This window comes from Lysinibacter sp. HNR, assembly GCF_029760935.1.
Taxonomy (GTDB): Bacteria; Actinomycetota; Actinomycetes; order Actinomycetales; family Microbacteriaceae; genus HNR.
The window spans coordinates 57,213-114,883 of record NZ_CP121684.1; the positions used below are offsets into that span (position 1 = coordinate 57,213).

Sequence of the window (57,671 nt, forward strand, 5' to 3'; positions counted from 1 at the left end):
AGGTGGACAGGCTGAATCCCGCGAGGGCAAAGACTGCAAAGACCGCGTTTCTCCAGGAATTATTTTTGCCGTGTGTGCTGGTCGTGTGTTTACGGGTGGGTGGCACGAGAAGCTCGGCTGTTTCGGGGGAGGCGCTGGGATGTGGTGTCATGGCTTTCTTACGACCCGTGGTAAATTCGAATCGATTCGACTAAGCTAACCCGTATGGCGGCTGGTAGTCAAGGCGCGCGCGTAAAAAGCGAGCCAAAACGGGTCACTCTTGCCCACGTCGCGCATCGCGCGGGGGTAAGCACCTCAACGGTTTCGCTTGCTTTTGGCCGGGGTGGGCCCATCTCTTCCGCCATGCGCGAACGCGTGATCGCGGCGGCCGCAGAACTCGGATACGCGGGTCCCGATCCGCGCGCAGCCTCCCTTCGGCGAGGGCGCAGCGGCCTCATCGGAGTTGTTTTGGGCGAGCGCCTGGGGGGCGCGTTTCGTGACCCCATCAGGGTGGCCCTGCTCGACGGTATATCGGAGGCGGTGGGTAACGCGGGTTCCGGGCTGGCTCTCCTGGGAGACACCGACGGTGGCCCACTGAACATCTCCACGGCTCCGGTTGATGCGGTCATCTTTTTTGGGTGTAGCACGGGCCTGGATAGTCCCCTCGCCGATATACGGCGGCGGGGTCTCCCCATGGTTGAGATGGAGGGGATGTCGGCCGACGACGTTTATGTAATCGACTCCGATAATCGCGGCGCATCGCGGACCGGAGCCGAGCACCTGCGCTCCCTCGGGCACGAGCGGGTGGCCATCGTGTCGTTGCCGCTCGATCAGGAGTGCTCAAGTTTTGTTTTTGATGCCGCCTATCCCCTCCTGGGTCACAGCTTTGTTGCCGAGGAGCGCATCCTCGGGGTGCGTGATGTGTATCCCGAGGCCGGGGGATCTACATCGCGTGCAAGCCTGGTCGAGGAGGGGAGGCTGGCCGGAAAGGTCCTGCTGGGAGGGGCCGCGGACTCTGAGCGTCCGCTCGACCAAGAGGTCAGGCCCACCGGGGTGGTGGCTCAGAGCGATCTGCTTGCGCTCGGTGTGATCCGGGCCGCCGAAGAGCTGGGATTGCGGGTTCCTCAGGACGTGAGCGTTGTGGGTTTCGACGGTATTTTGCTGGACGGGCTTTCGGAGGTTGAGCTCAGTACCCTGGTTCAACCGGCGCAGGCTAAGGGCCGCGCAGCGGGGGAGGCCGCCCTGGCCCTGATCGAAGGGGAGAGCGTACCCCCGCAGTCGTTCCACGCCGTGCTCCGTGTGGGAGCCACCACCGGCCCGGTGCCCTCTTCTTAGCTCGTCTCTCGAGGGGTAGCTGCGTTGGGTATCTAGGCCCTAACCTACGGTCCTAACCTGCCTCGTGCCGTAGTCGATCGGCCTGGGCGTCCAGGGCCGCCCGCAGTACGGCCACCGCCTGCTTGGGCGCGTGGTCGCTGATCACGAGAGAGATCTCCCGCGTGAGGTGTTCGCCGTCGATGGGTAGAGCGACAACCCCCGCTCGTCTGGGCCACAGGGCTAGCTCGGGAACCAGGCCGATCCCGATGCCCGCCTCAACATAGCCCTGAACCACCGAGTAATCGTCGCTGCGCAGGATGCGTCGCGGCTGATATCCCGCGCGTGAGGCGGCAGCGCGGAGGGCGTTGTCGCAGGGGTCGTCCTCGGTGATTCCCAGAATCCAGTTCTCCTCGCTGAGCTCGGCGATGCGCACCCTGCTTCTCTTGGCAAGGCGGTGGTCGGCGGGAATCGTCAGGTAAAGCTCTTCTACCAGCAGCGGAACGGAGGAGTATCCGCTGGGGAGCTGGGTGATGGAGGTGCCCTCGAAGATGATGGCCGCGTCTAGCTCGCGACGATTGATGCTGGGCATCAGGGTGTCAAGCTCTCCCTCAACAATGTGAATGTCTACCCCAAACTCCTGCAGCTCACGCACCGCCGCCGGCAGCAGCCGGGCGCCGGCAGAGGGGAAGACCCCCAGCCGTAGTCGGGAGACGCTGGCGAGCTGGGCCGCCCGAACCGCGCTTGCGGCATCCCGGGTGAGTCGTGAAATTTTGGTGGCAAAGGGCAGAAGAACCGAACCGAGCGCGGTGAGATGGGTGCCCGTAGAGTCCCGCGCAACCACCTCGGCCCCCAGGACGGTTTCGAGGGTGTGTAGGTGGTGGCTCACGGTGGGTTGACTCCATGAGAGTTGGCGCGCGGCGGCGGCTATTGAGCCCGTCTCGGACACGGCTAGGAGGGCGGATAGTTGGCGAAGATCAAACATACTTGCTCAATACTCTCTATAGAGGGATATAAGAAATATTCTATTCCTCTCACCCTGGGTTTTGCGAGAAAATAGAGGTATGAGTATTTCCGTGCACACCCCACTACCACACGCTATCGTGCCCTCGCACGAATGCGAGGGTGCACCCTATGCGGAGGCGATTAAACGGTATTCCGAGCGTGACCTGATGCGCCTCAATGTTCCCGGGCACGCCGCGGGTACCGATGCACACCTGCCGCTTGCCCGCTTTTTTGGTCACGACCTGCTTGCCAAAGACTTCACGCCGCTTCTGGCCGGAATCGATAAGGGCCACAATTCTCCGCTTATCCGGGCACGAAACCTGGCCGCCGCCGCGTGGGGTGCTCGCACTACCTGGTTTCTGACCAACGGAGCCTCGCAGGGTAATCGTATGATTGCGCTTGCCCTCGCCACTTTTCGTGATGCGCAGCAGCCGGTGGTTACCCAGCGCAGTATCCACTCCAGTTTTATCGATGGGATTGTTCTTGCGGGGCTCATGCCCGCTTTCATGGAGCCCTCCATCGACCACACCTACGGTATCGCGCACGGCATCTCACCCGCCGTTCTGCGCGAGCAGCTTGATCGGGCAGACAACCCCAAGGCTGCCTACGTTATTTCTCCAAGCTATTTCGGGGCCACGGCCGATATTGCGGGGCTTGCCGAGGTGGCCCACGCGGCCGGTGTTCCCCTTATCGTTGATGCGGCTTGGGGAGCCCACTACGGCTTTCACCCTGACCTGCCCCAGAACCCCCTGGCCTTGGGGGCCGACCTGATGGTATCAAGCACCCACAAGCTGGGAGGAAGCCTCACTCAATCCGCCATGCTGCACCTTGGCGAAGGAGAGTTCGCTCGGGAGCTTGAGCCGTTGATCGAGCGTGCGTTTAATCTCACCCAATCCACGAGCAATAGCTCCCTTCTGCTGGCATCGCTTGACCTGGCTCGCTACACGCTCGAAACGGGGTCGGAGCTGCTAGAAGCCTCCATTCGCACGGCCGATGAGATGCGTGCGGCACTGCGGCGCTCGCCCCACTTTTCAATAGTGTCCGATACTTTCGATCGGGTTGACGACATCGTGGCGGTTGACCCTCTGCGCGTCTCAATCGATATCTCCGCCACCGGGCGAGACGGCCGCACGGTGCTCGAAATCCTTGCGCGCGACCACGATATCTATACCGAGATTTCTACAGATCGCTGCATTGTGGCGATTGTGGGGCTGGGGAGCACCCCCGATGTGGGTCGCTTGGTGTCCACCCTGGAGTCCCTGGTGCTCTCCGATGCGGAGCGCGCTCTTGCGGGAGAATCAACGGTGGAGAATATGCCACCGCTCCCGCCCGCCGGACCCCTGGTTGCGCTTCCACGAACGGCATCACTGGGTCGCGCCGCGGTGGTCTCGGCCCGGGATGCGGTGGGACGAGTTTCTACCGACTCGCTCGCGGCGTATCCGCCGGGCATCCCCAATCTGCTCCCCGGCGAGCGGATCACACGGGAGGTTATCGACTTTCTGCAGCACGTAGCGCGGCTTCCCGGGGGGTATGTGCGCGGGGCGCTCGACCCATTTGTGGAGACCGTGCGGGTTGTAGAGGAGTAGGTGGGCTTGCTGTGCGGGCCGGTGCTGATTCCCGGAAGGGCCTAGCCCGCTAGCCGGTGCCGGTGATGCGGTTGCCAATCTCAAGCCAGCGGGTTCCGCGCACGCGCAGTCCGAGGGTGACGGCCCGAGCCGCAATGTAGCCGATCATAAAGGCCGCCGTGAGCCACACCACCCCGGCCGCCCCGCCCGGAGGCCACACATAAATCGCACCCGCCAGGGGAAGATAGGCCGCAAGGTTGAGCACACCCGTGAAGGCCAGGTAGCGGGCATCGGCTGCGCCCATCAGAACGCCGTCGAGCACCCACACATAGCCGCCGAGGCTGAGTCCCAACGACATCACCAGGATCGAGGGGGGAAGTATCGCGAGCACCGCGGCATCGGTAGAAAAGACGTAACCCAGAACCGGGCTGAGTGCCGCAAAGAGAAGGGTGAGCGCCCCGCCGCAGACAATACCCCAATAAACACAGCGGTTAACCATGCGGCGGGTGAGCCCAATGTCTTGTTCTCCCAGGGTCTTACCCACCAGGGCCTGCGCCGCGATGGCTATCGAGTCGAGGGCAAAAGCGGCGGTGGAAAAAAGCGTAAAAGATACGTGGAAGCTGGCCAATTCGCTTGTGCCCAGGTGAGTAGCCACAAAGACGGTGGTGAGCATCGCGGCGCGCAGGCTCAGGGTGCGTACAAAAAGCCATCCTCCAATTGTGGCTCCCGCAATGATGCCCGGGAGGTGCGGGCGCCAGCTCACCCGGGTTTCCTTTACCAGTTGATGCACCACAATCAGGTAGACGGCCACCATACCCCACTGAACCAGCACGGTACCGAGTGCAGAACCGGCAACGCCCCATCCGAACACATAGATAAAGACGTAATTGAGTCCGATGTTCACGGCAAAGCCGATTCCCGATACCCAGAGAGGGGTAACGGTGTTTTGTAGACCGCGGAGAAGTCCCGTGGCGGCGTACACAAGGAGCATCGCGGGAATGCCAAAGAGAGACACCGTGAGGTAGGTGCTGGCCGTCTCCGCCACCGCCGGGGTCGGGGTGAAAAGGCTGATGACGGGCTGGGCAAACACTGCGCTGAGGGTGGCCACCACCAGGCCGATCACCACTGCAAGCCACAACCCATCGACTCCGGCGGAGACCGCCCCGCGAAGATTACCGGCCCCGACCCTTCGTGCCACCAGCGGAGTGGTGGAGTAGGCGAGGAAGATCATGAGCCCAATCACGGTTTGCAGCACAGCCGCGGCCAGTGCAACACCGCCGAGCTCTGCCGCACCCAGGTGCCCCACCATCGCCGAATCCGCAATTAAAAAAAGTGGCTCGGCGATGAGCGCCCCGAGGGCGGGGAAGGCGAGGCGACCGATTTGGTGATCAATCGCGGTGATTTTCAGGAAACGCATGAGCCTTAACCATAGTGCAGAAGCTAGGGTTTTGACGTGGTTATTCATCGCGCGTAAAGATGCGTAAGAGCCATATTGCCCCGGATTTTGTGGGTATTCAATACACTGAGAATCTCCGGTTTGTTGTCCAAATAGAGCGGATTCACAATATTATTAGCATGATGGGTTGATAGAGTGGAAAGTATGGCTCAAGAAATGTTATTCAAGCACAATATTGCGCTTCCGTCAGGGATTATCCTCGCCGAACTAGACAAAAAGGTGCGTCCGCAGGATGACCTCTTTCGTCACGTGAACGGCAAGTGGATAGAGCGCACGGAGATCCCCGCAGATAAATCAAGTTATGGAACTTTTGATCGGCTGGAAGATGACGCCGAAAAAGCCGTGAGAGACATCATTATCGAGACACAATCTGCTGAGCCCGGCACCGAGCGTCGCAAGATTGGTGATCTTTACGCGAGCTTTATGAACGTTGCGCGTCGCACAGAACGGGGGATTGGGCCCATTGCGGATGACCTGGCTGCCGCGCAGGCCGTCACGAGCGTGCCCGAACTGGTGGGGCTTATTGGGCGACTGGGGCGTGGGGGCGTCAACGGTCTTCTGGGGATGTACATCAATGTTGACCCGGGTGACCCCGAGCGCTACATCATGCACGTGATGCAGTACGGTCTCGGCTTGCCCGATGAGGCTTATTATCGCGAAGAAAAATTCGCAGAGATCCGTGAGGCCTACCGTGCCTATATTGAGCGGATGTTCACCCTGATTGGTGTGCCGGGTGCGGCTGAAGCGGCGGCCAGCGTTGTTGGTTTGGAAACCCGTATTGCTGCGACCCACTGGGACAATGTGGATAGTCGCGACTTCCAGAAAATGTATAACCTGCGCACTTTTGCCGAGGTGCAGGAGCTCACCCCGGCATTTGATTGGAGCCTTTACCTGGCCCAGATGGGGATTCCGGAGGAGGCCCTTGCCGAGGTTGTGGTACAGCAGCCCTCTGCACTCACCGGTACTACCGATCTGCTCACCGAGGAGAACCTTTCCGCGTGGCGTTACTGGTTGCTCTTAAGGATCATCCGCTCCTCGGCTGACCACCTCACCGATGAAATCTCGCGCGTAAACTTCGACTTTTACGGCACGATCCTCACGGGAACACCCGAGCAGCCTGAGTTGTGGAAGCGCGGGGTGTCTTTTGTCGAGGGGGCAATGGGCGAGGCAATCGGCAAGATCTATGTGGAGCGGCACTTTGACAAACGCTCTAAAAAGGCGATAGATGCCCTGGTAGACAACCTTATTGAGGCGTATCGCAACTCGATCACCCACCTGGAGTGGATGGGACCCGATACCCGCCTGCACGCTCTCGATAAGCTCGACAAGTTCAGATCCAAGGTGGGCTATCCGGATCAGTGGCGTGACTACTCGATGCTTGAGGTAGACCCAGAAGACCTGGTCGGTAATGCGCGTCGTGTTTTTGAGATGCTGTTCCGCCGTGAACTGGGCAAGATTGGGAGCCCCATTGATCGTGAGGAGTGGCTTATGCCTCCGCAGATGGTTGAGGCTTACTACAACCCGAGCCACAACGAGATGGTTTTCCCCGCGGGGATTCTTCAGGAGCCCTTCTTCTCCGTCGAGAGGGACGCGGCCGCCAACTACGGTGCGATTGGTGCGATTATTGGGCACGAGATCGGTCACGGCTTTGACGATCAGGGGTCGCGTTATAACGGAGACGGCAAGCTGGTTGACTGGTGGACCGCACAGGATCGCGCGGCCTTTGAGGAGCGCACCCGTGTGCTTATAGACCAGTACAGCGCGTTGGCTCCGCGCCAGCTTCCCGAAAACTTTGTGAACGGTGAACTTACCATCGGTGAAAACATTGGCGACCTGGGGGGAGTAAAGATTGCGTGGGATGCTTATGTTCTCTCGCTGGGAGGTGTCGAGGCTCCTGTCATCGACGGGCTCACGGCGGCTCAGCGCTTTTTCCTGTCCTGGGCGCAGGCCTGGCAGCAGAAGTGGCGGGACGAGGAACTGATCCGCTGGCTTGCGACTGACCCGCACTCGCCCAACGAGTTTCGCTGCAACCAGATCGTGCGCAACATTGACGGATTCTACGAGGCGTTTGATGTAAAAGAGGGCGATCAATTGTGGCTTGATCCCGCTGAGCGGGTCGTTATCTGGTAGCAGCTGGTGCTGAGGTGCGGTCTGTGGTCGCGCCCGGTCGGTAGTCTGGGGATATCCAGAGTCCTGTTCAATTGAGGTGGATCACACCGCTGTTAATATGGCCGATCCCGTTAGAGTAGAAAGCATGACTCAAGACACGTCGCCCACACACGAAGCCGCACTGCCCTCGGGAATCACCCTCACCGAACTTGACGCGAGTGTGCGTCCGCAGGATGACCTCTTTCGTCACGTGAATGGCAAGTGGATAGACCGCACACAGATCCCTTCGGATAAGGCGCGCTACGGCGCTTTCCACGTGCTGGCGGAGGACGCTGAAAAGGCGGTAAGAGACATCATTACCGAGGCGCAAAGGGCTGAGCCCGGCACTGAGCGGCGCAAGATCGGGGATCTCTACGCAAGCTTTATGGACGTGTCGCGTCGCGAAGAGCTGGGGATCGGACCCATCGTCAACGACCTGGAGGCCGCCCGGGCGGTCACGAACGTGTCCGACCTGGTGGGTCTTATCGCGCGGCTGGAGCGCGGGGGCATGAGCGGTTTTCTGGGGATGGGTATCGACAATGACCCGGGTAACCCCGAGCGCTACATCGTTTTTGTGGTGCAGAGCGGTATCGGGCTGCCCGACGAGGCTTACTATCGCGAAGAAAAATTTGCAGAGATCCGTGAGGCCTATCGTGCCCATATTGAGCGGATGCTCACCCTGGGTGGCGTTCCGGGTGCGGCCGAAGCCGCGGCCAGCGTCTATGATCTTGAAACCCGTATTGCGGCGGTTCACTGGGACAAGGTGGCCAATCGCGATGTCCAGAAGCTGTACAACCTGCGCACCTTTGCCGAGCTACAGGAGCTCACCCCGGCGCTCGATTGGAATCTGTACCTGGCTGAGATGGGCATTCCCCACGACGCTCTTTCCGAAGTTGTTGCGGAGCAGCTCTCCGCGCTCACCGGCATTACCGATCTGCTCACCGAGGAGAACCTTCCCGCGTGGCGCAGCTGGTTACTCTGGCAGATCATCCGCTCCTCAGCGGCCTATCTCACCGAGGAGATCTCGCGGGCCAACTTTGATTTCTACGGCACGGCTCTCACAGGAACCCCCCAACAGCGCGAGCTGTGGAAGCGGGCTGTCGCCTTCACCGAGGGGGCAATGGGTGAGGCAATCGGCAAGATCTATGTGGAGCGGCACTTTGACGAGCGCTCTAAAAAGGCGATGGATGCCCTGGTGAACAACCTCATTGAGGCGTATCGCAACTCGATCACCCATCTGGAATGGATGGGCTTTGATACCCGCCTGCACGCTCTTGATAAGCTCAACAAGTTCACACCCAAGGTGGGATATCCCGTGAAGTGGCGCGACTATTCGACGCTTGAAGTGGATGCAACCGATCTGGTCGGTAATGCGCGTCGTGTTACCGAAGTAGAGTTTCGCCGCGAATTGGGCAAAATTGGCAGCCCCATCGATCGTGACGAGTGGTTTATGACTCCGCAGACCATCAATGCCTACTACAATCCGGGCTTTAACGAGATCGTTTTTCCCGCGGCGATTCTTCAGGAACCCTTCTTTTCCGCAGACAGGGACGCGGCCGCCAACTACGGTGCCATAGGCGCGGTTATTGGGCACGAGATCGGTCACGGCTTTGACGATCAGGGGTCGCGCTACGACGGTGACGGCAAGCTGGTTGACTGGTGGACCGAGCACGATCGCGCGGCCTTTGAGGAGCGCACCCGTTCGCTGATCGACCAGTACAGCGCGCTGGCTCCGCGCCAGGTTCCCGAGAACTTTGTGAACGGTGAACTCACCATTGGCGAAAACATTGGTGACCTGGGAGGGCTCGCGATTGCCTGGGACGCCTACGTTCTCTCGCTGGGAGGTGCCGAGGCTCCCGTGATCGACGGGCTCACGGCGGCCCAGCGCTTTTTCCTGTCCTGGGCGCAGGCCTGGCAACAGAAGGGCCGTGATGAAGAGATAATCCGCCTGCTCACGACTGACCCCCACTCGCCCAGCGAGTTTCGCTGCAACCAGATCGTGCGCAACATTGACGGGTTCTACGAGGCGTTTGATGTGAAAGAGGGCGATCAGCTGTGGCTTGATCCGGCGGAGCGGGTTACCATCTGGTGAGACCGCTGATGTTGAGGCGCTTGTAGCGTTATCAGGGTGAGTTGTGTTCCCTCGGGGCACGGTGGTGTTTGGATCGATTGTAGAGGGAGATCCACGGGGAACTGTTGATCAGACCGGAGGAATCATAGCTGATTCATTTTTGCATAAGGTCTTTACGCATCTACTATAAAAAATTCATGCTGATACGCTCTGGTTGCGTGAACATGCTGTGGTTGAACATAATGTATATGTCTAAGTCACGTTCGGAAGCTGCCATAATCCTGGGTAGTCGTGTGCTTGCTGCTCGAATGAGAGCCGGAATTAGCCAGATGGATGCGGCGGATCTCTCGTCGATCCACTTTACAAACTTTGGCAAAATTGAGCGCGGCGAATCAAACCCCACGTTTTCCACCATCATTAGGATTGCAACCGCGTTGAACATTGATCCGGCCGTGCTGGTCGAGGGCATTGAAGCGGATAAGCTGCCCGATACCTCGCACCAGGTGACCGCCGCAGACCTGATACGCGCTCGCAAGCAGGGGTAGTTTACTCCTGCACATCACGGGTGAGGGCACTTTTATCCACAGTTAAGCACTTTCCGGGTGTGTTTCTGGCCCCGCTCAGACACCCTGGTTGTTATGAACCCTTCTTCACCGGGCGACCTTCAATTTTCGGCACACGATGGCCAACTCTCGGCCCGAGATATTCGGCAGCAGCCGCTTGATACCGACCTTCAGATACAGCATCGGGTTCAGTATCTTATCGGTGCGGCTCAGCGCAGGCGGGTCTGGTTTATGTATCTTGACCGGGCCAATGTGCAGATACCCGTTGTCATGCCGATGGCAGATTTCCCCCTGGAGGTGGGGGAAGAAGACGGCGATCATGTGAGCCGGGCGCTGGCTCGTTTTATGCGGGAGGTGGGGGCGTTGCAGGTTTTCTTGGTGTGGGAGAGGCCGGGTGGACGCACCCTGCGGCGCTCCGAGCGGGGCTGGGCTCGTGAGATTCTACACGGCTGCGCCCTGGGCGGTGTGCCGATTCGAGCGCAGTTGCTGAGTCACTCCGGCGGGGTGCGCTGGCTTTCGCCAGACGACTTTATTTAGGTCTACCTGGGGTGGTGCGTCCTAGAAGAGCGGTGGGTTATCGCCGTTCAGTGGTGGGGGCAGGAGCCGGGAGTGTTGAAGGAGTTCGCTCGCCAGCCCACCGCGTGAGGCCCAGGAGCGCACGGCGGGTTCGGCAAGCATCACGTAGCTCCATTCGCGGTTGCCGCGCAGATGTGGAGGAAGTCGATTGGTCTGTTCACACCAGGTGCGGGCGGCCTCCGCCTTACGTCGCACGTTTTCTTCGGTCATGGAACTCTGAGCTTTGGTTTCGACCACGTAGATTCTGTCTGCCGTTCGGACGAGAAAATCCGGTGAGTAGTGGGCGGGCATACCGTCTGCCCGGAGGTAGGGGCGGCGCAGAAAGCCGTGTTTGTACTCGTGAATTTTGAGGAGAGCCTCAACCTGTACATCCAGATCTGCCCACTCAAGAAAGAAGCGTTCGAGCCCGCCGCCAACAGCGCTAATCGGGAGAAAGGGAAAGATGCACTTTGTGACGGCCACGCGGGAGCTTTCGCGCACGCTGAGGGTTTGTATCTCGGAGACGTAGCGGTGTGTCACCTCGGGTTCGGTGGGTGGCACCGTGTGGAGCTGCTCGAGGAGGGCGGAGACCAGGATGCGGGAGAGGTCGTCAACAACGGGATCAAGCAGCAAGATTCTCCAGCGATCATCGATCAGCGGATCAAACGGTGACCCAAACATGCTTTTGCGAATGTAGTGATCAACCCAGGACACAACCGTGGGGCGAAAAAGTTGCAGCACGGTCTGACCGCTCGGAGTCTGCCGCAGGAATCCGTCCTTGGTAAAGGTGCGATCGATCGTGCCGCACAGCCGGTTGGTGAGCTTGGCCAGATAATCGTTGTATCCCGACGCGTTCATTTGGGCGCCGCTCACCGCGTACCCACCGTATTGGGTGCCGACCAAAAGGTCGTGCGACACAAAAACATCGGTGTTTTTTATCTGGGTGAGAAGCTGAGGGAGCGGATAGCGTATGGGGGTGAGGTCTGCGATGGAGAGCGACGGTGTTTTGAGTTCTTCCTCGGACTCGCGCAGAATAAAGGGAATAGCAAAGTCGTATGCGGCGTAGTCTTCCCTGAGTCGAATCTGGTGCACGTCGCCGGTGACGCGCGCCGGGGCATCCGTTGTCTCCCCCACATAACCCCGACCCAATTCTTGCGTGTAAAAGTCGGTGTAGCGGGGGTGCTCGATGACAAAGAGCACATCAAAATAACGGGTGGGTTCCTGACGCAGCTGAATCTGCTTTCGCGTTTCGGCTTTAATCTCTTCCACCGCGAGGTCGTTGCGCCACATCAGACGCAGCCCCCGGCCGACGGTTTGCTCAAGCAGGATGCCGGAGGTGCTGGACCGTAGCGGAACGATAACACAGATATTGTTGACGTCGAACCCCTCGCGGAGCATCAGCACGCTAATAATGATTTTGGGGCGGGACTCCGCATCACTGTTAAAGAGCTTCTGTCGCACCGGCTCCCACTCGGCAGGCCCCAGTTGAGCCTTCCTGCCCGAGTCCACGCGCAAGAAATCGTCTTCAACATAACCATTTTCGAGCAGGAACTCCTCAACGAGTGGAGAGACCTCGGTATTCTCCACGATGACCAAGAGCTTGGGATGCTTTGTGGGGTCTTGGAGCGCAAATTGCGCTTCAAGAATGCTGAGTTTATTGAGACCCGCCCGCAGCATCACGCGCTGCCCCTCCGAGAGGGCAACGACTCTGCCCCGCTCGTCCCGATTGGCGTTGTAGTCGAGATCGTCGTTTGCGAGGGAGGCGATCTCGCTTCGCCTATCCAGCGTGAGGGCTTTGACGAGTCCCTGGTCCATGGCCGCTGTGAGGCTAAAATCAACAACGATGTGCGGAAAGTAGAGGCGATCCCGGCGTTTACCGCCGGTTTCATTGTAGGGAGTTGCTGAGAAATCAATCTGTACAAAGCGTCTACCCTTGCCCCTGGCGAGGCGATTCAGGCTCTTCTGCCACTCCACCTCCACTTCGGTGAGACCCGATTTTACGGTGTGCACGTGGTGGGCCTCATCGTTAAAAACAACCAGATTGGACAGGCTCGCCAACCACTGTATAGCTTCGCCCCGACGAGTCCTGCGGTCGAGCACATCAAGGGTGTTTCCCCTTCTTGTTCCGGGGCTGAGCGGGATAAAGCTTGCCGCAGCCGCTCGAGAATCAATGTTTCCGATGTTGTGAGGGTCTGGTTCTCGCTCCGGTGTGCTCGCAGTTTTTGGTGAGCGTGTGTTCGCGATTTCCGTTTGCGCCTCGGCCGCGAGCGGCTCATCGTTATCGTCGAGAAAGTCGGGGTCTTCCTGTCCCGCGAGGCGGTGCCAATTGGTCAGCGCGATCACACCCCCGAAGCGTGAGGTGATTCCGATCTCTTCTTTGATGACAACACTGCTCGACACGAATGCGAGTAGTTCTGCCCGGTAGTTATCCGGAATAAAGAGGCCTTGATGGGTGTGCATATCGCCGGTGTAAAAATCGCGGGTTCCGCGTCGGGTGTGTTTGCCCAGGAAGGAGTCGAGGAGGCGATCATAAACGATGAGCCCCGGGGCGACGATCAAAAAGTGTGATGAAAAGCGCGGATCGTCCGGGTAGGCAACGCTGTTTAGGCGCTGCCACACAAGAAGCGCGTTGAGTACCCAGGTTTTACCCGTTCCCGTGGCCATTTTGGCCGCATATTTGGGGTGACCGTCGCGGAGAGGGTCGAGTGCTGTGGCGTCCCTATTATTGTGGGGGTCGAGCCCCAGTTTTATGTAGAGGTCGTGCAGGTTGGTTGTGCCCAGTACCTCGTGTGCGTAAATAATGGCGAGTATGGCGTCTCGCTGTCCCGAGTGAAAGTTAATGTCGCGGGTAGCGCAGTGTTCCTCTTCGAACCAGAAGCGCAGCAGCTCGGCGGTGACGGGGGTGACCTCGGCGAGCAGTTTATTGGGTGCCCCCGCGATAAGCTCCGGGACGCTGTGGGACAGCCGGAGCGAAATATTCTCGGCGAGGGGAAACTCGGGAGAGTGGTTCATGGGCGCGCTCGTTCCAGGGTGGTGACGTACTCCGACTCGTAGCCAAAGACATCAACAGCGCGAATGCACACCCGTCTTGCGCCCTCCCGCAGCGGCAGGGCCAACTCTGCGCTCGTGGTGACGCTCAGCGGGTTGCCCTCGTGCGAGGAATTATTGCGATAGTCCTGCCACACGGAACGAAACGTTTTGCCGTCGTAGTCTGGGTCAATAGCCCAGTACTCAATGAGGGTGAGCGGGTTGTTGTTCATCACCTCGATGACTCGGGTGCGGCCCTTATCGTCGAGGGGCATAGCCGAGGGGTCGAGTAGAACGTAGTTTGTGAGGGAGGCTTCGATTGCTTCTGTGCTGCTGTTAATCGTTCTTCGGCTTGCCGTTGCCGCAAGATATTGGAGGGTGGAAAAACGAATTGTGCTCTCTCGGGTGAGCTTTTCGAAGCCCTTTTTCTTGAGTTCGTCGAGCAGATTTGCGGGAATAACCCTCACATCGAGGCGTTTGTCTGCGAGTGCCTCAATCGCGTGCCCGATTCCCTCCGAGAAGTTCCACCCGAGGATGACGGCGCTGTGAAACCCTCCCATCTTGCTGTCGCGGTAGGCCTGAACTCGTTTGAGGGTGGAAACGGTGGTGAGACGATTGGGGCTGTCCACGTAGATAAGGGTTTTGCTGCCGGGTATTCTCCCCAGCGATCCGTTGACGTTTTCGGATTCGGGGAGGGGGGTGGCGCCGTAAATCCCTAGTACGGTGTGGGCGAGATCGCCAACGCGAAACTTTCGTCCGAGGGAGCTGCGCGCCTGCTCAATCTGGTAGTCACCGATTGCCTGGTAAAGAAACGGAGTCGCTTCCAGATCAACGAGTCTTTTTCGGGTAATCATGGCGGCCGGTTTGCCGATATCGGTTGCGAGCCAGCGACGCTTGAGCGTTTCTGCGGCCGCGACCGTGGTGCCGGAGCCCACGTAAAAATCGGCAACAATATCACCGGGTTGGGTAAAGGCTCCGATGAGCCGTTCGAGAAGCCGTTGCGGTTTTTGGGTATCAAAGTGTAGGTTTTCGGAAGCGTTTCCCTTGACGATGGAGATGTCGTAGAAGACGTCGTCTTGCGTTTTGAACTCCGTGTAGAAATCGAAGAGAACGTCTTCGTCTCTAAGCTCGCGATCCAGTTGGGCGCGCACCTTTTTGATTCTCCCCAGGATGAGTTTGTCGGCGCTGTGTTTGACCGAGCCAAAGAGTACCCTGTTGTCGGTGAGGAGATTGGCAAAGCGAGTTTTGTACTCGCTATCAGAGACCCGCACGGGGGAGAAAGTGTAGTTATCACCGCGAGCGTAGGTGAGGATGGTGTCGTGATTTTGTGGAAACTTTTTGCTCGCGTTGCTCATCTTGCCGTAGCGCCAAATGAGCTCGTTAATAAAGCTGTGTTTACCAAAGATGTCGTCGAGGAGAATCTTGACGTAGTGACCAACGTGCCAGTCGAGGTGCACACAGATGACTCCGCCCGGGGCGAGGAGTTCGCGCATGAGAACCAGGCGTGGGGTCAACATCTCCAGGTAGGAAACCGTGCCTTTCTCCCAGGTGTCGGAGTAGGCAAATTGCTCGGCAACCGTGGGGCTTTGGTTCACGTCGCCGCCCGGTAGCTGAATTTTGGTGCGGTAGTCGGACTTGGAGTCGTAGGGGGGATCAATATAGATCATATCGATGGTGCCGCGTAGGCTGGGCGTGCTGTGATCGCCCGCGAGGAGGGCCGACATGGCGAGGAGATTGTTGCCGTAGATCAGACGGTTGAGAGAGTCGAGGTTGGGGGAATCGTGAGTGTCGCCGTGTTGCTCGTGGATGTCGCCGTGTTGCTCGTGAGTACCGTGGTGTTGTGCGTGGAAGCCGTTTTTGCCGCCGGTACCGGAGGCGTCAAAGATATCCAACCCGGAGCGATTCTTGTTGGGGATGACAACCTCGCGGGTCTGTAGGGTAACGCGCTGCGCTCTCTCTGCATGATCGAGGATCTGCTGCGCTCGCCGCTTGCCCGCTCTGACGATTTCGGGAAGTTGCTCAAGAAGTGATTTTGCCATGTTTTTCCTTGGGCCGGAGGGTTGCTTGTTCGGAGTGATGCTGTGGGTAAGTCAGTACATCGTGAACGATAAACGAGGTCAGACACATATAAGCATAGAGTGTAAAAACCACATTTATAAAAACTATGATTCGCGATGTGGAAAACTCGGTGGGTGATAGGGGTGATAGGGGTGATAGGGGTGATCGTGATACACATCAGGATCCATCTCTGCCAGAATGAAACTGTCCGTAATAACGAATCGGCGTTCATAAACATGTGCACTGATTGTTTCTGTAAAAAGATTGAGACGGAGGGAAAAAATGACCGCACACTCTGCAGTTGGCGCCGACACGGCGGTTCCGGAGAGGGTATCCTGGCTGCCGATGGTGGTGGTTGTTCTCACACAGATTCAGGCTTCTTTTGCGGTTAACGCCCTCACCGTTTCGATGCACGGGATCACCACCGACCTCAATATGCCGGCAACCGCGGTGGGTACCGCAATTACCGCGGGCACCTTTGCCATGGCCGCGTTCATTCTCCTGGGCGCTAAGATTGGTAACAGGTTTGGCACGCGTCGGGTGTTCCAAATCGCGGTTGTTATCCACGGGATGGGTATGGCTGGAGTGATGCTGAGTGCGAGCCCGGCCATGCTGTTTATCTCGCAGGCCGTCTCGGGCGCGGTGATTGCCCTGATGGCTCCCGCTCTTACCGTTTTTATTGCGGCCAATTTTCACGGTATGCAGCGCGCACAGGCCATCGGCCTGCTTGCCGCGGCAATCCCGGCTGCGGGTGTCCTCGCCCTGGTTATCGCGGGTACGCTCGCAACAACAATCGGATGGCGTTACAGCTTTGCCCTCATCGTTTTGCTGGCCGTTGTTAACCTTCTTCTGAGTTTTAAGCTCAAACCGATCGCTCCGAATAGCGGACTTCGCATCGATTGGACCGGGGCAACCCTGGCCGCCGTCGCCGTTATCCTGCTCAGCTTTGGGCTGAGCGGCCTGAACGCGTGGGGTGTGGTTTTGGCAACCCCCGACGCACCGTTCTCAATTCTCGGGGTGTCTCCCGCGCCCCTGCTGATTGTTCTGGGTCTCGTTGTGGGGCAGCTATTTTTTGCGTGGTTGCGCCGGGGGCAAGACTCTGATGCCCCCCGCATTTTTGACCTGCGGGTGTTGGCAACGGGTTCGGAACGGGCTGTCACAGCGTGTATGGCAATCATGCTTTTTGTGGGAACCGCGGCAAACTTTTTGATCCCCCTGTATATCCAGGTAGTTCAGGGGCGTTCGAGTTTAGAAACCTCGTTTGCAGTCATTCCCTACACCCTGTCGATTTTTCTTGCCAGCACGTTTATTGCGGTGCTGTATAAGAAGCTTCCTCCCCGGCAGCTGGCGCGCCTCGGCTTTCTGGTTGTGACCGTGGGCCTGGTTCTTCTCGCCTTTACCATTCGCAACGATTGGGGGCAGATTTTTGTGATTCTTGGCCTGGTGACCCTTGGGTTAGGGCAGGGATCAATCGTGGCCCTCGTGTTTAACACCCTGCTTTCTGCCGCTCCCAAAGAGTTGGCCGGAGATGTGGGGGCCTGGCGCGGGCTGGTGCACAACATCTCTGGTTCGACCGGTATCGCCGTGGCGAGTGTTTTTGCGGTTGGCGTGCTCGGTACGCTTATCGCCACAAGCGCGGCGGATCATCCGGAGCTTCCGCCCGAACTTGTCGCCGAGACCAACCTTGACCAAACCGACTTTATTACCAATAGTCAATTGGAGGGTCTGCTGGATTTGAGTGACGCAACCCCGCGACAGGTGGAGGCTGCTGTTGAGATTAACACCGAGGCTCGTCTCCAAGCGCTCAAGGTGTCACTTCTGGGGTTGGCGGGGATCTCGGCGCTTGCTCTGGTTCCGGCCGGGCGTATGCCGGGTCGTCGTGACGACGAGGACGAACTGCTTGAGTCCGCCACCTCCGCGGGAACGGGCGCTTAAAGATCCACTGAACTCTCGTCGAGAAGGGAAAACCGTCGCCTCAACGGAACCGAACGCCCAGCGGGTCGGGTTTTTGCGTCGGTGATAGTGACTGCTGTCGGCACCAGCGATGACTGGCGATGGTGATGACTGATGCCGGTTGCGGCCTGGATGTCGGTTGCGCCGGTGTGATTGTGTTTTTCCTCTAGTGTGGTATCTAATATTTTCCGGAAAAGTAGTGATAGATTTTCTGCAGAGTTGAGTCATAGGGGTCACAAGAAGGTGCCTTCCCTGTGTTCTTCCAGTATTTGCCCCTATGATATACGGGCAATTATCTTTAGCTTCCCTTAGCAGTCAGGTCGAGAGCCTGATCAATGGAGCCGGTAGGGAGTCTTTTTTTTTGGGGGGGGGGAAGCTTATTTAACGGGGCAACGTGCTTGCGGGCGCGCTAGTTTAAAAACTTAGGGAATAGCGAAGTGATTTTTTGGGGATTTTCTGAAGCGAGACGGTTTCGTGCCGCCCAGATTCTTTTAGGCCTGGTGCTTTCGACGGTCTTGCTTGCGCCGCTTGCGATGGTGTCGCCTGCGGCGGCGACCCCGAGTAAGTCCACGGTGCCGGAGGGAGCGTCTGAAGGCGGTGATGTTGCTGCGGCAGCGAGTACGGATCTGGCAGTCAGACCTAGCCCGGGGTCTCCGCAGAACGTTGTCGCGCAGGGTGGTGTGGGACGGGTCACGGTGTCGTGGGACGATGCGGTGCGATTGTGGTCTGGGCTGAAGACCGCCGAGGGGATTGAGCTTCCGGGGTCGGAGGCAACGGATCGTGTTCCTCGTGAGTGGGCCCTATCGACATCTGCGAACGGTAACGTGGTGGCGCTGGGTCAGCCCGGAGGTGGGTTGTACCTGTCGGTTGACGGGGGCGAGACCTTCGTTAATCAAAATCTTGGAGACGCTGTTGATAGTGCGGCGCGTTATCCGTGGGATGTTGAGGTGTCGGGTGACGGTCAGAGGGTGATCGCTGCGGTTTTCCGAGGCACCCCCAATAGCTTTAACGGTGATGTATTGGTTGCTTCGCTCCAGCCTGACGGGGTGACGTTTTTGTGGCGTTCAGTTGCCGGAACTACCCCCGGCACAATAACAAATGCTGCAAACTCGGGGGGTGCGTGGTACGTGGCCTCATCGTTTGATGGCGAGGTTTTGGTGGCTGCCCGACACTCTGCAAACGCTCTTGATATGCAGAAGGGACGCCTGTGGGTGTCTCGTGATGGTGGCGCGTTCTGGCAGGTTGAATCGGGGGCCGGTGTGGCTCCTGTGGGCACCGGCTGGACCGGCGCTGCCGTGTCTGATGACGGTTCCCGAATTGTCGTTTCGCGGAGCGGTTGGGACGCATCCTCTCCCGGGGGTGTGTATGTGGGTGAGGTTCCCGCGGATCCGTCGGTGCCCGTGCCGTTTGAACATCGGGCACAGATGACTACCGTGGGCAAAACCGCCACTTTTAACCCTCCGACTGCGATGGGGCTTTCTGGTGACGGTAAGACGCTGCTGGTCGGCCGCCACGATGGGACGCTGATAGTTTCGCGTTCGGAAACTCTGGAGAGTTTGGGTACCGCGTCGAGCCTGGTGAACCCCGAGGGTTTTGCGGTTTCTGCTCCCATCGGTCGGCGATGGTTGAGTGTGGCCCTGTCGTTTGACGGTCAGCGCATGGTGGCGGCGGGTGAGCACTATGTGGGATCGATATGGTCTTCGGGTGATGGTGGTGCATCCTGGGCCGAGGAGCCGAGCGCTGAGAGCGCGACCGCGTTATCTTCGGTTGAAATAACAGCCGACGGGTGGACGGTATATCGTGGCAACGGGGTTCGTGGTGGGACTGTTGAGAAGTCTCTTGTTCCGCGTGACGGTGGCGCAAAGCCAAAGAATTTTTTGGTGGAGTACACGGATCAGGACCCCTATGGCGCGGATTTTGATCCTGCAACGGCATGGAAACGACACGAGTATGCGGTGCCGTTAGAGAGACCTCGAAGCGTGGGTTCTCTTGATGATGGGACGTGGTACTGGTTTCGGGTGGCTCAGGTGAATGAGACCGGGGTTCCGGGACCGTGGAGCAATGCGGTGTCGGCAAAGACGCTGACCACGGTGTCTGCTCCGGGTTCTGCTCCGCAGAATTTGGATGCGCAGGGTGGAGTGGGACAGGCAACGGTGTCGTGGGACGAGGCCGTGCGCTTGTGGTCCGGGTTGAAGACCCCTGAGGGCGAAATTCCTGGCTCAAACGCCCTCACCACCGACTCTCATAAGTGGGCGGTATCGACGTCTGACGGCGGCGATGTGGTGGCGCTGGGTCAGCCCGGGGGCGGACTGTATCTCTCGGCTGACGGGGGAGAGAGCTTTATTAATCAACATCTTGGAGACGCCGCTGACGGCTCTGCTCGGTACGAGTGGGGTGTCGAGGTGTCGGGTGATGGTCGTAAGGTGATCGCGGCGAGATATCGGAACGTCAACTCTACCGCCGACGGTAATGTGTGGGTCGCCTCTTTATCTCCCGATCGGACGGGGTTTCTATGGGACTCCGTTATCGGAACCGGCAACGGTGAGATAACAAACGCTGCGGGGGTAAATAATTCGTGGCGCGTGGCTTCCTCCTTTGACGGGGAGGTTCTGGTTGCCGCGCGGCCCCGCATGGGAACCGGTGCCGCTAACGCGGGACCCCTGTGGGTGTCTCGCGATGGTGGTGTCTTCTGGCAGATCGAAGCGAGTGCCGGAGAACCCACGGCCAGCGGGCCCTGGGTCGATGTCGCGGTGTCTGATGATGGTTCACGAATTGCTGCCGCACGTGCCACGGGGACGAATACATCTCGTGGGGGTGTGTATGTGGGTCAGGTGCCCACCGACATGACGGAACCCATAAATTTTGAGCATCGTGAGCGGATGACCACCGTGGGCACGACCTCTACCCTGACGGTTCCCTCTGCGGTGGGGCTGTCTGGCGATGGCAAGACGCTGTTGGTGGGCCGTATTAACGGAACGCTGTTAGTTTCGCGTTCGGAAACGCTTGAGCAGTTGGGAACCGCTTCAAGCCTCGTGGAGCCTCAGGGGTTTGCGGTGTCTGGTGCGGGTGCTTCGTGGCGGAGCGTGGCCTCGTCGGTTGACGGTAAACGCCTGGTCGTAGCGGGTCAACACCACCTGGGATCAACGTGGTTTTCGGAGGATGGTGGTGCGTCGTGGGTGGAGGAATCGAACGCCAACGGCACGGCTGCGCTATCATCGGCTGCGATCACAGCTGACGGATGGACGGTGTACCGCGCCGATGGTCGTGTGACGGGGACCGGTGATGACGCTGTGCGGGGTACTGTCCAGCGTTCCGTCGCCCCAGCTTTTGGTTCCGGCGTTGACGAGTGGACGGTTCAGTATACGGATCAAGACCCCAGCGGTGTGGATTTTGATCCCAAAACAGCCTGGAGACCCTGGGTTCCTGAGGGCGGGGTCGTCTTAGACTCACCCGAGGAGGTGACGGGCTTGCGGAACGCTCAGGACTATTGGTTCCGGGTCGCCGCGTCCAATGTGAAGGGTGACGGCCCGTTTGCGGGTCCGATGTCTGCGCGCCCCTCGGGTCCGCCGGAGGCCGGTGATGTGCAGCGGACGGTGCACGCCGATGGTGCTGTGGCGTTTAACATTCGGGACTATTCCGTGGGTGAGGGCCCGCTTGCGATTGTGGCTGTGTCCGAGGTTTCTCCCGGTGGGGAGGGCACGGTCACTTTTGATTCGGACACGGGTGTGGTGTCCTATACGCCCAGCCGGGAGTTTCCGGATGACACGGTGGTAAAAGAGGTCGTGTTTACGTACACGGTTCGGGACGTGCTGGGTGATGAGGCGACCGGCACCGTGCGGGTCACGGTGGTTGCTGTTCCCGTGGCGGTCGGTGAGAGCAGGAAGGTTCCTGCAAGTCGCGAGGCCGTGATACCGGTTCTTGAAAACGACACGGGGCATGAGCTGAGCGTGGTGGATCCTCTTGCTAGCTCTCCGTCCGCGGGCTCTGTGCGGATCACGGGTGAGGGTGTGCTCTTTACCGCGGCGGACGAAAAGCTCACGGTGACGGACTCATTTTTGTATCAGGTACGTGATGGTGCTGGTCGTCTGTCGTCTGCGACAGCGGTTGAGCTGAGGGTTCAAGGTGTTCCTACAGCACCGGATGCGGTGGTGAGCGTTGGTCGCGCGGGTACAGGCGTGGTCGACACGGGGGCACTCTCCGCGTTTTCCGACTTTGCCGACCTCAGCCGTAGTGTGATTACGGTTGCTCCTGGCACGCACGGTGGCGTGGTATTGAACACGGATACGGGGGTGGTGACTTACACCGCGGGTGATGTTCCCGAGGGTGTTGTGGAAGACTCGTTTACGTATACGCTCACGGATGATCTTGGTCAGGCCGCTACCGGTACGGTGCGGGTAGGACTGGTGTCCGGTCCGGTTGCGCGCTCCACTGCGGTGGAGACGGGTGTGGGCCGCCCGGTCACGGTTGATGTGAGCGGCTTTTTCGCCGGTGAGGGTGTTACGGTCACCGGGTATGTCGGTGCACGATTTGGTGAGCTTCAGGAAGATACCGTCCCGGGAGTGGTGACGTACGTTCCCGAGACGGGTTTTTCGGGTCAGGACGCGTTTGTGTTTGTGGTGCGTGACTGGCTTGGTAGGGAAGCGTTTGGTGTTGTTCGGATAGTGGTCTTTAGCGCTCCGCGGGCGATGGACTATGACAACCTGGTCATGGCGCCGGGTTCGTTTTTGGTGCATAACGTCTTTCAGGGCGACGGTCCCCAGGAGCTTTTTCCCTCGATTGACGATCCTCACGAGGAGAACATCGGTGAGGAGGGCATTGATATTTCGCGAGCGGTGTTGAGCGTGGAAGATGCGCTGTCGGGTGTGCCGCAATTGCGTCGGGCGATGTATGCGCCCAAGGCGGTTGTGCAGGTCACCGCGGCATCTCACGGGGTGGCAAGTATCGAGGATGCTGCAGCCGGTTTGGTGCGATACGAGTCGTCTGCAGATAACCACGGTCCAGACACGGTGGTGTATCGGGTGGAAGATAGCGTGGGTCAGACGGGCTCGGGTGAGCTGGTGTTCACGGTGCGAGTAGCGCTAACGGGCACGGGTAAAATGTTTAGAGTTTCCCCGGGCACAAGCCAAGTCGTTATCGATCCTCTGGGTCACACTACCGGTGGGGGGCTGCAGGCCCTACGTGCTGAGGACTTGGGTGCAGCTATGCACGGTCAGGTCAGTGTTATTGGTGAGGGCGGTGAGACTCTCGTGCGTTACGTGCCGGATTCCGGATGGTCGGGGTCTGACGGGTTTACTGCGCGGGTGCATAACGACCTTGGCCAGAGTGTGACGTTGAACTATGGCGTGATTGTAGAATCTAAACACGGGGAGGGCGTCCCAGATCTGTCTTCGGGCGCTTCCAGAACTGGTAGTCCGGGTACGGCAAGTGACAATCAGGGTGCTGGTCGCCACTCCGACGCGGATGGAAAACATTTGGCGCTTACCGGCGACAGGGTGATGCCCTTTGCGGGTGCGCTCGCAATTTTGCTCCTGATTGTGGGTGTGGGATTTTTTGTTGTTCATCGTCAGCACAAGGCCGCGGGTCGGGGTCAGGCTTCTGGGAGAACTATGCCGAGCGATGTTGTGCGTGAAGATATTCGCCGAAGGCTCGGCGAATAAGTTGTGAGACGGTTATCTCCCGTTGGGTAGCAACCTGACGCACTTTCTTATCACGCTCAGGTGTAGTGAGTACGTGCCACCGGGTGAAGGCCCACGTGTCTCATTCCCCAGGACAGGCCGGTCGAGGGTTAGTTCCACAGTCTGCGGCAAAAGTGGTTGTGTCTTAGGCGTTACGAAGGGCTTTTGCTCAGCGTGTATTGCATCGACACCGGTCTTTTAGCGTTCGGTAGGCAGCAGCGTTTTGGCACCCTCGTGTCCCCGTATTGTTACAGGTACTTCTGTGGTCCGGATGGCGTGAAGTGTGCTCACTCGTGGGATGCCGTGCTTGTCTCCACTAGATACCCAAGTTGTCTTTACCCCAGAGTGACCACCGGCCAGGATCAACACGCTTTAGTCGCGAACCGTAAACCCGGCAGCTCGCAGGGCATCCGCCACGGAGCCGGAAGCCGAGGTGTTGCCACGGTTGTTGCGTGAGGTTCCGTCGGTTGTGCGGTTGTTACGCTGGGAGGGGCCGTTTTTGCCGTCGCGTCCCGGGGTGCTCCCCGCGGGGCGCTTTCCGCCCGCGCGCTTTCCGCCCGCGGCGGTGGGGTCGTCGTCGAGGCGCAGGCTGAGGCCGATGCGTTTGCGTTCAACATCAACCTCCATGACCTTGGCCCGGACAACGTCACCCGGCTTGACGATCTCTCGGGGGTCGGAGACAAATTTGGTGCTGAGGGCTGAAATGTGAACCAACCCGTCTTGATGGACTCCCACATCCACAAACGCACCAAAGGCTGCCACATTGGTTACCACACCCTCGAGGATCATTCCGGGGTGCAGGTCGGAGATTTTTTCAACACCCTCCGCAAAAGAGGCGGTGGCGAAGGTCGGTCTTGGGTCTCGTCCGGGTTTTTCAAGCTCGGCAAGTACATCGGTGATGGTGGGAAGGCCAAAAGTGTCGTCTGCGAGTTCTGCTGCCCGAACGCGACGGAGTTCTACGCTGTTGCCGAGGAGCGTGGGAACATCGGCCCCGGTGACCGTGACGATGCGCGCCACTAGCGGGTAGGCTTCGGGGTGCACTCCGGAGGCATCTAGCGGGTTCTCACCGCCCCTCACCCGGAGGAATCCCGCGCAGAGTTGGAATGCTTTGGGTCCGAGGCGGGGAACCTGAGAGAGCGCTTGGCGGGAGGCGAAGGGGCCGTTGGTGTTTCGATACTCCACGATACTCTCGGCGAGCCCGGAACCGATGCCGGATACTCGAGTGAGCAGTGGCGCGGAGGCGGTGTTGAGGTCCACTCCCACCCCGTTTACACAGTCTTCAACCACGGCATTGAGCGAGCGGGAGAGGGCGGTGTCGGGCAGGTCGTGTTGGTATTGGCCCACTCCGATTGATTTGGGGTCGATTTTTACGAGCTCCGCAAGAGGGTCTTGGAGGCGCCTTGCAATAGACACTGCCCCACGAATGGACACGTCGAGGTCGGGTAGCTCTTGCGAGGCAAATGCCGATGCGGAGTAGACGGAGGCCCCGGCCTCGCTGACAACGATCTTGGTGAGTTTGTGTTCGGTCTGGAGCCGCACCAGCTCTGCCGCGAGCCGATCTGTTTCACGTGAAGCAGTGCCATTGCCGATTGCTATGAGCTCAACACCGTGTGCGGCGACAAGTGTGCTGAGCGTGGCGAGGGACTCCTGCCATTTATTGTGGGGCTCGTGAGGGTAGATGGTGTCGCTGGCAACCACTTTGCCGGTGGCGTCAACCACTGCAACCTTGGTACCGGTGCGAAATCCCGGGTCGAGGCCGAGGGTAGCACGCTGTCCGGCGGGGGCCGCGAGGAGGAGGTCGCGCAGGTTCGAGGCAAATACTGCGATGGCGTCTTCCTCCGCTTTCTCACGAAGACGGGTGCGCAGATCAACCTCAAGACGCATGAGAATGCGTCCCCTCCAGGAGGTGCGCACGGCTCCCATGAGCCATGAGTCTGCGGGGCGGCCCTGGTCGCTGATGCCAAACTGTGTGGCAATTGCCATTTCGTAGGGGGTGATTGCGCGAGGGTCGTCTTCTGAAGGGGTTGGCTCGATTGAGAGCGATAGAATCTCTTCTTTGCTTCCCCGTAAAAGTGCCAGTATTCTGTGTGAGGGCAGACGGGTAAGGGGCTCAGAGAAGTCGAAGTAGTCGGTGTATTTGGCGCCTTTGCCCTCGGCACCTGATTTGACGGAGGAGACCAGTGTGCCCTGTTCCCACAGTCGTTCTCGAAGACGCCCAATGAGGTCGGCGTCTTCGCCAAAACGTTCGGTGAGGATGCTGCGAGCGCCATCGAGAGCCGCGGCCGCATCCGCAACACCCTTATCGGGAACGACGTAGGACAGTGCCTCTTGCTCGGGGGTGAGGCTCGGGTTGTTGAGCAGGGAATCTGCAAGTGGTTCAAGTCCCGCTTCGCGTGCGACCTGGGCGCGCGTGCGACGCTTTACCTTGTAGGGCAGGTAGATGTCTTCTAGGCGAGCCTTGGAGTCGGCGGCGTTGATATGAGACTCAAGCTCTGCCGTGAGTTTGCCCTGTTCGCGGATCGCCTCAATGATTGCCACCCGGCGCTCAGACAGTTCGCGCAGATAGCGTAGGCGTTCCTCAAGAGTGCGTAGCTGAGTGTCGTCGAGCATGCCCGTGACTTCTTTGCGGTAGCGGGCGATGAAGGGCACGGTGGAACCCTCGTCGAGTAGCGCTATGGTTGCTTCGATCTGCCCCACCCGCACACCAAGTTCGTTGGCAATCTGTTGGGGAATAGAGGGAAGAGGGAAGCTCGTGGTGTTTGCTAAGGAAGTCACCTAAAGAATTGTTGCAGGTTTTGGGGGGAGATGTGGTCGTACTGTCCTGGTGTGTGGATAACTAACTCGGTAGGGCTTTCCGCTGCGGCATGATCTTAGCGGTATTGGCGAAGGTGCACGATTGATGATGTTGGTTGCACAGGGTTGGGAGCGGCGCAGTGTCAGTGGTGGGTGGGTAGAGTATGCGCATGACACTCACACTCGGTATGGTTACAATCGACAGCCTTCATCCCGCACCCCTCGCCCGCTGGTGGGCTGAACGCCTTGAGGGCACCATCGTGGAGGAAAACGACGGGTGGTTTTATATCATCAATGTTCCCGGTTGGGGCGTTTCCCTGGGCATCCAGAAGGTGGGGGAGGTCACTCCCGGTAAGAACAAGCTTCATCTTGATTTTATATCAACAGACTCCGCGGCTGATGTCGCTACGTTCATTAAAGCTGGTGCGGCCCGGGTCGCTGAGCACAGTGTGGGGGACTATAGCTGGACCGTGCTGGCCGACCCCGACGGAAACCAGTTCTGCCTCTAGGGATTCACCGACCTCCACCAACGGTACACCTAGCCGAGGGCATCAAGTATGGTGCCCGCTACCTCCTGTTTTGTGCCGGAGGCATCCGAGACAATCTCACCGCTGCCACGAATAATCACAATCGTGTTGTTGGGAGAGCCAAATCCTTCTTCCCAACTCACTGCGTTGAGCACTAAAAAGTCAGCACCCTTACGCTGAGCTTTTGCGCGTCCCAGCGCGAGTAGTTCTTCTCTGTTTGCCGCGGTCTCCGCCGCAAATCCCACGATTGTCTGCTCCGGTCGTTTATGCTCTGCGAGGGTGGCCAGGATATCCGGGTTTTTTACCAGGGTAAGGGTGAGGGTATCCCCAGTATTCTCCTTTTTAATCTTTGATTCGGAGACCGTTTGGGGGCGATAATCAGCAACCGCAGCCGCCATAATAACAGTGTCGGCGGTGCGAGAGCTTGCGGTCATCTGCTCGAGAAGTTCTGTCGCGGTTGTCACTCGCACCACGGTGAACTGGCCCTTCCCCCGCCCGGTGTCACTGGACATGAGGGAAGCATCGGGGGTGGGGGAGGTCTCCGAGAAGCGAGCGGCACTGGCCGCAATGCCCGCCTCAACCTCCGCATCAACCTGAGCGGCAACGAGGGTAACCCGAGCACCACGCTGCAGGGCCGCCTGCGCCAGGGCAAAGCCCTGCTTGCCGCTGGAGCGGTTTGCCAAAAAACGTACCGGATCAAGTGGTTCTCGAGTTCCCCCCGCACTAATAACAACGTGGCGTCCGCTGAGGGAACTCGGAGTATTTTGGGCGAGAAGGCGCGAGTTGTGATTGACTGCTGTGTTTGGGTCGGTGACGGTCTTGTGATCGGTTGCTCCGCCCAGCCCGGTGGCCAGGCCGCGATTGGTGGCCACGGAGAGCGTGTGCCGCACAATGTCCTCGGGCTCGCTCATCCGTCCCACTCCAACGTCGGTTCCCGTGAGCATCCCGCTTGCTGGACCCACAAAGTGGAATCCACGGCTTTTCAGGAGACTCACGTTGGCCACTGTGGCCGGGTTTTCCCACATTTCGGTGTGCATGGCGGGGGCAAGAACCACGGGGGCGTGTGAGGCGAGGATAGTGTTCCCCAGCAGATCGTCGGAGATTCCGGCGGCGATCTTTGCTAGGGTGTTGGCCGTGGCCGGGGCCACGACGATAAGGTCGGCCTGCTGGCCCAGCGATACGTGACGCACCTCATCCACCTCATCGAAGATCGAGGTGTTGAGCGGGTTGCGGCTGATTGCCTCCAGGGTGGGAGCCCCCACAAAACGCAACGCATTTTTAGTGGCGATGACGTGTACGTCGTGCCCCATTTTCACGAATTCACGGATGAGGTTTACCGCCTTATAAGCGGCTATCCCGCCGGTTATCCCCACCACGATGTTAAGCGGCGATGTCGTCTCGGGCAGTATTGGTTGCTGCGCTGTCATGAGGGGTCCTCTCGTGGTTGCTGTCTTAACGATGCCACACTTACGAGGGAGAATGCCGACCCTGCTCTGGGGGCGAGGACACTCCGTTCACGCGCTGTACCTCTCGTTGCACGGGGCTGAGGACGCTTCGTGACACCTGGCAATCGAGCAGGATCGTTCCCCGTGCACCGGCCGCGCACCACTCCCGTAGCGCTTCGAGATCGTCAAGTCGTTCCACCCGTACCCCCTGCGCGCCGAGGGCGCTGGCAAGTCCGGCAAAGTTGATGTTGGGGATATACATCGGAGTTTCGTCAAGTCCCATCTCACCGTAGAGATGAACTTCCGCGCCGTAGGCTTCGTCGTTCCACACCACAATGATGCAACTTTGTGTGGTGCGAATGGCGGTTTCAAGGTCTGCAAGCGCCATGAGGCCGCCGCCGTCACCGGTGTTTAGCACGACTGTTGTGTCGGGAGCGGCGGCGGCAATACCGGGAACAGTGCCCAGACCCAACCCGATGGTCTGGTAGGTAGTTCCGAGCAGCAGCATGCGCTCGGGTGAAGTGATGGGCCAGAACATATTTGCCCAGCTCAAAAAATGTCCACCGTCGTTAGTGACGTGTCGATCAGACGGAAGCAACTGCGCGATGCGTACGGCCAGGGCTCGGGGGTCGAGGCGCCCGTCGGAGCACAGGCCGTGGGGATGGTCGACATCTCCCACATCACGAAAACGAAGCGTGCCTCCCGGTTCCAGCCCCGCAGTCCTTTCCCGCCAGCGTTGAGATGCGGTGAGTGCGGGAATAGTTTTATCCCTGGCGGTGCGGGTTGCTGTTATGGCCTCGCCCAGCAGGTTCAGGCAGGCGCGCGCGTCACCCCGCAGGAGCAGCTGAGTGATGGGCGCCTTGGAGCGAGGCGGGGGCACGGGTTCCGTGTCTATGCGGATCAGTACGGTGCCCGGCCCAAAGAGCTCGCCGAAGCACATTGTGAACTGGTTAAGGCTTGCCCCCACGACCAGCACCACGTCGGCTTCAGAGATTTTTGTCATGGCGTTCTTTTGCCCGAACCCTCCCGTGACTCCAAGATCGTATCGGGCCTCGGGGAAAAGTCCGCGTGCGAGCGCCGTTGTTGCGGTGAGCGCCCCCAGGGTCTCGGCGATGGAGGAGAGTTCGGGGCCCGCCGCAGAGAGCCAGGCACCGCGTCCGGCAAGCACAAGTGGGCGTTGGGCCTCCGTGAGCGCGGCCGCCGCGGTTTCTAGTGTGGCCCAGAGATTCGGGTCGTTGAGGTCGGGTGCTTGATCGGGCATGGGTAGGGGCATGGGTATGGGCGATGCGGCACCGGGCGATGCGGGGGTGAACGGTGCGGTGCGGAGTGGTGGGGTGGTAAGCGGTGTCTGGTTCGAGGTATCGTCTTGCACGGTGGTGATTTCTGCGGCGGCAATGTCGTAGGGAATTCCCAGTACTACCGGACGTTTGGTCTTCAGCGCTTCCGCAATCGCGCGGTTAACCGTTCCCTCAACATCTGTGGTGGAAAGGGTATGGGTGGATACACCAACGGCGTCCGCGAGTTCCTCCTGGTTAACATCCCATGGACGTGGACCACTAAGGGGTACGGTACCAACAACCAGGAGGATCGGGGTGCGGGCTTGGGTCGCTTCGGCGAGAGCTGTGAGTGTGTTGGTGAACCCTGGACCGTAGGTTGTGGTGGCAATCGCGAGGTTGCCGGAAACTCGAGTGTAGGCATCGGCGGCGGCGACCGTGGCGCTTTCGTGGCGAACCGCGGTGTATGTTATTCCCCGCTTGATGAGTGCATCAATGAGGTGGGCATTGCCGTTGCCCATGAGGCCAAAAGCGTGCGTGGTGTGCCGGGAGAGGGCGGTTGCGAGTGTGTGCGGCAGGCTGGCTGACATGACAGATCCTTGTTAATAAACGCAAGATTAATTAGTGGAGCCGTTTATGTCTCGCCGGGTGTGGCAGCAGAGCCCTTTTTTCGAGCACCTTAGCGGGGTTCTGGGGGAAGTATCCCGCTGGACACTTCGATTTTATCGGTATTCAGTGATGATTAGGTATCTTTAAAATTTAATGTGGAATGATTGAGGATGCCGGTAGTAGAGTACGCGCTATTTGCGGACAGCTGTCGCCGGTTTAACCCCGCACTGTTCTTCGAGCGCACGGAGAATGTCATAAGTAGCGGGGCGGCGCAGACAGCTGGTTGTGGTGTTGTCGGGAGAAATCCATGTGTTTATAGTGGAAAGCATGAAGGTCTGTGTTCAGATCGAATGCATAATTGAGTCATAACTCAGTGAGGAGTAACGGTGCAGTTTCATCATCACGGATACGTTTCGGCAGATCCCCGAGTTCAACCGGCCGCGGGCGTGGGGATTAACCGTCCCGAGGAGTTACCCGCAGAGGTTGATGTGCTTATTGTGGGGTCGGGTCCGGCCGGAATCATCACGGCTGCTCAGCTTGCTCAGTTTCCGGGGGTGGTCACGCGTGTTATCGAGCAGCGCCCCCATCGCCTGATGCTCGGGCACGCGGATGGTATCCAGGCCCGCAGCGTGGAGACTTTTCAGGCGTTTGGTTTTGCCGAGCAGATTATCCAGGAGGCCTATCAGATCACCGAGATGATGTTTTGGAAACCTGATCCTCAGAATCTTAAGAATATTGTTCGCGCGGCTCGCGTCGTTGACGACCCCGGCGGCATCAGCGAGTTTCCCCACCTTATTGTGAATCAGGCCCGTGTGATCGATTACTTTGCCCAGTACGCAAAAAATTCTCCCGCTCGCCTCGAAGTTGACTACGGTTATAAGTTTGTTGATCTGGAGGTGACGGGGCAGGGAGAATATCCCGTGACCGTCACCCTGGAGCACACCTCTGGTCCCCGCGTGGGCGAGTCTATGACGGTGCGGGCAAAGTATGTTGTGGGGGCAAACGGGGCTCACTCCGAGGTGAGGCACTCGATTGGCGGTAGGTTTGCCGGTGACCAGGCCTATCACGCCTGGGGAGTTATGGACGTGCTGGCCATGACGGATTTTCCCGATATTCGTAAGAAGTGTGCCATTCAATCGGAAGATGGTGGCAATATTTTGCACATCCCCCGAGAGGGAAACTACCTTTTCCGCATGTATGTTGATCTGGGAGAGGTTGCCGAAGACGATAAAGGGCGGGTGCGCGAGACCTCGATCGAACAGATCATTCAGCGCGCAAACGCGATTCTGTATCCCTATTCGCTCGATGTTCGTGATGTGGCGTGGCATAGCGTGTACGAGGTTGCTCACCGTCTTACCGATCGCTTTGACGATGCCCACTCGCACGGCGGCCAGACCCGCGAGCCTCGGGTCTTTCTCATGGGTGATGCGTGCCACACCCACAGCGCAAAGGCGGGCCAGGGTATGAACGTCTCGATGCAAGACGGCTGGAATCTGGCGTGGAAGCTTGGATATGTGCTCGAGGGTCGTAGCCCCGAGGCCCTGCTTGAGACCTATTCCGATGAGCGTCAGGTGATCGCTCAGAACCTGATCGATTTTGATAAAGAGTGGTCAACGCTTATGGCAAGGCGTCCCGAAGAGTTCGATTCACCCTCGCAGCTCGAAGACTTTTATGTGCAGACCGCCGAGTTTCCGGCCGGTTTTATGACACAGTATCAACCTTCCATGCTCACGGCCGAGGCCACCCATCAGGGTTTAGCCACGGGGTTCCCCCTGGGGAAACGATTCAAGTCGGCGCAGACCGTGCGGGTTGCCGACGGGGTTCCAGTGCACCTCGGCCACCATCACCGGGCGGATGGTCGCTACCGCATCTACGCTTTTGCGGATGAGCGGGGTGCCGCGCTTGATCGCTGGGCCGAGTGGATGCTGGATTCACCAGACTCTCCGGTCGAACGATACACCCCAGCGGGCACCGATCGCGACCACCTCTTTGATGTTAAAGCGGTGTACCAGCAGCCACACTTTGAGGTCGATATTACGCGGGTTTCGCGGCTGTTTTTGCCGCTCAGCGGGCCACTGCAACTTGTTGACTACGAAAAGATCTATGCTGCTGTTCCCGAGCACGACATCTTCGAAGAGCGCGGTATCAGCAGGGAGGGCGTTGTTGTTGTGGTGCGACCCGATCACTACGTTGCTCATGTGTTGCCCCTGACCGCGACGGCCGAGCTGGCTGAGTTTTTTGAGCCGCTATTTTTGGAGAGATAACCTCGGTGAGACGGGATAAAAATACGGATTTGCTGGGAATGGTTTCCGAGTTTTTGGCGGTCACCTCAGGTGAGCCACTTTTCAGAACTTTGAAGAGAAGGTTCCTCCCGAGGAGAGTCAGACGATTGTGCACGCAGAACTCACCACGCCTCACGGTCTTACCCTGATGGTCACAGGACACCCTTGCTCAGACGAGTACATCCCGGGTAAGCACAGCTACTTTGTCGTGCTTAATGGAATACCGCAGCAAGATGACCTGCTCACGGGTTTCCACGAGAAGCTTTCCGAGGGTGCAACCATACACGACCCCCTGGCGCAGGGACCGTGGGGCAACAAGTTTGCGATGCTCACGGATAAGTTTAACGCAGTCTGGTTTGTCAACGTCAAAGGTGCGTAAACCGCATCCACTTCCGTGCGTCACAGGGATTTCGCCGTAACGCGTGGTTGGATAGGAACATGCACAATACGGACGAATATATCAAGGGTTTTGCTGATTTCATCAGCAGTAGTCCATCGTCGTATCACACTGCGTTGCGGGTGGGTCAACTCCTGGCCGAGGCTGGCTACCTGGAACTCAGCGAGTCTGTGGAGTGGCCCACCGGTCCCGGCAAACGCTTCATTATCCGAGACGGTGCGATTCTTGCCTGGCACCAACCCGTGATGGCAGAACCTACTACGCCGTTTCGTGTCCTTGGGGCACACACCGATTCTCCCGGCTTTAAGCTCAAACCCACACCCACTATCTCCTCCCACGGGTGGCTCCAGGCGGGTGTTGAGGTTTACGGCGGTCCCCTCATTAATTCGTGGCTTGATCGTGAACTAGAGCTTGCCGGGCGTCTTGTGACGCGTGACGGCTCTGAATTTTTGGTTCGCACGGGTCCTTTTTTGCGCATCCCGCAATTGGCGATTCACCTTGATCGTAATGTGAACGAGGGGTTTACCCTGGATAAGCAGCGTCACACCGTGCCTGTTTACGGTATTGGAGACCCCTCGCAGGCAGACCTTATGAGCTATCTTGCCTCGTGTGCGGGACTTGCTGTGGAGCAGGTTGCGGGGTACGACCTCATCACTGCCGACACCAATCCGCCCGCGCGTTTTGGGGTGGATAACTCCCTCTTTGCTGCGGGCCGGTTAGACAACCTGGTTTCGGTGTACGCGGGGCTTCGGGCGTTGCTCACGGCTCCGGATGACGCGCCCCACATCAGCGTGCTGGCCGCTTTTGACCACGAAGAAATTGGTTCCGAAACTCGCTCTGGGGCGTGTGGCCCCGTGCTTGAGGACGTTCTCACCCGCATCTCGGACGGCCTCGGGGCATCACCCTCGCAGCGCCTGCAGGCCTTTGCCGACTCCTGGTGCCTGTCTTCGGATGTGGGTCACTCGGTTCACCCGAACTATCCCGAGCGCCATGACCCCGTGAATCATCCCCTGACCGGGCGCGGGCCGATCCTCAAAGTTAATGCCAATCAGCGTTACGCAACGGACGCCCACGGTTCCGCCCTGTGGGATCGTGTGTGTCGGGAGGCGGGGGTGAGCTACCAGGAGTTTGTCTCGAATAATTCGGTTCCCTGCGGGTCGACGATTGGGCCGCTCACCGCAACTCGTCTGGGTATTCGCACAATTGATGTGGGGGTTCCTCTCCTATCCATGCACTCTGCACGTGAACTGGGACACATTGACGACTTCTTTGCTCTCGCCCGGGCGATATCCACATTCTTCACCGCGACACTGTAGATAGTGTTATCACTCCCCTAGAATAAGGGTCACATCAACGATGGAGACACAGGTGATCACCGTGCTTGTGTGCACTAGGCGAGTGAGGAGCAAAGACCCATGACAACTCTTTTTCCCGGTGTTGAGGTAGCAGACACCTTTATTGATGAGCACGTTGATCGCTATGTTTATCTGCATCAAAACCCGGAGCTATCGTCGCAGGAGTTTCGCACCGCAGAGTACATTGAGTCACGGCTCACCGAGCTTAAGATTGAAAATTTTCGCTGCGGTGCAACCGGTGTTGTGGGGGTAATTCGCAACGGTGAGGGTCCCACTGTTGCGTTTCGGGCGGATACCGATGGGCTCCCCATTCGCGAGGAAACCGGTTTTTCCTACGCCAGCACACAGACCGGTGAGCTTCCTGACGGCTCTACCGCGCCCGTTATGCACGGTTGTGGACACGACACACACATCACGTCTGCCCTCGCCCTCGCCCAGTATCTTGTGACAAATCCCCACGCCTGGGCGGGAACGGTTGTTCTCATCTTTCAACCGGCAGAGGAGACCGCGGCCGGTGCAATGGCAATGATCGACGATGGGCTCTGGAACCGCGCACCCAGGCCAGCAGTGGTACTGGCTCAGCACGTTCTTCCTTTTGAAGCGGGCAAGATTGTGATTCGTGAGGGACACATGGCGAGCCTTGCCGACTCGTGGAAGGTTACAGTGAGGGGCGTTGGAGCTCACGGTTCGCAACCGGATCAATCGATCGATCCCGTAGTGCTGGCAGCCTACATGGTAACCAGGCTCCAAACTGTTGTGTCACGGGAGGTTCCCTCGCACACGTCGGTTGTTGTCACGGTGGGCACCTTTCACGCCGGACTTAAAGAAAATATTATTCCCGCCGAGGCCGTGTTCAGCATCAACGTGCGTACTCCCGAGGAAGAAACACGAACCCGAGTGCTTGCCGCGATTCGCCGAATTATCCTGGCGGAGGCAGAGGCCTCAGGAGCACCAGAGCCCCTGATTGAGGAGATTAACCGTTTTCCCCGGTGTTACAACGATCCCGCTCAAACTCGGGTTGTAACCCAGGCCTTGCAAGACGCTTTTGGCGGTGACAGCGTTATTAACGCCCCATTAGGGGCGGGTTCAGAGGATGCGGGTTGGCTCAGTGACGCCATTGGGGTTCCCGGAGTGTACTGGGCATTTGGTGGGTTCTCTCCCGAGAAATTTGCCGACGGAAGACCCCCCGCCGTGAACCACTCGCCCCTGTTTGGCCCCGATCCTCGCCTGGCTATCACTCACGGAATCGCTGCCGCGTTGGCCGGTGTCCTTGCCTATGTGGGGAGCGTACCTGCAACTCACCCCTCTGCTTAGCTGTGATATCCAGGAGAATTTTTGAATCAGGTACTCACGTACCATATTGGCGTGGCAGGAAAGGTACTAAGGTAGGTTTTCTTGTGAGGGAGGTCCGAATAATCTAGGAGGTATGTCACGCAGTCACAACTCTCTTTCTCTTCTTTTAGCTTCGGGCGCCGCCCTTTCTGCCGCCGTCCTGCTTACCGGTTGTGGCGCAATTGCAAACGAATTCGCAAATACCTACGCCATCACATACGAGGTCACACTCTCTGGCCCTGACACTTCCGAGCTTGCCGAATACTCCTTCGAGGGTAAAGAGTCGCGCGTGGCTGATGCCGAGATCGTGCAGAGCGGTGGAAAAGGTGTTCCGAGCCTGAAAACGACAAAGGGTGTCTGGACTCACGAAACCATGATTCAGTCAACCAAAAAAGCCTCCATATCTGCTACTCCACTCCCCGGTACGATTGCGCACTGTCGTATTCTTATCGACGGGAAGAAGGAGATAGCCAGTGTGGAGGGTAAGCCGGGTGAGGCCGTAACGTGCGAAGCGGTCACGCCCGACTTTCCCAAAAAATCGTAGCGGGCGACCCGTTACGGACCCTTAAATACTAGGTGCGCCTCTCCTCCCCGTACATCACAGTATGTACGGGGAGGAGAGGCGCACCTTTGATGTCCCCCAACAAGACCATTCTTCAGAGGTTTAGCTTGTTGATTTTTGTCGTGAGACCCGTGGAGACGGGGAAGCTCCCTCTTCCGTGACGTGTGTCCGGTTTTTGTGCAGAGAACGTTTGCTGGCACCCCGTTGATAACTCGCGATCATTGCGGAGTGAATACCGATTGAATTTGCGGATGCAAGATATAGCGCAAATGAGTTTCGGGTACGTGACGGTTTCATGTTTCCAACCATAGGCGTGCCGATCTGAGTTATAGCTGTTTCTGGGAGCTCTCTGGGCACCTTCTGAGTGAATGCTTGCCAATTTCTTAGGAAACTCACGGGGGTGTTCCACAGCGAGGAACGTTCTGCCGCCGTTAGAGGTTTGTGCACCAGGTGAGCAACCACTCGGGGTTGAAGTTGTGAGCAACCTTCGCGCTATTGTCGCCATATCGCAGGGTGGGAGAATTATGAACGTCCCCGTTAACCGGATCCATCCAGAACGCCCCTAATTGGCCCAGGCCCTTTGCCGCAACTACCCAATCGTTGAGGGTGTCGGGTGCCTTATCCTCCAGGGGGATTGCCAGGGTGGGAATGTTGTTTTCGAGCGCGCCAATAAGTATGCTGAGTGCCGGGTTTGCTTGGCGATGGGAAGCCCAGTCCATTGTTGTTTCAAATGTGATGGGGAAGCAAACAACCGCGTCAAACTGCTGGATGAAATCGGCTGAGTGGGTTTGGTCGGTTCGGTTGAACTCGCCTTCCCGGTGAGGTATTCCCTCCACATAGGAGAGGGCGCTCGGAACCGCAAAAATTTCCACACTGATGGCGGCTTTTGTCAGCCCCGAAACGATATCTTTTGTGCGGGTCGCCAACTCGGCAGGGGTAACCACGAGTGCAATGTGCATGTTTCCAGTATGAAGTGCGGTAGCCTCAAGAACAAATGATCGATCGCAGAAACCCGGAGAATAAAAGGTATTTTTTGGGAGGAGCTCCCCGGTGCTAACGGAAAAGTTGCCCGAGGGTTAACGGAGCTATTCCCCGGGCCCTAGCGAATGTGTTTCTCGTAAAAAGCACGAAGTTCGTGGCTACGCTGCAAAACAATTGCGTCCCACTCCTCATCGGTTGTGCTGCTATCTGCGTAGTCGGACGGTACTTTAAAGACCTGAATTGGTAGGTCAAAACGTCTACACACCTCGGCATAAACCCAGGTTTCCATATCCACCAGGTCGGCACCCTTTTCGCGCAAGAGGCGGCGCTGAGCGTCGTCCTTTAAGAAAACATCTCCGGTAGCAATCATCGCGGTATCGGGCACGATTACGTTTGCTGCTGTGGATAGCGTGGCTGAACCGAGAGAAAAATCGTGCTGCACGGCGCTGGTCACCTGGTAGACGGTGTTGATGTCTTTGTCGTTGTTGAGGAGTCCCGCGGTTCCGAGGACCACAACCGCGTTTATCGCACCGGGCTCTGCCTGTTCGAGGGTGCGGGTCAGCGTGATTGCCGCGCTAACCTTGCCGATTCCCGTGACCAGGTGCGGGATGTCACTAAATGCTCGGGCCTCCTGCGGATGCGCTATGACAAGCAGCGGTGCCCTCGCGGTCATGATCGGTCCTTTCTGAAGGTGCGACTCTGGCCGCGTATAACTTTCTACGTTTCCAATCGTAGTCTTTGTGTCGGGCGTGTTGTCATGAATCTTCATAATGTGGAGGAGCTGTGCACGGGGGCATACTGTTGAGGTTAAGCAACGTGAGGAAGAATCATACGGTAGAGGAGAACCAATGGGTGATGTAGAACTGGCCAAGGTTGAAAGTTTCTCTCTTGACCACACAAAGGTGCTGGCACCGTACGTGCGTAAGATCGCGGTGGAGAAGGGTCCCCGGGGTGATGCGATTACAAACTTTGATGTGCGTCTGGTGCAGCCCAACGAGGCAGAGATCCCCACCGCTGGACTACACACGCTCGAACACACGCTTGCCGGCCTGCTCAGAACCCGCCTGAGCGGTGTCATCGACCTTTCCCCGTTTGGCTGCCGTACCGGTTTCCACCTGATCGTCTGGGGTGAGCCGACATCGGTAGAGGTGGCCACCGCAATCAAACAGGCCCTCAGCGATTTTGTCGGAAAAATCACCTGGGAAGATGTTCCCGGTACGGATGCTGTGAGCTGTGGTAACTATCGTGACCACGACCTGCCCGAGGGTCAGGAGTGGGCTAGACGGGTGCTTGATCAGGGCATCAGTATCGATCCGTTTGATCGATCGGTACTCGTGTAGGGGCGGTTCGGCAATGACGCGATGCCCATAGCCCTTCTCGTTTTGCGTGGTCAGCGTCGCATTGGGATGCGTGGGTTGGCCTGAGGCCCAAATTGGTTCTGTTTAAGAGACTTTTTGCGCTTCGAAACGGTGTAAACCACTGCACTGGCTGTTCAGAATACGTTGCTGGTCTATCAATAAAACTGAGGTGTAAGGCGGCCAGCGCAGGAAAGCCTCACGCCCGAAAGATGGGGCCGGGCATCCAATCGATTGAGGATGCCCGGTGGGTGCGGATTCGCACAGAGGCCAAGGGTAGTGTCCCGACCGTGCGGGTTGGGACACTACTCTTGTCTCAGCATCAGAAGTGATACAAAGCATCAAAATGATGATTTGATTCTGTGCTGGAGGTGCCCTTACTTACGTTCCGCGATCTTTCGGGCGGTAATAGCGGTGAGGGTGTTCCAGACAAGACGATCAGGCAGGTCAACGTAAGGGCCGACGATGCCGGTTGCTTGGAGGGATTCAACCTCGGTCATTGATGTGAGTGGTGTGAGTTCTCCGTTGTCTCCAACGAAGCCGATTGTTCCATCAGGGGTGCGAATTAGTGCGGGCAATGTGAATCCTTTCTCAGGTTCTGGTGTTGTAGGTGGTTCGGTGGGTGCGTTCTTGGGACGTAAATACCCACGCAACCCGTTCTTTGTCAGTGAAGCAATTTTGGTTGCTCCGGGGTTTTGGGTCACAACTCTAAGATGCTTCCCCTGGTCTTCAATCACGACCGCAACGTGGGAACCTGGCCAGGTGGGATGAGCCCAAAAAGCGACGTCCCCCCTCTGACCTGTTCCGGGTCCAATTTTCGTGAAGAAGTTTGCCAAGTTGGCAAACCGTGGAAAGTTTAGCCAAACATTTTCGGTGCGTCCTTCGGGCGGACCTGCTTGACCCTGCGAAGAGCTAATACCATAAACATCAACGATATAACTGAGCCATATGTCGTGACACTGGGGCCCGAAGGCATTGTCAATATCTATGTATTTTCCGTTGACCTTAGTCACCCAGGCATCAAATGAAATTGCCAAACTACACTCCTTTCAAATAAAAAAAGCCCACTCGTGGAGTGGGCTTTGCATACAGTGGACACTCCTCGTTATCTGCCGACGAGGATCGCGCTTGTTCAGTTGTGGTCTGTGGGTGCTGTATCCGAGCCCGGTACAGCCGCGGAGGGCGGGGTTTTGGTGCTGTGGAAAGGTAGTGTCCCGACCGTGCGGGTTGGGACACTACTCTTGTCTCAGCATCAGAAGTGATACAAAGCATCAAAATGATGATTTGATTCTGTGCTGGAGGTGCCCTTACTTACGTTCCGCGATCTTTCGGGCGGTAATAGCGGTGAGGGTGTTCCAGACAAGACGATCAGGCAGGTCAACGTAAGGGCCGACGATGCCGGTTGCTTGGAGGGATTCAACCTCGGTCATTGATGTGAGTGGTGTGAGTTCTCCGTTGTCTCCAACGAAGCCGATTGTTCCATCAGGGGTGCGAATTAGTGCGGGCAATGTGAATCCTTTCTCAGGTTCTGGTGTTGTAGGTGGTTCGGTGGGTGCGTTCTTGGGACGTAAATACCCGAGAAGCCCCGATTTACGAGCGTTTGATAGGTTGGTAGGATCACGAAGGCCCGGTGCATTCTGCTGGAGTACATAGAGGTAATCACCGCGGTTTTCCAGCACAATTGCAACGTGTGAGCTAGTGTGTGGACTTGTTCCGTACTCCCAAAATACGACGTCACCTCTCTGAGGTGTTGCGTTTGCAGGAAGTTTTACGAACCATTGAGTAAGCCCAGCGGCCTCAGCATTGTGCCAAACGTTGCAGGCGTATCCTCCGTGGGGTAACGAAGCTCCCGCTCTTGTGTTAGTCCTGCTGTAGGGAACGCCTACCACGTCCATTGCGTAACGAGACCATGAGTCCCAGCATTGTGCCCCGTAAGACCCATCAACGTCGCAGAATTTCCCATTCCATCGAGCAATAAATTGATCAAGATTCATACTTCCTCCTTTCAAATAAAAAAAGCCCACTCGTGGAGTGGGCTTTGCATACAGTGGACACTCCTCGTTATCTGCCGACGAGGATCGCGCTTGTTCAGTTGTGGTCTGTGGGAATGTTCAAAATGAGTCAGAGTAGTGTGTTTCTCAAGGTGGCCTTGACTCCGAGTTCGCGGCTTGCTGCGGTTTTGACCCACAGGCCGTGTTTCTCAGGCAGTAGACAGTTTTTGCGGCTCGGTTCGCAGGACGACCGATGGGTCTGATAATGACACTGTGTGGGTGGATGAGGGGAGGTTGGCGCTCCTGGATGCCCCGATTTTGGGCAATAAAAAAGTTCCTACCTGGTTTTTGAGACAGGAATAGGAACGCATTTACTAGTCTAGCATACTTTTTGTAGTTGTGGACGCCGTCGTCGGTAGCCCGGCTATCCTGCGGCAGAGCATCACGCCATACCGTTGTGTGTGGCTGAGCCCCACCTCTCGACTCCGCACGGTGGCGGGGTGAAAGGCGGGGCTCAGCCATTGGGTACCGAGCTGTTGTTGCCGATACCCGGTATTTATTACCGCTGGCGGCTCCGTGTTCTTGCCACGGTTAGTATGAGACCGAGGATGAGGAGGGCGGTTGCTCCGAGGGCAAGGCTCGTTGCCGAGCTTCCCGTTGTTGCGAGGTCGCGCCCTTCACCGTTATCACGCGCGAGTGGTTCGGCGGTCTTGGGTATTTTCTCGCCGGGCGTCACAGTCTCAGGAGCTTCCTTCTCGCTGGGTGTATCTGTCTCCGGGGTCTCTATTTCCGGAGTCTCGCCACCGGGGTTCTCGCCACCGGGGTTCTCGCCACCGGGAGTCTCCTCATCCCCGATGGCCAGCGGAACCGCAACATCGTCCCAGGCCTCAATATCGTTTCCGTCGGGGGTTGTGCCCACCGCGGTGGCTTCGTTATAAACCCGTTCCGCGTCGAGGTCGTCCTGGGTCAGCGCGTAGCTGGCCGAGGCGAGAACAACCTCGCCCGGAGCGAGAACTCCCGGGGCAAGCGGGTTAGGCCACTGGTATTCGATGTGTGAGAGCCCGGCCAGGTCGTCAAGGATGCGAACATCATTCAGCACGATCGACTCGGTGTCTGCCACCACAAAGTTGAAGGTGACGATGTCACCCACCTGAGCGTACGGGGTTGAGACGGCCGAGTCATCCGCCGTCTTGATGAGTGTCATCGGGGTGTCTTCGACGACTTCTCCGGGGGCAAGCAGGTCAATGGTCACGGAGTCCTGATCGCTCACCTCCGTATCGTCCGGTGCTGTTCCACGGACGGTTGCCGTGTTGGGCAGGGTTTCCGCGTCAACGTCGTCTTGCGTCACCGTGTACTCCGCGGTTGCCGTCACGAACTCTGCCGGGGCAAGCACACCGGCACTGCTCGGCCACTCGTAGGTGAGCTCCGACAGGCCCTGAAGCGGGTCGGAGATCACCACGTCGTTCAGGGTGACGTTGCCGGTGTTCACGGCAAGCAGCGTGTACGTGATAGTGTCTCCCGCAACAAGAGCGTCGCCCGGTCCGCTTCCCGTGTAGTTCGCGCTCTTTGAGAGCACGATGTTCGGGGTGAGGGAGTACGGGATGCGCACTCCCGAGACGGGGGATTCCGCAGCGGGGAACCACTGGCTCACCAGTGCCATCTGTGCGGTTACCGCAGCGCTGTTCCAGCTAAAGGTGTTCTGTTGGAGGCTCTGCGAGGCGGCGCCGCTCGCGACGCTGCTCGTGAGGTTGCCCGGGGCACCGCGCGAGCTGAGGCCCGAAGCGTCATCCACCTTGCCGGCGGGAAGTACGCTCGACGGGGTCGTCATCTGGAACTCAACAACCACATATTCTCCACCGAGCAGGGGTGTAGCGGGATCGAAACGGAGGTCCGCCCCCAGCGCCCTGGTGTTCTCGTCGGGGGTGGTTCCCCACTCTGCCGTGGCGCACTCGAGGGTGGAGAGGCCCGCGACCGCGTCGGGTATGAGCTGGCAGGCATCCTGCACGCTGGAGTAGTGGAACTCTCCGCCCACGAGGGTCGCGTCACCGCGGGCACCCAGGCCTATTGCCTCGGAACCCGTGACCACGCGCGCCGAACCCGGCACAAAGGTGGGGGTCCAGTCGGAGCCGCGCTGTGCACTGAGCACTGTGCCACGGTCGTTGTTTCCGGGTAGCTCGTCGACAAAACGCAGCGCGGGCACGGCGCTATTTCCCGAGTTGATAAGTTTCAGACGGTAGGTGAGGGTCTCCTCGTGGGAGCTTCCGATCACGCAGGGGTTACGCACCCACGAACCGTCACTCCACCCGGCGCGGGTGGTGATGTCGCACTCCTGGCCCGTGCGGGTCTGCGAGGTATCTGAGCCCTCGAGAAGATACGACTCAACCCGGGCGGAGTCACTGCGCAGCGACGTTACGCTGGACGTTGCACGGCAGGCTCTGTCGGTGGAGGTTTCGGTGCCGCAGACGAGGGATGTGGGCGAGCCGGTAATACCGCCCGCAAGAACACGCGCCTCGTTTACCTCGGTGATTCCCGCGGGGGTACCGTCGGCCACCTGCAGGGGCACCTTGAGCACCACGGATTCTCCCCGCTTAATCTGGGTTCCCTCGGGCCAGGTCCACTGCAACTGGGTCTGGCCGTTTGAGTTCTGCGTGGCCGTCATGGTGGGAGTGGTTGATACTCCCGCGGGTGCGGAGACGACGCTCCACTCCCGGTCGGAGTCCGCGGCGTTGTAGCTGAGTCCGGCGGGCAGCGTGTCGATGATGCTCAGGTCGTAGATATGACTCAGCGCGGCAAGGCGACTCTGGTTGGTCACGACCAGGTAGAAATCTGCCCAGGAGCCCGGGTTCACAACGCCCGTCAGGGGTCCGGTGTTTGCGACGGAATCGTATGATCCCGTGAACTTACGGATCAGCGGATCGGGTGATCCCGTTTGCACGAATGTTTGGGAAGGGTCCGCCACCATGCGAGCGACGGGAGCTGCAAAGGTTCCCACATAGGAGGCCCCGGCGGCGCGTCCCGGAATAATCCACTCGGTCTTACCCTCGGGGAGGAGGGTGGCCGGTGCCCGCTCGGAAGGGTCGGTACGGAGCGCCTCACGCAGGTGAGTAGTGAACACTATATTCGCGGTTGCCCCTATCTCGATGCGTGATTGAAGCATTTCGCTCCCGTTTATCTGCACCCGGAATCCCGTTATCTCTTCCCAGGTTCGTGGGCCGTCTCCGGTCTGTGGAAGGGTGATGACAACACTTTTTTGGGTCCGTATCTCGGGCGACCACTTACCGTCGGTGCCGCGCAGCCACACGCTGGCGCTTGACGCTCCTGCGGGGTAGCTCACGAGCAGCCAACCCAGATTGGTTGAGTCGAAGAGGCCGCCCCGTTCCAATTCAAACCCGTCGGGGTCGCTGTTTGGCCACGAGGCATCATCGAGCAGGTCGCTCGTGCTAGCCAGACGCATATTCGTCACCGGAACATTTCCGGCGTTGGTAGCTCTAATCCGAAACTGACTCATACCACCGGTACCGTCGCGGTAGAGGCTGGTGTTGTTGTCCTGAATTGACACGGCAATGGAACTGTCGAGCACATCGAGCGCTATGGTGCCTTTTGCATCGTGGCTTTCGAGGGTTAACCCTTCCCAGCGCATCTCATAGTGGGCATTTACCTGAGCGGTCTGGCTCACTTTTGTCTCGGGCGTTTGGTACGCCCCGTCAATGCGATCACCGGACGCAAGGTGCAGCGGTTCTCCCTCAATAAAAGAGTACGCGTACCCGTCCCGCACCTCGGCGCGAAGCTCCGTCTGGATCACCACGCGGCTCTGCACGGTGGTTGCATCGGCTTTTACGCCAATGTATTTTCCGTCTTCTTTCCACCGCACGTAAACACCCACGATGTCTTCCCACCGATTTGCGGGCGGGCTCATCTGGGCGACCGAGGTACCAACTGGAACCTGGATTACCTGGGTTGTTCCATCCGCATAGTGGTAGGTGATTTCCGCGGCCACCTTCAGCTCTGCGGGGGTGCCCGTGGCGGGGGCGTTGTTCCTGTCGGGCCACACCATTGACGTGATTCCCCGGAAAGCGGTGATCGCAAAGGGGTTGGTACCCCCGGCGGGCTCTCCCCCGATTCCCACCTCAAGGGACTCTACCCCCACGGGAACGCTTCCCGTGGCACCCCACTGATCCTCCGGAGCAACGTTGGCTGCGCCCATCGCGGTTTTGTTGGAGGCTTCAAGGGAAATTTCCGAGCGGGTGCCGGTCTGAGCTACCAGGGCGTTATTACCGCCGGTGGCGCTCCAATCAACCGAGGCATCCCCAAACAAGCGATCAGGGCCGTACACCAGGTAGTTTACCCCTGCGCTGAAACCGTCCGACCAGTCCACGCCGTCTGTTGTGGAGGATACCGCCAGGACGTTCCGGTACGAGGTTCCTGTCAGGCTGCCGGTGATCTTTGAGGAGGGATTACTGAGGTAGGTGTCGCGCAGGATCACGTCGAGCGTCACGATAAAAGCGCCGTGAGGTTGGAGCTTTTGCGAATCATCCGTGCGCGATAGCTCAACCTGAACGTCGTAGACATTCTTCAGGGCGTCGGCGTTCAGCGGTTCCGACCAGGTAACGTCGCGTTTTTCCCACCAGATATTCCTGTAGGCGGTGCTCTGGGAGTCTTCAATCTCGGCAGCGCTCAGAGTTTTTCCGTCTATCTCGGTGGGTCCCGTCACGGTTCCGCGCGGGCCAACGGGGTTTCCGTCCCGGTCGAGGAAACGCACGGTGAGGACCTGATCTGGTCCGACCCGGGCATCTCGCAGACCGCTCACCCGGAAAATGTCAAGAGAGGAGGAGTCTCTTCCGCCGTCTGAGACGCGAACTTTGGTCACGCTTTCTCCCACAGGGTTTGCGGCCAGAATGAAAGAGGTCTCGGATGATTGGCCCTGAACCCCGGACACCGGTGCATCTTCGGCATAGGTCTTCACTACTGAGGTGTTGGGTTCATTGACGAGGAAGAGCGTGTCGCTTCCGGTTGCGGTGGCGAGGTTGGTGCCCGTTCCCAGCTCGGCGGTGTTGCCCACCGCGTAGAGGCCGGGGGTCTCCGTCTGCCCAATGTTTTGGGGGGTGACGGGGGCCTGGTTGTTCACCAGGTTGTCACGAAACTTCACCGTGATTCCCTTGGGGGTCTCACAGGAGACAGAGAGCGGAAAGAGTCCACTTGTGGGAACAACCGTGTACTCAATACCAACGATGAGGCCAAGGTCCATCCCTTGCTGGTACGCAACCTTGGTGACGGTGGTGGGAGATTGGATGCTATCCACGACCCACACCATGAGCGCGGTTGTACTGCCCACATTATTGCCACCACCAGTCACACAGGCCACGGGGGCATTGGGAAGGGCGCTGAAGCGGGTGGAGTTAAAGGGGTTTGAACCCAAGTTCTCCAGGGTCGGCACCACCTGCGGGTCGGTCAGCGTGAATCCGGGTGACCCCTGAGGTTCGGTGGCGCTCTCGAAGGGTCCAGTCCAGGCTCTCAGAAGGAAGCTATGGTTGGTAAAGTTCTGCGGACTTAAGGATGGGTTGTAGATATCCCCGGCCCGAGCCACTCCCGTGAGGGGGTAGGACACCCGCTCGCTTCGTGTGCCAAACTCCTTATCCAGGTTTGCGCCATACTGTGGCTTAACAATGTCCAGGTACGCGTTCTCGGTGAAGATCTCAGAAATTCTGGCACCCGTCAAGGCCACGGCATCGATCTTTGCGGCGCTAAAGATGCGGGTGGTGCCCGGGTTGGCCGGGGGTGCCGCGATGGCGTCTCCGGTTGTGGGGTGAGCGTCCCTTAGCGTCGATTGGAAAGTGATTGTTGCGGCACAGTTTTCATTCAGCTCGCACTCGCCGAGGATTCCTCCGTTCGGGGCTGCACTGAAAACCACCGCGACTCCGGTGACCTCGGCGAGGGGACGTCCGTCCGCCTCGCTGCCGGGAACGGCTTGCCCGAGCGCGAACTCCTGTACGGAACCCGCGTGGGGAGCCGTCGCGTAGTTGTACTGAATGGTTGCGGACGCTGCGCCCTGCGGAAACACGATAGTGGGAACCGCGGAGAGCGCCTGGTAGTTAAAGTAGTCGTTATACGCCGTGGAGTTGATCACGGTGATGGAGGCCAGGGCGGGAGCGCCCTCGTTGGACACCCGTGTGGTGGCGGTCAGGGCCTCACCCGATCCGTAGACGGAGGTGTTTTCCCCGGATGCCGTCACCCACGAAAACGAACGTCCGATGGAGGGCACCAGCGCCTGCACGGTGATATCACTCTGTACGGATAGCGTGTCGGTGGGGCTTGTGGCGGGCGCACTGTTCTGCACCGTGTTAGTGACAAGCGCTGTTTCTCGAACCAGTCGTGACGCCACGCTCGGGTCGATAATCGCGCCACCGCCGCGGAGCCGGTCCCGCAGCTGGTAGTCGGCAGTGACCTGAACGGTGCGCTCGGCGGCGCTCGCCACGTATCGATCGGGGATACCGTTTAGCGTCACCGTGTAACCGATTGCGTTCTCCGGGGCCGCTGTGTGAAGCGCCCGCTCGGCGTTTTGTCCCGTTTCCGCGGGGAGGTCAACCCGGGTGGTGCTGCCGTTGGCGAGGACGAACTCGACACTGGCACCGCCTGGGTTTCGATCCAGGTGGATGTTATTCAGATCAAACGCTTCCGAGGCGTTCACACTGGGTGCGGTTACCGGAGCGGTTCCCGGTACCCGGATCTCAAGCGAATTGGTGGCGTTTGAGGAGGCCGTCACCGAGGTGGTGGTTGATACCTTGCCCTGGGTTCCGTCAAGGAGAGTGCTTTGTGACCAGCTGTGCTCCGCAGCGGCCAGAGCGGGTTCTGAGTACACCCGCAGGGTGATATCGGTCTGTGCGGTGACGCGACTCGTGTTTCCGTCCTCACCCGCCACGAGCACCGCCCGGGCGGTGCTGGTTTGAGCATCGAGCGAGGCGGGAACGTAGTTCTTAAACCGCACGGGGAGGTAGAGAATAGATGTCCCGGCGAGGCTGCCCCAGGTGACCGTAACGGTGGAGCCGTCCTCGGGATTTTCTGCGGGAGCGTGGGTAAAACTGACCCCGTCGGGCACCGCAAACTCTTCGGAGAGGAACTCCATCTCGGCGGGTAGGGTGTTGACCAGGGTGGCCGGTCCGCAGCCGTTTGGATCCGGGCATCCCACGCTTGCAGCGTAGGTGAGCGTTGAACCGGATCTAACCTCCGTGAGTGTGGTTCCGGTTTCAAGATCGACCGGCGACAGCGAGAGTACAATCTCCGGCCCCGCCACGGTCTGCTGTGGAGCGGGCGGATCTGCCTCGGATGCCGAGGATGGTGGCGTGTTCTGGAGCGCAAGCGCGGGGTTTTCCTGTGTGAGGGGGAACGCCCCCATACCGAGCAGCGTAATCACTCCGAGAGCTATACTTTTTCTTGCAAATTTTTGCTTCTGAACACGCTTGTGTGCTCCCCTGAAAGAAACAGGCACCCTAATTCATCCTCGTCGTAGTTAAAAGCTCGCAAGGCCGTTTCCGGACTTTTGAACTCTCCCCCAACTACACCCGTGAAGGATACACGATTAACCTGGGAAATACACGGATTTTTTCTTCCCGGCTGACATCGAACTCAAGAACCGATGTCGGGTAACGCTCGGAGTAGTCAGGCAGACTCGTCGCGGTGAGGCTCCCGATGAGGAGAAGGGTAAAGCCGCTCAAAAAGCTGCTGATAATTCTCCAGATTCCGATGGTACTCCACATGCACACCATAAAACCCCACGCTAAAAGGGATGGCGCCGCTGCACGTAATGGCGCCGCCGCACGCAATGGCGATCGTCCGATGCGCGGCAGCGGATTCCGCATTCCCAAACCGTATCGATGAATAAGTTACGAAACAGTTCGAAAAGCCTTTACGCTCCAAGCGCCGCCAGGAACCGTTGATGGAACCCTGTGGTGTCCACTCTTCTGACGATTCTGATTGTGCCTGGCGCGGTAGGGTCTTGAGGGGCGGGAAGAAACATCCGCTGATCGCTCACGATCTGTCCTCGTGTGAGAGATCCGCGCAGCTCGACCTTAGCTTTCACGAGTTCATATTCTCCGAGCTCGGGTTCTAAGGCAAGAGCCAGAGCAAGCGGGTCGTGGAGAATACGATCGCGATAGCCAAGAGATTTTTCATACACACGCAGAGAGGAATCCATAATGCGTGTAGCAAATTGAGCGCGCGGATCACTGCTTGTTTGGATTGTTTGGATTGCTTTGGCGGTGAGAGCAGTCTGCCGGGTGATCTCCAGCCCCACAAAAAGTACATCCCATGCGGCATCGATAACCACCTGGGCGGCCTCCGGGTCGCGCCAAATATTTGCTTCAGCGGTAGCGGTGACATTCCCGGTCACACCTACAGCCCCGCCCGTCACGACAACGTTTTTAATGAGCGTCGGGAGTTGTGGCTCCAAAAGCAGCGCAAATGCGATGTTAGTCAGCGGCCCGGTCGCAACCAAACTGAGCTTTTCTGGGTTCTCGCGTGCAAGGCGCACGATAACAGCAGCGGCCTGGTCTCCGGCAATTGTACGGGCAGAGGGGGTAACTCCGGCATCTCCGAGACCATCCTTACCGTGGATTGCCTCTGCTGTGCGCAGTGGTTGCGCAAGCGGCCGAGCAGCCCCCAAGAAAACCGGGACATCTTGTTTTTCGAGGAAATCCAGCACGGTGATAGTGTTCCTACTCCCGGTCTCCACAGGAACGTTTCCGTGGGTGACGGTGCAGGCTACGAAATCTGCGCCGTGGTGCGCTCCGTACATGATGGCCAGAGCGTCATCGATGCCAGTATCACAGTCAAAAATAAGAGGTGACGTCATTTTTCCTTATACCTGCACTCTCTTATCTCCATGATGCTCATACTTTTCTTTTTGTTCTGTGGAGGAAGCGGTGCTGACGCACTGATCAGTCAAAAATTACTGACGCAAGTGTGCTGAAACATTTAAACCACTTATCCTTACGCGTGTCACGTCAGCATGATTCTTGCTCACTTCATCTCAGTAGACCAAAAAGTTAGGCTGATAAAGATAGAGATATTGAACCTGAGACTAGAGGATACATAATGAATGAGTCAATATAATTTACTAGTAAACTTTCAAATTTACTAGTAAATTGTCTGCTTTGTGTTTACCCACAATTAGAATGACGGTACGATCAGGCTTGTGACAGCAGCTACACCAATTCTTGCCGCACCAACTCTCGCTGACTTTTTGCGTTGTGCGCGTCTGCGCAGAAATATTGACAACGATGTTCTTTCGCAAAAAAAGCTTGCTGTTCTTTCGAATGTAAGCGCGCCTTACATAAATCTCCTTGAGAACAATACTCCAAACGTCAGGAAGCGCCCCTCGAGACAAAAGTTCGCTCAGATATTTTGCGCACTCTCACTCACCCCAGAAGAAATAGCTCACGCTTACACCCTTGCTGAAATAAAACTTCCCGAGCCAGAAGGGAACACACTTCCAATTTTTGATAGGAGAGAACAAGCCTACATCGACCAGCTTAATCCGTCTCTTGCCGGGCTTGTCAATGAATATTGGGACGTTCTCGTCTCTAACGCTTCCTACCGCGATTCCTTTCCTGGCCTTGCAGGAATTGGCAATATTTTACTGTGGTTTTTCGAGGAAGAATCATCACAAGATGTCATGATGGAATGGGAACTTGAAGCTGAACTAACCGTCTCTTGGCTTCGGAGTAGAACTGCACTCACTCCAAACAACCCTCGCCTCCTCGCTCTTTTTGAAAGGCTCTCTCAAAACGAGACCTTTATGAAAATGTACTCCAAAACCGGAATCGTCACTGATCGATCTTCACCAGTGATGCTTCTCAATGGTTCCCGTATTCTCAACGTTCGTCTTTTTCCGCATCCCTCGGAAAAAGGCTTGTTATTATTCCTAGCCACGGAGGCCTCTTGACGTGATTTTTCTCAGGCGTTTCCTCGCCGGTAGACCATTGTTCGAGCGTTCAACAACCTTCAAGACGTTAGCCACAACTTGCCCTACTATTTCTCAACTACTTCGGAACAGGTAACATGCACTATTACAACACGCCCCATGGAACTCTTGCCTACTACGACTCGGGGGAGCGAGATGGAGCAAACTTACCTCTCGTTTGCCTCCATGGTTTCTTCATGAATCACACAATATTCGCACCCCAAGCCGAAGCATTTTCGCATGAACATCGTGTTATCAGCATAGATGCCTTCGGGCATGGAGATTCTGAACCCGGCCAGCTCGGGTACACCTTTTGGGACCAAGCTCAATATGTCGTGGAGCTCTTAGAGAGTTTGAACATTAAGAGAGCGATTTGGGTAGGGCATTCGCAAGGCGGATTTATTGCTCTCCGCGCAGCCCTACTTCACCCTGAAACGGTAGCGGGGCTGATCTTAATCGGCTCAGAACCATCAGCGTTGGAGCCCGAGGTTAAAGAAATGTACGTTAACCTCTTTTCCCATTGGTCAACTAGTGATGGGCCCCCTGATGCTGTCTTAGACGGACTGGCAACGCAACTCTTGGGGCGCCCCGAATACTGGGGCACATGGCCGCAATCCTGGAAAAGTATCTCAGCAAGAGATCTTCAGCCCGCAATTGATTGCCTCCTCAATCGCGATGACCTTTCAGAACGCCTTCCGGAAATTACGGCTCCGGCACTGGTCATCGCGGGTACAGACGATCAAGCAATAACAGAGGATCGCACAAAAGCTTTAGCTAATGCGTTACTTGGCGCTGAGGGAGCACACCTTATCTCCGGGGCGGCACACGCGCCCCACCTTACTCATGCGGTACCAGTGAATGATTTGATGAGTAATTTTTCCCGTCTTCTCAAATAAATAGGCTCACCCTCAGAAAGATTTTCAATTGCATAAGTATTTATGACTTAAGCACAATGACACCAATCACTGATGTATTCTCACCGTTTTGACAATAGGAATCTGCCCGATGCGCGGGAGGGGGTTCCGCATCCAAACCCTGTTGATGAATAAGTTACGAAACAATTTTGTGGTTTTCTTTTGGGTGGTTTTATCGAGTGTTTACGCATAAAAATAGGAAAAAGGTTTCGTGTCGTTATGTAATGTGTTCAATCAGTGTGTTTGATATGTGCTAGCGTCACTAACGTAACATCTCCAGGGGATCAGATGTGCGTCACTTCAGTGTGAACGCATCTGATCTTTTAATGCCCCCCGATCCTTTTGAGGAGTACCCCCGATGAAGTTTGTGCTTCGGTTTGCTGCTGCTGTTTTTATCGCGTCGGGGATGCTCCTCACCAGCAGTACCGCGGTTATTGCGGCGGAATCGGGTGTGAGCGATATCGATAATGACCGGATTCCTGACACGGTTGAACTGGCTGTGTGTGGCTCGTTAGCGTGTGCCACGGGCGAGGAAGACGCGGATGCGGACGGTATCGCTGACTGGGTGGAGATCATGGCCTGCGGCAACGCGACGTGTGCCTCTGCGACAGCCGATACGGACAAAGACGGTATCCCCGATTTTGCGGAGAAACTCACCTGTGGCAATAACACGTGTGCGAAGGGTAAAGAAGACGCGGACGGTGACGGCATTGGTGACTGGATCGAGTTTGTGATCTGCGGAGACCGTAGCTGCGCCACCGGAGCAGAAGACTACAACGCAAACGGTATCTCCGACGCCGATGAACTTGCCGCGTGTGTGGTGGTTCCCGGCGGGAGCCTCGCCCTGACGGGTGTGTTTTGGGGGTTGATCGTTCTGCTTGCGCTGTTGTTTGTGGCACTGGGTGTGACGCTGCAGATTCGTCGTAAGCGCAAAGCCGCCGCGGCGAGTGTGGAAAGCCTCTCGCTGTGAACCGGGCGCGGCATACCCGGGGCGGAGCACATGTGAACCCCGGGGGTAAGCGTACGGAGCAGGGTGTGGTGGGACAGGGTGCAGAGACCGGCCCCGGGGGTAAGTGTACGATGCGTGCTTCTTTGACGCGTGATTCCCTGCTGCGGCGGATAACTCTGCCCTTCGGCCTCAGGCGAGTGAGGCACGGTTTTGCTCGGGTAGGAAAGATCGCCCTGGTGGGCTCGGCAGTGTTGGGCTTGTCGCTTCAGCTGGGTGTTACTCCCGCGTTGGCAAGTCCTGCGGTGGTGCAGGCGTACGTGGCGGAGCAGAATCTTCGGGAGGTGCGTGAGGCTGCCGCCCGCGCCCAGATTGCCCCCGAGCGGGAAGAAGCGCCGGGCGAGGTGGTGGACACCCTCGCGCGAGGTCAGATCACCCCGGGTAAAGAATCCACCATTGGCGAACCCCGCAGCGGCGCGTCGGTATCCTTCTCCGGGTTTAAGATCGAAGAAGAACTTGATGTGACGGTGTCGTCCCTGCCCGACCGGGCGGCCCGGACGGCCCGGTCAGAAACCGGTGGGGTTGTGGTGACTGACCCGATCGATATCAGCGCGACCACGGATACTGGCGAGCAGGTGACGTCGTTTCCCGCGGAGGTGGAAACGGGCCGCGACAGTGAGGATGAACCCGAACGGGTAGTGAGTATCGTCCCGGGTATCTCCCTGGATATTCCGGTGGAGAAAAAACGTATCACAGACCTGGATACCGGGTCACTCAAGATTTATACCCGGGAGGGTCTAGGCGCGGCGTGGAGTGTGATCCCGTCCTATTTCGATAAGGACACGCACAGTGTGAAGGGTGAGATCGATCACCTCTCTCAATTTGCCGTGATCGGGGAGAAGTTTGTGCCCCCACCGGGTCCGGTGATCGTGCTGGACCCGGATGATGATGTGGGTCACACGGAGGGCCCTAACGGTCCGATGACGGAGCTTCCGCAGAACATTCGTCTCGCGCAGGGTATGCGGGATGCGTTTGTGAATAGCTGTCGGGCGAACGTGGTGATTACCCGTGAGGATCCGGGGGTGCGATTTGTGTCACACGCGACTCGTGCGGGGATCGCGGCCGCACAGAACCCGGCGTTGACAATCACGTTGGCGTTTGACGCGTTCCAGGGACGCCCCTGGGGTACTGAATCCTCGGGCGGATCAAAGGTCTATCACCGCGGTGCGACTCTGAACGATCAGGCAGTGGCCGCGTTTATGGTGGATAACCTTCCCGCCTACACCAGCCGCCGAGCGTTGCATACCTCTTCAGTGAACTACCCCAATAGTGCGTTTGATAGGTTGCCGGGTGCGGTTGCTCATCTGGAAACTCTCTATATTGATCACAACTTTGATCGTCCCGTGATTGATAACGGGTTCCAGCACATCGTGAACGGTGCCTTTACAGGTGCGGGTAAGTACCTGGAATCGGTCGGTTTTGATTGCACGGATCCGGTGACGGGTGGGTGGCCTGCCCCTCCGAGTGATGCGGAAAAAGCGAAGTGGCGAAACCTGGGGTATCAGAACTATCTCATGTATGGGGCAGACCCGGTGTCGTTCTCGACCGGTAACCTGATCGAGGACGAACCCATCTTTACCCTCACCGGGAGTGGTGGACAAGAACTCGACCTGACCCTGATTTATAACTCGCAGGACGGGCGGGAAAGCCGGGTGGGTGCCGGATGGTCCTTCGGCGTGGGTGCCCGGGCGCAACGCTTTGATGACGGATCCGTGATGGTTGTGCGCGGCGATGGTGCCTCGTTTGTGTTCACCTCCAACGGTGTCGGTGGATACATTGGCGAGAGTGGCCTGTATCAAACCCTGACCGAGAACGGTGATGGAAAGCTCACATTGACCGCGGTGGATGGCGAAAAATGGGTGTTTGACGCCGCCGATATTGAGGGCATCGGCGAATTGGTGCAGCACACCGACCGGCAGGGAAAGTCTTACACCCTCACCTACGCTGCTGGGAACCCGGATGTGCACCGGTTCGTGCCCCTGGCCAGTATCACGGATGGTTCCGGTCAGACCGTGACGGTAGGCAGTGACGGTTTAGGTCGTATCTCCTCGTTCACCCACCCCGACGGTCGTACCTGGTCGCTGGGCTACAACGGTGCCGGGGATCTGGTATCGATTACGAACCCGGATGGTCGGGTACGTGGGTTTAGCTATGACGGTGCGCACCAGATGCTCACCGCGACCGACGCGTCCGGAGTGACATACCTGCGGAATGAGTTTGATGGTGAGGGCCGGGTGGTGCGTCAGCGGGACGCGGACAATAACCTGCGAACCTTCTCCTACGACCCCGGGGCGGGCACCACCACGTATGTGGACAACGAGGGTACCGAAACGCTTTTCCACTACGACAGTAAATCGCGCATTACCGGCACGACAAACGCCGCGGGCAAACGCTCCTCCTACGTCTATGATGATCGTAACCAGGTCACGAAGCATACGGACGAGGTGGGAAACACCTGGGCGTACACCTACGACACCAGTGGAAACGTGACCACCGAAACCCTGCCCGATGGTTCGGTGGTGTCTTACACCTACACGCCCGCCGGGGATGTGGTGTCCGTGACAGACACGGGTGGCATGGGCGGTGCGCTACGCACCGAAACCTACGATGTTGACCCGTTGGGGTTGGTACGGGGAACCCATCTGCCGGATGGTTCTACGACCCGTAACGATTACGATGCCCTCGGAAACCTGACCCGCCTGGTGGATGAGGCGGGGAATGCCACCGTGATGACGTAATGACGGTCGGGGAAACGTCCTCACCGTCACTGACCCGTTGGGTGCAACTACCTCCTATACGTACGACCTTGCCAACCGGGTCACGCAGGTGACTGACCCGAATGGCGGTGTGACGACGCTTCGGTGGGACGCGGGGGATCGCCTGGTGCAAACCACCGACGCGTTGGGTGCGGTCACCGGTTATGAGTATGACGTTCTTGACCGCCTTATTCGCACCACCGATGCTGTGGGTGCGGTGACGAACTACGAGTGGGATAACCTCTTTCGTCTGGTGACGGTTACCGCAGCGGACGGTGGAGTCACCGAGTACGAGTACAACGCTGAGGATGACCTGACCCAGGTCACCGACCCGAACGGTGCCACAACTCGGTTTGTGTTGGATGAGCTCTACCGTCCCAAAACGGTGGTTGATCCTAACGGCGGCGAGTGGTCTCGGGTGTATGACGAAGTGGGAAACGTGGTGGAAACCACCACCCCCACCGGGGCTACGACTCGGCTTACCTACGACAAGAACGGTCGCCCCACGGTAACCACGGGCCCAACCGGTGCCGTATCGAAGGTGGAGTACGACTCTGTCGGACGAGTCACCTCGACGACGACCGGGTCAGGCGAGAGGGAAACCACCACGAAACTGACCTATGACCTACGGGACCGGGTGGTATCGACCACGAACCCGGACGGGAAAGAAGCCACACTGACCTATGATGTGACGGGTAATGTGATCTCGTCCACGGATGAGGCGGGACGTACCTGGGAGTTTACATATGACGCGGTGGGGAATCTCACCGGGCAGATAGACCCTCTGGGCGGTGCCACCGTGTTTGAATACGATCCGGCCGGGAACCTGTTGTCGGTCGCGGACGAGATCGGGAGAATCACCACCTATGAGTATGACGCGGTAGGGAACCTCGTATCCTCCGCCGATCCGCTCTCTCATGCAACGGTGTTTGAGCACGACGCTCTGGGGCGAGTGGTCGCAGAAATCGACGCGAACGGTAACACAAAAGCCACCGAGTACGACCCGACCGGGGCGGTCACAGCGATCGTGGACGGGCTAGGTGCCCGTACCGAGTTCGGGTATGACAAAACCGGTAACCAGACTTCACGTACCGACGCCAGGGGGAACACCACCCGGTATGGGTATGATCCGGCCGGTCAACTCACCGAGGTTATTGAGGGCTATCTCGAGATCGCCCCGGCAGCAGACGTGCCGGATGTGAACGTGACGACCCGATACGAGTGGACCCCGGACGGCCTCATGAGCGCCATGACCGACCCCACAGGAAATACCAAGTCTTTTGAGTATGATCCGGACGGTCAACTGCTTCGCGAAACCAACCCGTTGGGTAAGTCCTGGGTTTACACCTACGATGACCTGGGCCGGGTTACTCAGGAAACCGACGCGAACGGCAACACGAAACGGTACACGTATAACAGGGCTGGGGATATGATCCGGGTGGCGTATCCCGGACAAGACGTCACCTTCGAATACGACGCTGTAGGTCAACCCATCGCGATGACCGACCCGTTAGGGGTTACCGGTTGGAAATACGATCCTCTCGGACGGGTCACAGAGCAGCTTGACCCGAACGGTTCTAAGCTTTCGTATACGTATAACGCTGCGAGTGAGTTGATGTCTTTGCGGATGCCTGCGGGTGAAGACATTGGGTATACCTACGATGCGGCTTCTCGCCCGGTGGCGCAGTCGTCACCGTGGGGTGATATCGCGTACGAGTGGGATGCGGCAGGTAACCTGAAGCAGGTCTTACGCTCTACTGGTGTGGCGAGTACGTATGTGTATGACGCGAATAATCGTCCCGTGCAGATAGGTCACACGACTCCTCTGCCTAATCCGGATGCGCAGCAGCCAGCTTCGGTGGAGGATTCCCCGCTTGTGCAGCGCGCCCCGGATGCTGCGTGTCTTCCGGCGAGTTCGTATCTGGGGAATCGTACGGTTCCGAAGACCCAAGGGATTCACTGTGTCAAAACCGCTGACTATCTCCAGGGGCGCACGACTCCGGAGATTGTGAGCCCGGTTGCTCAGGGCGAGGCGATTCTGTTTGACTACGCGTATGACGAGGTCGGGAACGTGGCCCAGGCTACCCGTACGATTGGGTTGCTTTCGGATAGTGCTCCGGCGGAAGAACTCGAGAGCGTGGACGAAGACGCCGCCACGGGCGGTGGTGGTGTGAGTGGTGCGAACCCTCGTCCTGGAACGGGTGCGAGCCCTGGTGGTGGTGTTCCTGCGCCGGATGAAGGTGTGGTTCCCAAGCGTCCCGCACCGTTAGAAGTACTGCCTGGTTCTCGGGCGGAATCGCACGAGTTCTCTTACGACGCGTTAGACCGGGTTGTGAAGGGTGTCTCTTCTACGGGGATAACATCCTCATACGGTTATGATCCTGCGGGAAACCGGGTCTCGGCTCGGGTGTCTGACCCGAAGGGTCAAACGGTTACGAAATCTCTGTTTAATCAGGCGCAGCAGCTTACCCGTTCTGTCACTACCGGCACGGAAGGGTCTTCGTCAGTGGTGTACGGGTATGACGCTAACGGAAACCGTGTTTCCCAAGAGGGCACTGCTGGGGGCCGGATGGTGTTTGAGTACGGGGTGAATGATCAGCTCTCCCGGATAGTGTCGGGGGAGCGGGCAACAGAGTATTCGTATGATGGTTTGGGTCGGGAGCTCTCCCAAACCAGTGTCACCGGGTATGGGTCGGTTACGACTGAGAGTGCCTGGTCGGGCACGTCGGTGGTGCAGCGTTCTAATACGGTTTCGGGTGTGACTGCTTTGG

General features: G+C 58.2%; 35 protein-coding genes and 1 pseudogene (2 of these 36 cut by a window edge). 21 read left to right on the top strand and 15 right to left on the bottom strand.

What is annotated here, in order from left to right:
* Nucleotides 1–151 carry the beginning of an MFS transporter gene (locus FrondiHNR_RS00280; RefSeq protein ID WP_279353260.1) on the bottom strand. 734 nt of this gene lie to the left of the window's left edge, so the window shows 151 of its 885 coding nt (coding positions 1–151); it begins with the start codon at nt 149–151; its stop codon lies beyond the left edge, outside the window.
* Nucleotides 152–204: 53 nt separating this feature from the next.
* Here FrondiHNR_RS00280 and FrondiHNR_RS00285 point away from each other — a divergent pair, with 53 nt between their 5' ends.
* Nucleotides 205–1,314, top strand: coding sequence for a LacI family DNA-binding transcriptional regulator (locus tag FrondiHNR_RS00285; protein ID WP_279353261.1), 1,110 nt, complete (start codon nt 205–207; stop codon nt 1,312–1,314).
* Nucleotides 1,315–1,366: 52 nt separating this feature from the next.
* Here FrondiHNR_RS00285 and FrondiHNR_RS00290 read toward each other — a convergent pair whose 3' ends face one another.
* On the bottom strand, nt 1,367–2,275 hold the full coding sequence (locus FrondiHNR_RS00290; protein WP_279353262.1) for a LysR substrate-binding domain-containing protein: 909 nt from the start codon (nt 2,273–2,275) through the stop codon (nt 1,367–1,369).
* 79 nt (nt 2,276–2,354) lie between these two features.
* Here FrondiHNR_RS00290 and FrondiHNR_RS00295 point away from each other — a divergent pair, with 79 nt between their 5' ends.
* Nucleotides 2,355–3,881 (top strand): PLP-dependent transferase, encoded by a 1,527-nt coding sequence (locus FrondiHNR_RS00295; RefSeq protein ID WP_279353263.1) that lies wholly within the window; start codon nt 2,355–2,357, stop codon nt 3,879–3,881.
* Nucleotides 3,882–3,930: 49 nt separating this feature from the next.
* Here FrondiHNR_RS00295 and FrondiHNR_RS00300 read toward each other — a convergent pair whose 3' ends face one another.
* On the bottom strand, nt 3,931–5,277 hold the full coding sequence (locus FrondiHNR_RS00300) for an MATE family efflux transporter (RefSeq protein ID WP_279353264.1): 1,347 nt from the start codon (nt 5,275–5,277) through the stop codon (nt 3,931–3,933).
* A 183-nt stretch (nt 5,278–5,460) separates the two neighbouring features.
* Between FrondiHNR_RS00300 and FrondiHNR_RS00305 the strand changes: the two genes are divergently transcribed.
* The 4 genes from FrondiHNR_RS00305 to FrondiHNR_RS00320 all read left to right on the top strand — a co-directional run bounded on the left by FrondiHNR_RS00305 (nt 5,461) and on the right by FrondiHNR_RS00320 (nt 10,635).
* Nucleotides 5,461–7,446 carry a M13-type metalloendopeptidase gene (locus FrondiHNR_RS00305; RefSeq protein ID WP_279353265.1) on the top strand — a complete coding sequence of 662 codons (1,986 nt, stop codon included), beginning with the start codon at nt 5,461–5,463 and terminating at the stop codon, nt 7,444–7,446.
* 124 nt (nt 7,447–7,570) lie between these two features.
* A complete protein-coding gene (locus tag FrondiHNR_RS00310; protein WP_279353266.1) occupies nt 7,571–9,556 on the top strand; it encodes a M13-type metalloendopeptidase in 1,986 nt (661 codons plus the stop codon).
* Between the two features lie 227 nt (nt 9,557–9,783).
* Complete coding sequence (locus FrondiHNR_RS00315) at nt 9,784–10,080, top strand: helix-turn-helix transcriptional regulator (protein ID WP_279353267.1); 297 nt, start codon at nt 9,784–9,786, stop codon at nt 10,078–10,080.
* A 93-nt stretch (nt 10,081–10,173) separates the two neighbouring features.
* Nucleotides 10,174–10,635, top strand: a complete 462-nt coding sequence (locus FrondiHNR_RS00320; protein ID WP_279353268.1) for a hypothetical protein — start codon at nt 10,174–10,176, stop codon at nt 10,633–10,635.
* A gap of 21 nt (nt 10,636–10,656) precedes the next feature.
* Here the strand turns inward: FrondiHNR_RS00320 and FrondiHNR_RS00325 are convergent, their stop codons facing one another.
* Together FrondiHNR_RS00325 and FrondiHNR_RS00330 are read right to left on the bottom strand one after the other, a co-directional pair.
* Nucleotides 10,657–13,665 carry a DEAD/DEAH box helicase family protein gene (locus tag FrondiHNR_RS00325; protein ID WP_279353269.1) on the bottom strand — a complete coding sequence of 1,003 codons (3,009 nt, stop codon included), beginning with the start codon at nt 13,663–13,665 and terminating at the stop codon, nt 10,657–10,659.
* Nucleotides 13,662–15,719, bottom strand: coding sequence for a site-specific DNA-methyltransferase (locus FrondiHNR_RS00330; RefSeq protein WP_279353270.1), 2,058 nt, complete (start codon nt 15,717–15,719; stop codon nt 13,662–13,664). Before FrondiHNR_RS00330 ends, FrondiHNR_RS00325 begins: the two co-directional genes overlap by 4 nt.
* 301 nt (nt 15,720–16,020) lie before the next feature.
* Here FrondiHNR_RS00330 and FrondiHNR_RS00335 point away from each other — a divergent pair, with 301 nt between their 5' ends.
* Nucleotides 16,021–17,673 (top strand): MFS transporter, encoded by a 1,653-nt coding sequence (locus FrondiHNR_RS00335; protein WP_279353271.1) that lies wholly within the window; start codon nt 16,021–16,023, stop codon nt 17,671–17,673.
* A 455-nt stretch (nt 17,674–18,128) separates the two neighbouring features.
* Nucleotides 18,129–23,348, top strand: coding sequence for an Ig-like domain-containing protein (locus tag FrondiHNR_RS00340; RefSeq protein ID WP_279353272.1), 5,220 nt, complete (start codon nt 18,129–18,131; stop codon nt 23,346–23,348).
* Between the two features lie 390 nt (nt 23,349–23,738).
* Here the strand turns inward: FrondiHNR_RS00340 and FrondiHNR_RS00345 are convergent, their stop codons facing one another.
* Nucleotides 23,739–26,141 carry a Tex family protein gene (locus tag FrondiHNR_RS00345; RefSeq protein WP_279353273.1) on the bottom strand — a complete coding sequence of 801 codons (2,403 nt, stop codon included), beginning with the start codon at nt 26,139–26,141 and terminating at the stop codon, nt 23,739–23,741.
* 188 nt (nt 26,142–26,329) lie between these two features.
* Between FrondiHNR_RS00345 and FrondiHNR_RS00350 the strand changes: the two genes are divergently transcribed.
* Nucleotides 26,330–26,668, top strand: a complete 339-nt coding sequence (locus tag FrondiHNR_RS00350) for a VOC family protein (RefSeq protein ID WP_279353274.1) — start codon at nt 26,330–26,332, stop codon at nt 26,666–26,668.
* Nucleotides 26,669–26,697: 29 nt separating this feature from the next.
* On the opposite strand, the gene FrondiHNR_RS00355 is transcribed toward FrondiHNR_RS00350, so the two are convergent.
* Complete coding sequence (locus tag FrondiHNR_RS00355; RefSeq protein ID WP_279353275.1) at nt 26,698–28,113, bottom strand: bifunctional phosphopantothenoylcysteine decarboxylase/phosphopantothenate synthase; 1,416 nt, start codon at nt 28,111–28,113, stop codon at nt 26,698–26,700.
* Nucleotides 28,114–28,153: 40 nt separating this feature from the next.
* Complete coding sequence (locus FrondiHNR_RS00360) at nt 28,154–29,995, bottom strand: thiamine pyrophosphate-binding protein (RefSeq protein WP_279353276.1); 1,842 nt, start codon at nt 29,993–29,995, stop codon at nt 28,154–28,156.
* A 405-nt stretch (nt 29,996–30,400) separates the two neighbouring features.
* On the opposite strand from FrondiHNR_RS00360, the gene FrondiHNR_RS00365 reads away from it, so the two are divergent.
* The 5 genes from FrondiHNR_RS00365 (at nt 30,401) to FrondiHNR_RS00385 (ending at nt 35,924) form a co-directional block, all read left to right on the top strand.
* Complete coding sequence (locus tag FrondiHNR_RS00365; RefSeq protein ID WP_279353277.1) at nt 30,401–32,278, top strand: FAD-binding monooxygenase; 1,878 nt, start codon at nt 30,401–30,403, stop codon at nt 32,276–32,278.
* A gap of 127 nt (nt 32,279–32,405) precedes the next feature.
* Nucleotides 32,406–32,675 (top strand): hypothetical protein, encoded by a 270-nt coding sequence (locus FrondiHNR_RS00370; protein ID WP_279353278.1) that lies wholly within the window; start codon nt 32,406–32,408, stop codon nt 32,673–32,675.
* Nucleotides 32,676–32,734: 59 nt separating this feature from the next.
* Nucleotides 32,735–34,009 (top strand): M18 family aminopeptidase, encoded by a 1,275-nt coding sequence (locus FrondiHNR_RS00375; RefSeq protein ID WP_279353279.1) that lies wholly within the window; start codon nt 32,735–32,737, stop codon nt 34,007–34,009.
* Between the two features lie 99 nt (nt 34,010–34,108).
* Complete coding sequence (locus FrondiHNR_RS00380; RefSeq protein WP_279353280.1) at nt 34,109–35,362, top strand: amidohydrolase; 1,254 nt, start codon at nt 34,109–34,111, stop codon at nt 35,360–35,362.
* Nucleotides 35,363–35,474: 112 nt separating this feature from the next.
* Nucleotides 35,475–35,924 (top strand): hypothetical protein, encoded by a 450-nt coding sequence (locus FrondiHNR_RS00385; protein ID WP_279353281.1) that lies wholly within the window; start codon nt 35,475–35,477, stop codon nt 35,922–35,924.
* A 449-nt stretch (nt 35,925–36,373) separates the two neighbouring features.
* On the opposite strand, the gene FrondiHNR_RS00390 is transcribed toward FrondiHNR_RS00385, so the two are convergent.
* Both FrondiHNR_RS00390 and FrondiHNR_RS00395 read right to left on the bottom strand, forming a co-directional pair.
* On the bottom strand, nt 36,374–36,901 hold the full coding sequence (locus FrondiHNR_RS00390; protein ID WP_279353282.1) for a hypothetical protein: 528 nt from the start codon (nt 36,899–36,901) through the stop codon (nt 36,374–36,376).
* Nucleotides 36,902–37,041: 140 nt separating this feature from the next.
* Nucleotides 37,042–37,596: a purine-nucleoside phosphorylase gene (locus FrondiHNR_RS00395; RefSeq protein WP_279353283.1), complete on the bottom strand. Its 555-nt coding sequence runs from the start codon at nt 37,594–37,596 to the stop codon at nt 37,042–37,044.
* A 175-nt stretch (nt 37,597–37,771) separates the two neighbouring features.
* On the opposite strand from FrondiHNR_RS00395, the gene FrondiHNR_RS00400 reads away from it, so the two are divergent.
* On the top strand, nt 37,772–38,263 hold the full coding sequence (locus FrondiHNR_RS00400; protein ID WP_279353284.1) for an S-ribosylhomocysteine lyase: 492 nt from the start codon (nt 37,772–37,774) through the stop codon (nt 38,261–38,263).
* 392 nt (nt 38,264–38,655) lie between these two features.
* Here the strand turns inward: FrondiHNR_RS00400 and FrondiHNR_RS00405 are convergent, their stop codons facing one another.
* The 5 genes from FrondiHNR_RS00405 to FrondiHNR_RS00425 all read right to left on the bottom strand — a co-directional run bounded on the left by FrondiHNR_RS00405 (nt 38,656) and on the right by FrondiHNR_RS00425 (nt 49,114).
* Complete coding sequence (locus FrondiHNR_RS00405; RefSeq protein ID WP_279353285.1) at nt 38,656–39,315, bottom strand: hypothetical protein; 660 nt, start codon at nt 39,313–39,315, stop codon at nt 38,656–38,658.
* Nucleotides 39,316–39,585: 270 nt separating this feature from the next.
* Entirely contained in the window at nt 39,586–40,272 is a 687-nt protein-coding gene (locus tag FrondiHNR_RS00410; protein WP_279353286.1) for a CHAP domain-containing protein, read from the bottom strand.
* 556 nt (nt 40,273–40,828) lie between these two features.
* Nucleotides 40,829–47,752 (bottom strand): hypothetical protein, encoded by a 6,924-nt coding sequence (locus FrondiHNR_RS00415; protein WP_279353287.1) that lies wholly within the window; start codon nt 47,750–47,752, stop codon nt 40,829–40,831.
* Between the two features lie 67 nt (nt 47,753–47,819).
* Complete coding sequence (locus FrondiHNR_RS00420; RefSeq protein ID WP_279353288.1) at nt 47,820–48,020, bottom strand: hypothetical protein; 201 nt, start codon at nt 48,018–48,020, stop codon at nt 47,820–47,822.
* A gap of 149 nt (nt 48,021–48,169) precedes the next feature.
* A complete protein-coding gene (locus tag FrondiHNR_RS00425; protein WP_279353289.1) occupies nt 48,170–49,114 on the bottom strand; it encodes a nucleoside hydrolase in 945 nt (314 codons plus the stop codon).
* 342 nt (nt 49,115–49,456) lie between these two features.
* Between FrondiHNR_RS00425 and FrondiHNR_RS00430 the strand changes: the two genes are divergently transcribed.
* From FrondiHNR_RS00430 to FrondiHNR_RS13110, 6 genes and pseudogenes are all read left to right on the top strand, one after another.
* Nucleotides 49,457–50,206 (top strand): helix-turn-helix domain-containing protein, encoded by a 750-nt coding sequence (locus FrondiHNR_RS00430; protein ID WP_279353290.1) that lies wholly within the window; start codon nt 49,457–49,459, stop codon nt 50,204–50,206.
* A 116-nt stretch (nt 50,207–50,322) separates the two neighbouring features.
* Nucleotides 50,323–51,120 (top strand): alpha/beta hydrolase, encoded by a 798-nt coding sequence (locus FrondiHNR_RS00435; protein WP_279353291.1) that lies wholly within the window; start codon nt 50,323–50,325, stop codon nt 51,118–51,120.
* A 376-nt stretch (nt 51,121–51,496) separates the two neighbouring features.
* Nucleotides 51,497–52,108, top strand: a complete 612-nt coding sequence (locus FrondiHNR_RS00440; protein ID WP_279353292.1) for a hypothetical protein — start codon at nt 51,497–51,499, stop codon at nt 52,106–52,108.
* Nucleotides 52,105–54,882: a DUF6531 domain-containing protein gene (locus FrondiHNR_RS00445; RefSeq protein WP_279353293.1), complete on the top strand. Its 2,778-nt coding sequence runs from the start codon at nt 52,105–52,107 to the stop codon at nt 54,880–54,882. The genes FrondiHNR_RS00440 and FrondiHNR_RS00445 overlap by 4 nt, the downstream gene beginning before the upstream one ends.
* Nucleotides 54,883–54,895: 13 nt before the next feature.
* Nucleotides 54,896–55,690, top strand: a pseudogene (locus FrondiHNR_RS13105) (hypothetical protein); the annotation flags it as partial.
* A gap of 9 nt (nt 55,691–55,699) precedes the next feature.
* A protein-coding gene (locus tag FrondiHNR_RS13110) for an RHS repeat-associated core domain-containing protein (RefSeq protein WP_347567139.1) crosses the window boundary here: on the top strand, nt 55,700–57,671 show its 5' portion. 1,019 nt of this gene lie beyond the right edge of the window; the window shows 1,972 of its 2,991 coding nt (coding positions 1–1,972); it begins with the start codon at nt 55,700–55,702; the stop codon falls past the right edge of the window.

Excerpts from the sequence above, each read along its gene's own strand:
- FrondiHNR_RS00325 (WP_279353269.1), bottom strand. The coding sequence starts at position 13,665 with ATGAACCACTCTCCCGAGTTTCCCCTCGCCGAGAATATTTCGCTCCGG.
- FrondiHNR_RS00420 (WP_279353288.1), bottom strand. The coding sequence starts at position 48,020 with ATGTGGAGTACCATCGGAATCTGGAGAATTATCAGCAGCTTTTTGAGC.
- FrondiHNR_RS00315 (WP_279353267.1), top strand. The coding sequence starts at position 9,784 with ATGTCTAAGTCACGTTCGGAAGCTGCCATAATCCTGGGTAGTCGTGTG.
- FrondiHNR_RS00395 (WP_279353283.1), bottom strand. The coding sequence starts at position 37,596 with ATGACCGCGAGGGCACCGCTGCTTGTCATAGCGCATCCGCAGGAGGCC.
- FrondiHNR_RS00400 (WP_279353284.1), top strand. The coding sequence starts at position 37,772 with ATGGGTGATGTAGAACTGGCCAAGGTTGAAAGTTTCTCTCTTGACCAC.
- FrondiHNR_RS00410 (WP_279353286.1), bottom strand. The coding sequence starts at position 40,272 with ATGAATCTTGATCAATTTATTGCTCGATGGAATGGGAAATTCTGCGAC.
- FrondiHNR_RS00390 (WP_279353282.1), bottom strand. The coding sequence starts at position 36,901 with ATGCACATTGCACTCGTGGTTACCCCTGCCGAGTTGGCGACCCGCACA.
- FrondiHNR_RS00360 (WP_279353276.1), bottom strand. The coding sequence starts at position 29,995 with ATGTCAGCCAGCCTGCCGCACACACTCGCAACCGCCCTCTCCCGGCAC.
- FrondiHNR_RS00350 (WP_279353274.1), top strand. The coding sequence starts at position 26,330 with ATGACACTCACACTCGGTATGGTTACAATCGACAGCCTTCATCCCGCA.
- FrondiHNR_RS00330 (WP_279353270.1), bottom strand. The coding sequence starts at position 15,719 with ATGGCAAAATCACTTCTTGAGCAACTTCCCGAAATCGTCAGAGCGGGC.
- FrondiHNR_RS00310 (WP_279353266.1), top strand. The coding sequence starts at position 7,571 with ATGACTCAAGACACGTCGCCCACACACGAAGCCGCACTGCCCTCGGGA.
- FrondiHNR_RS00380 (WP_279353280.1), top strand. The coding sequence starts at position 34,109 with ATGACAACTCTTTTTCCCGGTGTTGAGGTAGCAGACACCTTTATTGAT.
- FrondiHNR_RS00320 (WP_279353268.1), top strand. The coding sequence starts at position 10,174 with ATGAACCCTTCTTCACCGGGCGACCTTCAATTTTCGGCACACGATGGC.
- FrondiHNR_RS00435 (WP_279353291.1), top strand. The coding sequence starts at position 50,323 with ATGCACTATTACAACACGCCCCATGGAACTCTTGCCTACTACGACTCG.
- FrondiHNR_RS00295 (WP_279353263.1), top strand. The coding sequence starts at position 2,355 with ATGAGTATTTCCGTGCACACCCCACTACCACACGCTATCGTGCCCTCG.
- FrondiHNR_RS00300 (WP_279353264.1), bottom strand. The coding sequence starts at position 5,277 with ATGCGTTTCCTGAAAATCACCGCGATTGATCACCAAATCGGTCGCCTC.
- FrondiHNR_RS00355 (WP_279353275.1), bottom strand. The coding sequence starts at position 28,113 with ATGACAGCGCAGCAACCAATACTGCCCGAGACGACATCGCCGCTTAAC.
- FrondiHNR_RS00290 (WP_279353262.1), bottom strand. The coding sequence starts at position 2,275 with ATGTTTGATCTTCGCCAACTATCCGCCCTCCTAGCCGTGTCCGAGACG.
- FrondiHNR_RS00375 (WP_279353279.1), top strand. The coding sequence starts at position 32,735 with ATGCACAATACGGACGAATATATCAAGGGTTTTGCTGATTTCATCAGC.
- FrondiHNR_RS00335 (WP_279353271.1), top strand. The coding sequence starts at position 16,021 with ATGACCGCACACTCTGCAGTTGGCGCCGACACGGCGGTTCCGGAGAGG.
- FrondiHNR_RS00385 (WP_279353281.1), top strand. The coding sequence starts at position 35,475 with ATGTCACGCAGTCACAACTCTCTTTCTCTTCTTTTAGCTTCGGGCGCC.
- FrondiHNR_RS00305 (WP_279353265.1), top strand. The coding sequence starts at position 5,461 with ATGGCTCAAGAAATGTTATTCAAGCACAATATTGCGCTTCCGTCAGGG.
- FrondiHNR_RS00440 (WP_279353292.1), top strand. The coding sequence starts at position 51,497 with ATGAAGTTTGTGCTTCGGTTTGCTGCTGCTGTTTTTATCGCGTCGGGG.
- FrondiHNR_RS00285 (WP_279353261.1), top strand. The coding sequence starts at position 205 with ATGGCGGCTGGTAGTCAAGGCGCGCGCGTAAAAAGCGAGCCAAAACGG.
- FrondiHNR_RS00425 (WP_279353289.1), bottom strand. The coding sequence starts at position 49,114 with ATGACGTCACCTCTTATTTTTGACTGTGATACTGGCATCGATGACGCT.